The sequence below is a fragment of the Demequina sediminicola genome (assembly GCF_000975055.1).
GTDB lineage: Bacteria > Actinomycetota > Actinomycetes > Actinomycetales > Demequinaceae > Demequina > Demequina sediminicola.
This window is the reverse complement of sequence record NZ_BBRB01000002.1, coordinates 401950-455540: the sequence shown is the minus strand read 5'-3', so window position 1 is coordinate 455540 and position 53591 is coordinate 401950. Positions and strand designations below refer to the sequence as shown.

General features: G+C 62.8%; 52 protein-coding genes (1 of these 52 running past the window's edge). 23 read left to right on the top strand and 29 right to left on the bottom strand.

Annotation, left to right across the window (positions count from 1 at the left end):
• Nucleotides 1-434 precede the first annotated feature (434 nt).
• Entirely contained in the window at nt 435-2522 is a 2088-nt protein-coding gene (gene ligA / locus AOP79_RS07030; RefSeq protein ID WP_062071924.1) for an NAD-dependent DNA ligase LigA, read from the bottom strand.
• Nucleotides 2523-2619: 97 nt separating this feature from the next.
• On the opposite strand from ligA, the gene AOP79_RS07025 reads away from it, so the two are divergent.
• Entirely contained in the window at nt 2620-3582 is a 963-nt protein-coding gene (locus AOP79_RS07025; RefSeq protein WP_062071922.1) for a serine/threonine dehydratase, read from the top strand.
• A 13-nt stretch (nt 3583-3595) separates the two neighbouring features.
• Here the strand turns inward: AOP79_RS07025 and AOP79_RS07020 are convergent, their stop codons facing one another.
• Nucleotides 3596-4135, bottom strand: a complete 540-nt coding sequence (locus AOP79_RS07020) for a YdeI/OmpD-associated family protein (protein WP_152648048.1) — start codon at nt 4133-4135, stop codon at nt 3596-3598.
• 91 nt (nt 4136-4226) lie between these two features.
• Here AOP79_RS07020 and AOP79_RS07015 point away from each other — a divergent pair, with 91 nt between their 5' ends.
• From AOP79_RS07015 to AOP79_RS07000, 4 genes are all read left to right on the top strand, one after another.
• Nucleotides 4227-4505 (top strand): hypothetical protein, encoded by a 279-nt coding sequence (locus AOP79_RS07015; RefSeq protein WP_062071920.1) that lies wholly within the window; start codon nt 4227-4229, stop codon nt 4503-4505.
• A gap of 78 nt (nt 4506-4583) precedes the next feature.
• Nucleotides 4584-4880 carry a hypothetical protein gene (locus tag AOP79_RS07010; RefSeq protein ID WP_152648047.1) on the top strand — a complete coding sequence of 99 codons (297 nt, stop codon included), beginning with the start codon at nt 4584-4586 and terminating at the stop codon, nt 4878-4880.
• Nucleotides 4881-4957: 77 nt separating this feature from the next.
• Nucleotides 4958-6637 carry a glucose-6-phosphate isomerase gene (gene pgi / locus AOP79_RS07005; protein ID WP_062072013.1) on the top strand — a complete coding sequence of 560 codons (1680 nt, stop codon included), beginning with the start codon at nt 4958-4960 and terminating at the stop codon, nt 6635-6637.
• Between the two features lie 13 nt (nt 6638-6650).
• Nucleotides 6651-7469, top strand: a complete 819-nt coding sequence (locus AOP79_RS07000) for an SDR family NAD(P)-dependent oxidoreductase (protein ID WP_062071916.1) — start codon at nt 6651-6653, stop codon at nt 7467-7469.
• 152 nt (nt 7470-7621) lie between these two features.
• Here the strand turns inward: AOP79_RS07000 and deoD are convergent, their stop codons facing one another.
• The 9 genes from deoD to AOP79_RS06955 form a co-directional block, all read right to left on the bottom strand.
• Nucleotides 7622-8329, bottom strand: coding sequence for a purine-nucleoside phosphorylase (deoD, locus tag AOP79_RS06995; protein ID WP_062071914.1), 708 nt, complete (start codon nt 8327-8329; stop codon nt 7622-7624).
• Nucleotides 8330-8434: 105 nt separating this feature from the next.
• The gene (locus AOP79_RS06990) at nt 8435-9391 is read right to left on the bottom strand and encodes a diacylglycerol/lipid kinase family protein (RefSeq protein ID WP_062071912.1); all 957 of its coding nucleotides are present in this window, start codon (nt 9389-9391) and stop codon (nt 8435-8437) included.
• 130 nt (nt 9392-9521) lie between these two features.
• Entirely contained in the window at nt 9522-10562 is a 1041-nt protein-coding gene (gene mgrA, locus AOP79_RS06985) for an L-glyceraldehyde 3-phosphate reductase (RefSeq protein WP_062071909.1), read from the bottom strand.
• 31 nt (nt 10563-10593) lie between these two features.
• Complete coding sequence (locus tag AOP79_RS06980) at nt 10594-11631, bottom strand: LacI family DNA-binding transcriptional regulator (protein WP_062071907.1); 1038 nt, start codon at nt 11629-11631, stop codon at nt 10594-10596.
• A 4-nt stretch (nt 11632-11635) separates the two neighbouring features.
• Nucleotides 11636-12484: a carbohydrate ABC transporter permease gene (locus tag AOP79_RS06975; protein ID WP_236683301.1), complete on the bottom strand. Its 849-nt coding sequence runs from the start codon at nt 12482-12484 to the stop codon at nt 11636-11638.
• A gap of 5 nt (nt 12485-12489) precedes the next feature.
• Entirely contained in the window at nt 12490-13443 is a 954-nt protein-coding gene (locus tag AOP79_RS06970; protein ID WP_062071903.1) for a carbohydrate ABC transporter permease, read from the bottom strand.
• Nucleotides 13444-13540: 97 nt separating this feature from the next.
• Nucleotides 13541-14878: an ABC transporter substrate-binding protein gene (locus AOP79_RS06965; protein ID WP_369401065.1), complete on the bottom strand. Its 1338-nt coding sequence runs from the start codon at nt 14876-14878 to the stop codon at nt 13541-13543.
• Nucleotides 14879-15078: 200 nt separating this feature from the next.
• Nucleotides 15079-16164 carry a tRNA 2-thiouridine(34) synthase MnmA gene (gene mnmA, locus AOP79_RS06960; RefSeq protein ID WP_062071899.1) on the bottom strand — a complete coding sequence of 362 codons (1086 nt, stop codon included), beginning with the start codon at nt 16162-16164 and terminating at the stop codon, nt 15079-15081.
• A gap of 72 nt (nt 16165-16236) precedes the next feature.
• Complete coding sequence (locus tag AOP79_RS06955; protein ID WP_062071896.1) at nt 16237-16947, bottom strand: tyrosine-protein phosphatase; 711 nt, start codon at nt 16945-16947, stop codon at nt 16237-16239.
• 114 nt (nt 16948-17061) lie between these two features.
• Here AOP79_RS06955 and AOP79_RS06950 point away from each other — a divergent pair, with 114 nt between their 5' ends.
• Entirely contained in the window at nt 17062-18048 is a 987-nt protein-coding gene (locus AOP79_RS06950; RefSeq protein WP_161794239.1) for a S8 family serine peptidase, read from the top strand.
• On the opposite strand, the gene AOP79_RS06945 is transcribed toward AOP79_RS06950, so the two are convergent.
• The 4 genes from AOP79_RS06945 to AOP79_RS06930 all read right to left on the bottom strand — a co-directional run bounded on the left by AOP79_RS06945 (nt 18020) and on the right by AOP79_RS06930 (nt 23354).
• On the bottom strand, nt 18020-18628 hold the full coding sequence (locus tag AOP79_RS06945; protein WP_062071892.1) for an NAD-dependent epimerase/dehydratase family protein: 609 nt from the start codon (nt 18626-18628) through the stop codon (nt 18020-18022). The genes AOP79_RS06950 and AOP79_RS06945 overlap by 29 nt on opposite strands.
• 62 nt (nt 18629-18690) lie before the next feature.
• Complete coding sequence (locus AOP79_RS06940; RefSeq protein WP_062071890.1) at nt 18691-19866, bottom strand: cysteine desulfurase family protein; 1176 nt, start codon at nt 19864-19866, stop codon at nt 18691-18693.
• Between the two features lie 30 nt (nt 19867-19896).
• Entirely contained in the window at nt 19897-21639 is a 1743-nt protein-coding gene (locus AOP79_RS06935; RefSeq protein ID WP_062071888.1) for a SulP family inorganic anion transporter, read from the bottom strand.
• Nucleotides 21636-23354 carry a SulP family inorganic anion transporter gene (locus tag AOP79_RS06930; protein WP_201774442.1) on the bottom strand — a complete coding sequence of 573 codons (1719 nt, stop codon included), beginning with the start codon at nt 23352-23354 and terminating at the stop codon, nt 21636-21638. Before AOP79_RS06930 ends, AOP79_RS06935 begins: the two co-directional genes overlap by 4 nt.
• A 128-nt stretch (nt 23355-23482) precedes the next feature.
• Between AOP79_RS06930 and AOP79_RS06925 the strand changes: the two genes are divergently transcribed.
• Entirely contained in the window at nt 23483-23896 is a 414-nt protein-coding gene (locus AOP79_RS06925; RefSeq protein WP_062071886.1) for a hypothetical protein, read from the top strand.
• A gap of 4 nt (nt 23897-23900) precedes the next feature.
• Here AOP79_RS06925 and AOP79_RS06920 read toward each other — a convergent pair whose 3' ends face one another.
• Nucleotides 23901-24851 (bottom strand): electron transfer flavoprotein subunit alpha/FixB family protein, encoded by a 951-nt coding sequence (locus AOP79_RS06920; RefSeq protein WP_062071883.1) that lies wholly within the window; start codon nt 24849-24851, stop codon nt 23901-23903.
• Nucleotides 24848-25636, bottom strand: a complete 789-nt coding sequence (locus AOP79_RS06915) for an electron transfer flavoprotein subunit beta/FixA family protein (protein WP_062071880.1) — start codon at nt 25634-25636, stop codon at nt 24848-24850. Before AOP79_RS06915 ends, AOP79_RS06920 begins: the two co-directional genes overlap by 4 nt.
• A 158-nt stretch (nt 25637-25794) precedes the next feature.
• On the opposite strand from AOP79_RS06915, the gene AOP79_RS06910 reads away from it, so the two are divergent.
• The 8 genes from AOP79_RS06910 to AOP79_RS06875 all read left to right on the top strand — a co-directional run bounded on the left by AOP79_RS06910 (nt 25795) and on the right by AOP79_RS06875 (nt 31135).
• Nucleotides 25795-26103 (top strand): hypothetical protein, encoded by a 309-nt coding sequence (locus AOP79_RS06910; RefSeq protein ID WP_062071878.1) that lies wholly within the window; start codon nt 25795-25797, stop codon nt 26101-26103.
• Nucleotides 26100-26693, top strand: a complete 594-nt coding sequence (locus tag AOP79_RS06905) for a hypothetical protein (RefSeq protein WP_152648046.1) — start codon at nt 26100-26102, stop codon at nt 26691-26693. Before AOP79_RS06910 ends, AOP79_RS06905 begins: the two co-directional genes overlap by 4 nt.
• Before the next feature lie 294 nt (nt 26694-26987).
• Complete coding sequence (locus AOP79_RS06900; protein ID WP_062071874.1) at nt 26988-27623, top strand: hypothetical protein; 636 nt, start codon at nt 26988-26990, stop codon at nt 27621-27623.
• Entirely contained in the window at nt 27613-28041 is a 429-nt protein-coding gene (locus tag AOP79_RS06895) for a hypothetical protein (protein WP_152648045.1), read from the top strand. Before AOP79_RS06900 ends, AOP79_RS06895 begins: the two co-directional genes overlap by 11 nt.
• 45 nt (nt 28042-28086) lie before the next feature.
• Nucleotides 28087-29085 carry a peptidoglycan-binding domain-containing protein gene (locus AOP79_RS06890; RefSeq protein WP_161794238.1) on the top strand — a complete coding sequence of 333 codons (999 nt, stop codon included), beginning with the start codon at nt 28087-28089 and terminating at the stop codon, nt 29083-29085.
• Nucleotides 29076-29729, top strand: coding sequence for an ABC transporter ATP-binding protein (locus AOP79_RS06885; protein ID WP_062071868.1), 654 nt, complete (start codon nt 29076-29078; stop codon nt 29727-29729). Before AOP79_RS06890 ends, AOP79_RS06885 begins: the two co-directional genes overlap by 10 nt.
• Nucleotides 29726-30856: a hypothetical protein gene (locus AOP79_RS06880; protein ID WP_062071865.1), complete on the top strand. Its 1131-nt coding sequence runs from the start codon at nt 29726-29728 to the stop codon at nt 30854-30856. The genes AOP79_RS06885 and AOP79_RS06880 overlap by 4 nt, the downstream gene beginning before the upstream one ends.
• Before the next feature lie 21 nt (nt 30857-30877).
• The gene (locus AOP79_RS06875; RefSeq protein ID WP_062071863.1) at nt 30878-31135 is read left to right on the top strand and encodes a hypothetical protein; all 258 of its coding nucleotides are present in this window, start codon (nt 30878-30880) and stop codon (nt 31133-31135) included.
• Between the two features lie 292 nt (nt 31136-31427).
• Here AOP79_RS06875 and AOP79_RS06870 read toward each other — a convergent pair whose 3' ends face one another.
• Nucleotides 31428-32069 (bottom strand): hypothetical protein, encoded by a 642-nt coding sequence (locus AOP79_RS06870; protein WP_062071860.1) that lies wholly within the window; start codon nt 32067-32069, stop codon nt 31428-31430.
• A 262-nt stretch (nt 32070-32331) separates the two neighbouring features.
• Between AOP79_RS06870 and AOP79_RS06865 the strand changes: the two genes are divergently transcribed.
• From AOP79_RS06865 to glgB, 4 genes are all read left to right on the top strand, one after another.
• Nucleotides 32332-32961: a DUF5701 family protein gene (locus tag AOP79_RS06865; RefSeq protein WP_062071858.1), complete on the top strand. Its 630-nt coding sequence runs from the start codon at nt 32332-32334 to the stop codon at nt 32959-32961.
• A 162-nt stretch (nt 32962-33123) separates the two neighbouring features.
• Nucleotides 33124-35274 (top strand): glycogen debranching protein GlgX, encoded by a 2151-nt coding sequence (glgX, locus tag AOP79_RS06860; protein ID WP_062071856.1) that lies wholly within the window; start codon nt 33124-33126, stop codon nt 35272-35274.
• Between the two features lie 52 nt (nt 35275-35326).
• Nucleotides 35327-37327, top strand: a complete 2001-nt coding sequence (locus tag AOP79_RS06855; RefSeq protein WP_062071853.1) for an alpha-1,4-glucan--maltose-1-phosphate maltosyltransferase — start codon at nt 35327-35329, stop codon at nt 37325-37327.
• Nucleotides 37328-37372: 45 nt separating this feature from the next.
• On the top strand, nt 37373-39544 hold the full coding sequence (gene glgB / locus AOP79_RS06850) for a 1,4-alpha-glucan branching protein GlgB (protein WP_062071851.1): 2172 nt from the start codon (nt 37373-37375) through the stop codon (nt 39542-39544).
• A 106-nt stretch (nt 39545-39650) separates the two neighbouring features.
• Here the strand turns inward: glgB and AOP79_RS06845 are convergent, their stop codons facing one another.
• Genes AOP79_RS06845 through AOP79_RS06835 form a run of 3 tightly spaced genes read right to left on the bottom strand, consistent with a single transcriptional unit; the run spans nt 39651 to nt 42468 of the window.
• Nucleotides 39651-40586, bottom strand: coding sequence for a tetratricopeptide repeat protein (locus AOP79_RS06845; RefSeq protein WP_062071849.1), 936 nt, complete (start codon nt 40584-40586; stop codon nt 39651-39653).
• Nucleotides 40587-40603: 17 nt separating this feature from the next.
• Complete coding sequence (locus AOP79_RS06840; RefSeq protein WP_062071847.1) at nt 40604-41587, bottom strand: DUF8094 domain-containing protein; 984 nt, start codon at nt 41585-41587, stop codon at nt 40604-40606.
• Nucleotides 41584-42468, bottom strand: a complete 885-nt coding sequence (locus AOP79_RS06835) for a hypothetical protein (protein WP_152648044.1) — start codon at nt 42466-42468, stop codon at nt 41584-41586. The genes AOP79_RS06840 and AOP79_RS06835 overlap by 4 nt, the downstream gene beginning before the upstream one ends.
• 138 nt (nt 42469-42606) lie before the next feature.
• Between AOP79_RS06835 and AOP79_RS06830 the strand changes: the two genes are divergently transcribed.
• Both AOP79_RS06830 and AOP79_RS06825 read left to right on the top strand, forming a co-directional pair.
• Nucleotides 42607-45189, top strand: a complete 2583-nt coding sequence (locus AOP79_RS06830; RefSeq protein ID WP_062071843.1) for a hypothetical protein — start codon at nt 42607-42609, stop codon at nt 45187-45189.
• Between the two features lie 25 nt (nt 45190-45214).
• On the top strand, nt 45215-45640 hold the full coding sequence (locus AOP79_RS06825) for a hypothetical protein (RefSeq protein WP_062071841.1): 426 nt from the start codon (nt 45215-45217) through the stop codon (nt 45638-45640).
• A 15-nt stretch (nt 45641-45655) separates the two neighbouring features.
• On the opposite strand, the gene AOP79_RS06820 is transcribed toward AOP79_RS06825, so the two are convergent.
• From AOP79_RS06820 to AOP79_RS06810, 4 genes are all read right to left on the bottom strand, one after another.
• Nucleotides 45656-46393, bottom strand: a complete 738-nt coding sequence (locus tag AOP79_RS06820) for an alpha/beta fold hydrolase (RefSeq protein ID WP_062071839.1) — start codon at nt 46391-46393, stop codon at nt 45656-45658.
• A gap of 84 nt (nt 46394-46477) precedes the next feature.
• Nucleotides 46478-47206, bottom strand: a complete 729-nt coding sequence (locus AOP79_RS06815) for an alpha/beta hydrolase (protein WP_062071837.1) — start codon at nt 47204-47206, stop codon at nt 46478-46480.
• Complete coding sequence (locus tag AOP79_RS12110; protein WP_082093436.1) at nt 47203-47511, bottom strand: Rv1322 family protein; 309 nt, start codon at nt 47509-47511, stop codon at nt 47203-47205. The genes AOP79_RS06815 and AOP79_RS12110 overlap by 4 nt, the downstream gene beginning before the upstream one ends.
• Before the next feature lie 350 nt (nt 47512-47861).
• Complete coding sequence (locus tag AOP79_RS06810; protein ID WP_062071835.1) at nt 47862-49322, bottom strand: glycoside hydrolase family 1 protein; 1461 nt, start codon at nt 49320-49322, stop codon at nt 47862-47864.
• A gap of 288 nt (nt 49323-49610) precedes the next feature.
• Between AOP79_RS06810 and AOP79_RS06805 the strand changes: the two genes are divergently transcribed.
• Together AOP79_RS06805 and AOP79_RS06800 are read left to right on the top strand one after the other, a co-directional pair.
• Complete coding sequence (locus tag AOP79_RS06805; RefSeq protein ID WP_062071833.1) at nt 49611-50276, top strand: hypothetical protein; 666 nt, start codon at nt 49611-49613, stop codon at nt 50274-50276.
• Nucleotides 50269-50787, top strand: coding sequence for an RNA polymerase sigma factor (locus tag AOP79_RS06800; RefSeq protein ID WP_062071831.1), 519 nt, complete (start codon nt 50269-50271; stop codon nt 50785-50787). The genes AOP79_RS06805 and AOP79_RS06800 overlap by 8 nt, the downstream gene beginning before the upstream one ends.
• Before the next feature lie 100 nt (nt 50788-50887).
• Here the strand turns inward: AOP79_RS06800 and nucS are convergent, their stop codons facing one another.
• The 4 genes in view from nucS to AOP79_RS06780 are tightly spaced (at most 15 nt apart) and all read right to left on the bottom strand, a layout consistent with a single transcriptional unit that may run on beyond the window.
• On the bottom strand, nt 50888-51583 hold the full coding sequence (nucS, locus tag AOP79_RS06795; RefSeq protein ID WP_062071828.1) for an endonuclease NucS: 696 nt from the start codon (nt 51581-51583) through the stop codon (nt 50888-50890).
• 3 nt (nt 51584-51586) lie between these two features.
• Entirely contained in the window at nt 51587-51853 is a 267-nt protein-coding gene (locus AOP79_RS06790; RefSeq protein ID WP_062071826.1) for a F0F1 ATP synthase subunit epsilon, read from the bottom strand.
• A 2-nt stretch (nt 51854-51855) separates the two neighbouring features.
• Nucleotides 51856-53346: a F0F1 ATP synthase subunit beta gene (atpD, locus tag AOP79_RS06785; protein WP_062071824.1), complete on the bottom strand. Its 1491-nt coding sequence runs from the start codon at nt 53344-53346 to the stop codon at nt 51856-51858.
• Between the two features lie 15 nt (nt 53347-53361).
• Nucleotides 53362-53591, bottom strand: the 3' portion of a protein-coding gene (locus AOP79_RS06780; RefSeq protein ID WP_062071821.1) for a F0F1 ATP synthase subunit gamma. Its footprint extends 661 nt past the window's final position; the window shows 230 of its 891 coding nt (coding positions 662-891); its start codon lies off the right edge, out of view; it ends in the stop codon at nt 53362-53364.

Genomic DNA, 53591 nt, shown 5'->3' with positions numbered 1-53591 from the left:
TGCCTTGATCTGTCCTTGTCAAATCGCCTTGTCGGCGAGTTGTCAGTTCTAGATCACTCTCCGCAGCGACAAGTTGCAGGCGCTAGAGCGTCTGCTTCTTTGGCTGTGAGAGCTATCAAGAGGTGCCGCTTCTGGGTCCTTATCTCAGGCCCTCCGCGGCGCTTCCGTCCTTGGCAGCGAGGAAGACATTACGGGCATATGAACACCCAAGTCAAATCGACGCGTTCACCCCCCGGAACGGCTCATATGGCCTGGTAAACCTCAGTCCTATGACCCCATCGACGGGTAGTTTCCGCGAATCTGCGGAAAATTCTTTTGATTATTTTTTTGGCCAGTTTCACTTCGCAGATGTGGTAGCCGTGCAGTCGACGATCAGTGGGGCAAGGAGCACGGCGCGCTGCGACACTTCTCGCGCCCTGTGGCACCGCGCTGGACTAGAGCGAGCCCTCTGCCATGAGTCGCACGAACTCCGCCTCTGAAATGACAGGCACACCCAGCTCTTCGGCCTTGGCTGCCTTGGAACCAGCGTTGGCGCCCGCGACCACATAGTCCGTCTTCTTAGAGACCGAACCTGCCGCTTTGCCTCCTCGGGAAATGATCGCTTCCTTCACCGAGTCTCGGGTGAATCCCTCGAGAGAGCCCGTCGCGACAATCGTGAGACCTTCGAGGGTCCGCGCTATCGACTCATCGCGCTCGTCCTGCATCCGAACGCCTGCCTGTGCCCACCGGTCCACGATGTCCCGATGCCAGTCCACCTCAAACCAACGCTTGACCGAGTCAGCAATCGTGGGACCCACACCGTCGACGGCCGAGAGCTGCTCCTCTGTGGCCTCGCGAATCGCGGGAATGGACTCAAAGGCAGTCGCCAGCGCCCTTGACGCAGTAGGCCCAACGTGACGCATGCTGAGTGACACGATGACGCGCCACAGGGGTTGCTCCTTGGCGGAGTTGAGGTTTTCCAGTAGTCGCAGGCCATTGGTAGAGACGTCGCCGGCCTTCCGGTCTACGCCATCCTTGGTGGAGTCTGACTCCAGCGTGAACAACGGCACCCTGGCAAGATCGCCCTCCGTCAATGAGAACAAGCCAGCTTCGTTAGACAGGACGCCTGCCTCGACCAACGCGACGGCTGCCTTCTCCCCCAACACTTCGACATCAAGTGCTCCGCGCGAACCGATGAACGCAATGCGGTCCGTAATCTGCGCCGGGCAGTACTGGGAGTTAGGGCACCGGAGATCCTTGTCTCCTTCCTTCTGCTCCACGAGCGTGGTGCCACAGGACGGGCAACCCTCGGGCATCGTCCATTCGCGCTCACTCCCATCGCGTGCAGCGACCACAGGCCCCACAATCTCGGGAATGACGTCCCCGGCCTTCCGCAGTACCACCGAGTCGCCGATCAGGACACCCTTGCGCTTCACCTCATGGCGGTTGTGCAATGTCGCGTAGGTCACAGTCGAACCAGCAACCGTGATGGGCGTCATCACCCCATAGGGCGTGACTCGACCGGTGCGACCCACGTCAACGCGGATGTCCTCCAACGTTGTGTGTACTTCTTCCGGGGGGAACTTGTATGCCAGTGCCCAGCGTGGCGCGCGACTCGTCGACCCCAGCTGCCCTTGAACCGACCGAGAGTTCACCTTCATCACGGCGCCGTCGATCTCATGAACCATCGAGTGCCGCTTCTCTTCTAGTTCCTTGAGAAAGCGCTCAATGTGGTCCACCCCCGTGAGGACACGAGTGTGCTCAGACACAGGTAGCCCCCACCCGGCCAGCACCTCGTAGATCCCTGCCTGGGACTCAGCACGAGCATCGGCTCCCTGCGCGCCCCATTCGAGCGCACCCAATGCGTAGGCCGTCAGCGCAAGTGGGCGCGACGCTGTGACCGTGGAGTCCTTCTGGCGCAGCGAACCAGCTGCGGTGTTGCGCGGATTAGCGTAAGGCGGCTTGCCCTCGGCGACCATGCGTTCGTTGAGTTCCTCGAACGCCGCGAGTGGAAGGTAGACCTCGCCGCGAATCTCCACGAGCTCAGGGATGTTGTCGCCACTGAGCGTGTCCGGGATGTCCCCCATGGTCCTGACATTCGCAGTGACATCTTCACCTGTCGTGCCGTCACCGCGCGTCACCCCGCGAACTAAGGTGCCGTTCTCATACGTCAGGGAGATCGACAGCCCATCAATCTTGGGCTCGCACACCACCTCTTGCGCCCCTAGCTCGCGGGCAAGTCGTTCGAGCCACGCGTCAACCTCCTGGATAGAGAAGGCGTTGTCGAGGCTCATCATGCGTTCCCGATGCTGAACCGACGCAAACCCCGTCTCGCCTCGGGCAGCGCCCACCGTCTGCGTCGGAGAGTCCGGCTCAGCGAGCTCGGGGTGCGCAGCCTCAAGATCCCTCAGCTCGCTCTCGAGCGCGTCATAGGCGGCGTCAGAAATGATGGGAGCGTCCTCGCCGTAGTAGCGGGCGCGGTGCTCCTCAATCTGCTGTACCAATTCCTGATGCCGGGCGCGGGGGTCAATGGTCTCGCTCACGCTCCTATCTCACCATGAGTCGGCGACACAGCAAGATTGAGGGCGATCGAGCGGTGCGTACTCGCCAAGCACCTACCCAAAGGCGCACACTAGTGGGGTGACTCTCGTAACGCCTTCCCAGATCGACGCTGCCGCAGAAGCCATCGCGCCGCACGTGCGGCGCACACCCATCATTGAAGTGCCCGGCGACACCATGGGGATCGACGCAACGCTCGTCTTCAAACTCGAGTACCTCCAAGTCACCGGAGCCTTCAAAGCCCGCGGTGCCGTGCACTACGTCGCCACACAGCCTGTCTCCGACGCTGGCGTCGTCGCAGCATCGGGAGGTAACCACGGCGCAGCCGTGGCATACGCCGCGCACCGCTTTGGCCACGACGCTCACATCTTTGTTCCCACGACAGCCAACCCGGCCAAAGTCGAGCGCTTGGTGAGTCTCGAGGCCAACGTTCACAGCATCGGCTTGACGTACGGAGATGCGGCCGATGCTGCTGCCGACTATCTCGCCGAACACGACGCCACTTCGATCGCGGCCTTTGACGACCCAGTGGTCATGGCAGGGGCGGGAACCGTCGCAAAGGAGTTCGAGGCCGATGCCGGACGTCTCGATGCCATGCTGCTGGCCGTGGGCGGAGGCGGCCTTGCAGGTGGCGCCGCGGCATGGTGCGGTGACCGCATCCCGATCATCGGATGCGAGACAGTCGGGACCGCGTCGTATGCCGCAGCCGTCGAAGCAGGATCCCCGGTCACTGTCCCCGTCAGCGGAGTGGCAGCCGACCACCTCGGTGCCCGACGCATCGGCGATACTCCATGGGAAGCGCTGTCCGCAGCGGCGGCCGAGTCCATCGTGGTGACCGACGACGAAGTTCTCGACGCCCAGGCTCGGCTCTGGCGTCTGCTACGGGTTGTCGTCGAGCCAGGCGTTGCTGCCCCCTTTGCCGCCCTCTACACCGGCCGTTGGAAGCCCGAACCGGGATCACGCATCGGCGTAGTCCTGTGCGGCGCGAACGTTGTGGTGCCGGGAATCGGTCCGCAAGGACAGCCAACGACTCACGAGCAATAGCGAGGTGCCGCGTTCAAGATTCGCGCTTCAGTCTCTCGATCAGACGCTCAAGCCTGCGAGCGCGCGTTTCAGGCGTCGCGGCAGTGATCAATGGGTGCAGCATCGCGAACCGCTGCTGTGCGCTGAGCGCAGCAAACCTACCTTGAGCATCCGGTAGGGCTGCCAGTGCCGCCACGAGGTCGTCCGGCGCAACCGCGTCCGCCGACCCTGGATAGGCACGCTCCCACCGTCCATCCGCGCGTGCAAGTTCAACTTGGCGCTGACCCCCCGCCCGCATACGGCCAGCCTCAGTCAGCCGTGCGACGTGCTCGACATTGCGCTTGGACCACAGTGACCGAGGACGCCGCGGCGTAAAACGCTGGACAAACGTCAAGGAGTCCCGCGAGCGCCGTTGTCCGTCAATCCAGCCGGAGCACAGCGCTTCATCAAGGGCCTGGGCATAGGCGAGAGACGTAGGCTCAGTCACGCCCTTCTTGGCGAGAACCAACCACACCCCGTTGCTTACAGCATCGTTGTCGACGAGCCAGTCGTGCCAGGACTGCTCGTCGCGCATGGTCAACTCTTCTAGGTCCACCCCTGAATGATCGCAGTTCCCACTGACGTGCGCGCCCTGCGGGACAGCGATGCGTGAGAGGATCCTGCGCATGGCCATCGTCAGTGATCGTGTGCGGGAGCGCATTCATGAGGACTTCGGGGCGTCATCATCACGCATGGTGAGTGCGCTCGAACGGCTCCACATCGAGGGCCACACCGACGCTGATCGCCTGCACGCTGCCGTGGTGATCGCATCACGTGGGCATGCGCAGATGTTTGACGATGCACTCGAACACGCTGCAAGCGATTGGCGCGACCTTCTCGACCGCGCAGGCCTTGCCGATAGCGAATGGGAACACCAGGTTCGCGAGACCTTTGGCCCTGCCTGAGTGGGCACGAAGACTGGGTGCGCAACTGGCTACAGAAACGTCACACACCGGCAACATCGGTTCTCTAGGGTGCCGATCATGAGCTTGATGAGCCTGGTAGTACGCGCCCCGTTCGCCCTCATTGACGGCGACTTGCGACCCGCTTCCATCGCGGTCGCCGACAACGTCATCGTTTACATCGCAGATTTCAACGATGAGTTCGATACCGCGACCGACGTGACGTTGGACGACACTGAGGTGCTGGTGTTGGCCGAAGCGTCGCCTCGTCTGGATCCCTCGGCGCGCCGGGGCATTAGGGTTGGAGCACCGGCGGACCTCGTCGCTTGGGGGCGTTCGGCGCTTGAAGTGTCCACGACTGCTCGGTCTGTCGCGTAGGGACATTTAGCGGTTCTAGCCACATATTCCCTAAGGTCCTAGAGACTCGCGACCCCGAGGGGACTATCGTGGTCACTGTGACTGCACCGATCGATCCCACGACCACTTCCGCCTGGGCCGAGCTCACCGCTCACAAAGACGGCTTCGCCCCCGACTTGCGCGCATGGTTCGACGCCGATCCAGGCCGCGTTGAGCGCCTAACGCTCTCGATGGCAGACCTCCACGTAGACCTCTCCAAGAACCTCGTCACCGACGAAATCCTGGCATCGCTCGTCACACTCGCCAAAGAGACTGGAGTGGCAGAACGGTACGCTGCGATGCTTGCTGGCGAGCACATCAACACCACCGAAGACCGCGCCGTCCTGCACACCGCACTACGCCGCCCGGCCGATGCCTCGCCTGGCCTCACCGTCGACGGCCAAGACATCGACAGTGACGTGCAAGACGTCCTCGGCCGCGTGAGCGAGTTCGCTGAGCGCGTGCGCTCCGGGGAGTGGACCGGCATCACCGGCAAAAAGGTCACCACAGTCGTCAACATCGGCATTGGCGGGTCCGACCTTGGACCCGTCATGGTCTACGAAGCCCTCGAGCCCTACGCGAACGCAGGCATTGCCGCGCGCTACGTCTCGAACATCGACCCCACCGACATGGGACAGAAGCTCAAGGGGCTCGACCCCGAGACCACACTGTTCATCGTCGCGTCGAAAACCTTCACCACACTCGAAACCCTCACCAACGCGCGTCTCGCACGTACCTGGCTGTGGGAAGCGCTCGGTACGGCTGGCGTCAACGTATCGGACGCGGACGCGAAGGCCGATGCCGTGGCACACCACTTTGTCGCAGTCTCCACCGCGCTCGACAAGGTAGCCGACTTCGGCATCGACACCACCAACGCCTTTGGCTTCTGGGACTGGGTTGGAGGACGCTACAGCGTCGACTCCGCCATCGGCCTCTCACTCGCCATCACGCTCGGCCCCGACGTCTTCGGAGACCTCCTCGACGGATTCCACACCGTCGACCAGCACGTCGCCACCACGCCGCTAGAAGAGAATGTCCCCGTACTCATGGGACTACTCAACATTTGGTACGTGAACTTCCTGGGCGCACAATCACACGCCGTCCTGCCCTACGCACAGCAACTGCACCGCTTCCCCGCATACCTCCAGCAACTCACCATGGAATCCAACGGTAAGTCCGTGCGCTGGGACGGCGCCCCCGTCACCACCGAGACGGGCGAGATCTTCTGGGGAGAACCCGGCACCAACGGACAGCACGCGTTCTACCAGCTCATCCACCAAGGCACCAAGCTCATTCCTGCGGACTTCATCTCTGTCGTCAACCCTGCATATGACCTGAAAGACGGCGAACAGGACGTCCACTCCCTGTTCCTCGCGAACTTCCTCGCTCAGACCAAGGCACTCGCATTCGGCAAGACTGCCGCAGAAGTAGAGGCCGAGGGGACCACCGGTGCACTCGTGGCCGCCCGCACATTTCCCGGCAACCGCCCCACCACCTCGATCTTTGCCCCATCACTGACGCCGCAGGTCTTGGGTCAACTCATCGCGCTGTACGAGCACATCACGTTTACACAAGGCGTCATCTGGGGCATCAACTCATTCGACCAGTGGGGTGTGGAACTCGGCAAAAAGCTCGCCCTCGAGATCGCCCCCGCCGTTGAAGGTGACGACGACGCACTGGCAGCGCAGGACGCCTCCACGCAGGCACTCATCGCCTACTACCGCGCGCACCGCGCGTAGGCCCGGCAGCCACGTGACACCCAAGACGATCGTCATCACGGGCGCCAGTGACGGCATCGGCGCGGGAGCGGCCCGGCAACTCCACGACATCGGCCACCGTGTTGTGATCGTGGGCCGCTCTCCCGAGAAAACTGAAGCCGTGGCCGCCGCGTTAGGCGTGCCATTCCACATCGCCGACTTTGCGGACCTCAGCCAGGTCCGGACACTGGTTCAGGACCTACTCGACGCGTATCCGCGCATCGATGTGCTTGCGAACAACGCTGGCGGAACATTCACGCAGCGCACCACTGTGGACGGCCACGACCTCACCATGCAGGTGAATCACTTCGCACCGTTCCTTCTGACCACGCAGCTCCTGGACCGCCTGATCGAATCCGACGCGGCGGTGATTCAAACGTCCAGCGTCGCGCACCGCGCGTGGGGAGACATCGACGTCGAGGATCTCGACAACCAACGCAAATGGTCCGCTCAAAAGTCATACGGCGATGCAAAACTTGCGAACGTCCTCTTCACCAAGGAACTCGACCGCCGGTACCGCAACCAGGGCATATCCGCCGCCGCCTTCCATCCCGGTGCGATTGCAACCAACTTCGCCTCCGAAGGCTCCGGACCGTTCCGTTTCGCGTATCACTCCATCTTCAGCAAGCTGTTTGAAGGCGTTGATGCCGGTGCTTCGCGGCTAACGTGGCTGGCAGACGGCGAGCCGGGCGTCACCTGGGAGCACGGCGGCTACTACGCCAAGAACGCGCTCGCCAAGACCAATCCGCAGGTGGATGATGCTGAGTTGGCCCAGAAGCTGTGGGAGCGTAGCGAAACACTCGTAGGCGTCTGATCCCGCCGGCTCGGTAGGCATCTGATCCCACCGGCTCAGTAGGCGTCTGATCCCACCGGCTCAGGTGGCTGTTTCTCGCTGTTTTGGGCCTCCATAACAGCGAAATGGAGCCATTTGGCGGGGAAGGAAGAGGGTTTGGGGGGGGTGGTGGGCTAAGACGCTAGTGCGCCGATGGCCACACTGACCATCTTCTCGAACTCCTGTTCGCGCTGCTGAGAACTCAGCTCCTCGCCGCGCACTACATGGTCAGAGATAGTTGCGATCATCAACGCCTCCACGCCCTCCGCGGCCGCCACGGCGTAGATGCCGGCAGCTTCCATCTCGACCGCGAGCGTCCCGTACTCTGCCACCCGCGCCACCAGCGTCGGGTCTGGGTGGTAAAACGCATCCGAGGTCAGTACCGGCCCCACACGAAGGCTCACCCCTGCGGCTTCGGAGTAGTTGGCTGCGGCACGTAGCAATGAGAACGCAGGGGCATGCGAATAGTGAATGCCAGGAATCCGATACGTCGACATCGCCGAATCGGTGTGCGCTGCAGAAGCCGCAATGACGTCCCCGAGTTGCAGATCAGGATGGATGCCACCTGCGGTGCCCACACGGATCATGCGCTTCACGCCATAGTGACGCACCAACTCAGTGGTGTAGATCGTCGCGGACGGCATTCCCATCCCCGTGGCCATGACCGACAGCGGCCGGCCCTCGTGCGTACCCGTGAACCCGAGGATTCCCCGCACATCTGTCACCTGGTGCGCGTCCTCAAGGAACCGGTCTGCGATCAACGCAGCGCGGCGTGGATCCCCTGGCAAAAGGATGTCGGGAGCAAAAGCCCCATCGGGCGCAGAGATGTGAGGAGTAGGCATGCTCCGACCCTACGGGTCGGAGCACATATGCGCCTGTGCAACTCCCCCTTACACCCGTGAGCTAGACCCGTGAGCTAGACCCGTGGGTTAGACCCGTGAACTCCGTCAGTCCTGAGCGACTCGCACCCGTAGTGCACCCGGCTGAATGGAGAACTCCACATGCGTGGATTCACCAACCTCGTCGCCGTCAAGCTCGAGCATCCGCGGCTGAGCCATATCGAGAGTCACCGCCGTCGTGCGACGGTGCTCCACAGATTCGCTGCTCTCCGCAGATGTGTTGGCGCCCACGAGTCGCTTGAGCCCGTTGTCCCACACCATCGATCGCAGCGTGTCGAGCCAGCCACCCACACCGTCGGCGCTCAGCACAAGCATGTCGAGTTCGCCATCTGCAGGGTCAGCATCAGGAAGGAGCGTGACCCCTCCCGTGAGGACACCACAATTACCCACAATCAATGTGTGTGCCTGCTCACGGCTCACATCCTCGCCGTCAAGCGTCAGGTCCATCTCGATGATGTCGCTCGTGGACACTGCCCGGCCTAACGACTCGACATAGGCAAGCCAGCCAACCTTGTCCTTGAGGTCGTCGTCCGTTTCGACGATCATGTGAGCGTCAATACCCACTCCCGCCATCACCGTAAACGCCTGCCGCTGCGAGCCCCCCTCAACCGTGGCATCGGCCCAAGCCAAGTCGATCGTTCGTGGCGCCCCCGAGAGTGCTACGGCGATAGCATCGGCGATGGAGTTGAGCGGAATATCGAGGTTGCGGGCCAAGAGATTACCTGTCCCCAAAGGAACGATGCCCAGGTCGGCTTTTTCACCACGATCCGCGAGACATTGCGCGACCATGCGTACCGTCCCGTCGCCTCCCGCCGCCACCACGAGATCACAGCCCGCATCGAGCGCGTCGCTGGTCATCCCCTCCCCCGGATCATCAACCGTGGTCTCGAACCAGGACACCTTCACCGTCGCGAGATCGACATCGGCTGACGACAATGCCTCTTCAAGATCCGCTTTGCTGGTCTTCGCGGGATTCACCACGATGCCCACATGATCAGTGCTCACAGCAGAACTCCTTCGTCAGAGATAGGCATGGGGCCACGGTGACCCCGCCCGGGTACTGCGTCAATTCGGCACCACCTGGTCTCGCTCCCGTGATCAGGTGCACGATGGCGGGAACACACAGAAGTGCTGGCTACAGGGTTCCCTTACGGGCGTTGGCCCAAATGTCGATACCCGCATCCACCACAATGTCGTCGATGGCGTCCAGTTCCGCGGAGCTGAAGTCTAAGTTGTGCACCGCCTCGACGTTGGCTTCGAGTTGCTCGACAGAAGATGCTCCCATCACGAGGGAGGTCACACGTGTGTCGCGAAGAGACCACGCCAAAGCCATCTGCGCTAGGGATTGCCCGCGCTTGCCAGCAAGGTCATTCAGTGCACGCAGCCGCCCCACGACGTCGTCCGTCAGCCACTCAGGGTTGAAGGACTTGCCCGCCGCCGCGCGCGACGACTCTGGAATGCCGTCGAGGTACTTGTCAGTCAGCATTCCCTGTGCAAGAGATGAGAAAGCGATCACACCCGCGCCAACCTCGTCGGTAGCGTCGAGTAGGCCCTCCGTCTCAATCCACCGATTCAACATGCTGTAACTGGGCTGGTGGATCAAAAGCGGCGTGCCGAGGTCCTTCAGGATGGCAGCCATCTGACGTGTGTAGTCCGCATCGTAAGAAGAGATACCCACGTAGAGCGCCTTACCGGCCCTGACCGCTGCATCGAGTGCACCAGCAGTCTCTTCGAGTGGGGTCGTTGGATCAAAGCGATGCGAATAGAAGATGTCGACATACTCAAGACCCAGGCGCTCAAGCGACTGATCCAGGCTTGCCGTCACATACTTGCGTCCGCCACCACCTTGGCCGTAAGGACCAGGCCACATATCCCAGCCGGCTTTGCTGGAGACCACAATCTCGTCACGGTACGGCCGGAGATCCTCGGCAAAGATTCTGCCGAAGTTGGTCTCTGCACTTCCATAAGGCGGCCCATAGTTGTTGGCCAAATCAAAGTGCGTGATGCCGTGATCAAACGCAGAATGAATGACTGCGCGTTGATTAGCCAGAGGGACATCGTCACCGAAGTTATGCCAGAGCCCCAGGCTCAGCACCGGCAAGTCGAGGCCCGACTTCCCCGTCCGGCGATAGGGCATCCTGCCGTCATAACGGTGCTCATCGGCAATGTATGTCACGTGCTACTCCTCGGCTCACAGCGATGTTTGCTTATGCCGAGTCTCGCACAATCAGCTGAGTGGGCAACAGCGTCTCGCGCGGCTGATCTGTGTCTCCGGCAAGAATCGCCAACAAAATGTTCGCCATCTCTTCGCCCATCGCCGCCGATGGCTGGCAAATCGTCGTCAGCGGCACTTCACAGTTGAGCGCACTGGGGGAATCGTCATACCCCACCATCGCCAGATCTTCAGGCACACGCACACCGCGGTCCAAGAAGACTGGCTGTGCTCCAGACGCCATCAGGTCGGAAGCAATAAAGACCCCGTCGATTGACGGGTCGATAGCCAACAGTTCACGGGCGGCCCTCGTACCGCTAGGCATCGTGTAGTCCCCATGGACGATCGGGCCAGGCTCAAGCCCCGCCTCGTCGAGGGCGAGGCGCCAGCCTTCAACGCGGTCAAGGCCGCTCTGCATCGTCATAGGCCCCGAGATTGTCGCAATGCGCTTGCGCCCGGCCGCGATCAGGTGGCGTGTAGCGTCCGCCGCTCCCGCGACATTGTCGACGTCGACGACATGGCCCTTAAGCCCCGACAAAGCAGGGCGACCACCGAACACCATGGGCAGCATGTCCCCAATCTCACGGACAAAGACATCATCCGCGTGGTGAGACACCACCACCACTCCGTCAACCACACCACCGGCGAGATACCGCAGCATCCTGGCGTCAGGGCCGTGCGTGGCGATCATCAGATTGAGGAGGTAGTCCGACTGCTCAAGGCGCCGGTTGATCCCCGTCACGATAGAGGCAAAGTACACGTCGCCAAAGAACCGCGTGGTGTCTTCCGGCACCACCAGCGCGATTGCATGGGACTGCTGAGACGCAAGCGAACGGGCCGCCCGGTTCGGCACGTACCCGAGCTCCGCGATGGCGGCCTTGACCGCTTTCACGCTCTCGGGATGCACCGTGGGCGACCCGTTCACTACGCGCGAGACTGTCGCTCGCGACACCCCAGCCTTGGCTGCTACCGCTTCAAGCGTGGGCGCAGTGGAGCGCACTTGAGAGGCGGTAGCAACCGGCGGGGTGGTCATGCTGTTACCCCTTGACTGCGCCAGCCATAATTCCGGCGACGAGCTGGCGTCCGGTGAAGATGAACAGGATGAGCAGTGGCACGGTGGCCAGCAGCACACCCGCCAGCACCAGCGAGTAGTCGACGAAGTAGTTGGCCTGCAACATCGACAGCGCCACGGGAAGCGTGGGGTTGGACTGATCCAGCACGATCAGCGGCCACAGGAAGTTGTTCCATGCGGTCACAAACGTGAACAGGAAGAGCATCGCGGCGGCAGGACGCGCTGCGGGCACGCCCACGTGCCAGAAGGTACGGATCATGTTGCACCCGTCGACTCTAGCCGCCTCAATCAACTCCGTCGGGAGCGACTGTTGCAGATACTGCGTCATCCAGAACACACCGAACGCCGTCACCAGCGCGGGAAGAATCACGGCGCCGAGGCTACCGGTCCAGCCGAACTCGGCCATCAGGATGTACAGCGGCACGATGCCGAGCTGAACTGGCACGGCCATGGTCGCGATGACTGCAACAAACAGTCCCCGGTTGCCCTTGAACCGCAACTTCGCGAAGGCAAATCCTGCGAGTGTGGAGAGAACTACCGTCGAGATCGACACGGTGGTCGACACGATGATCGAGTTCCACAGCGCCTTCCAGAAGTTCACCGCCGGGTTCTGGATAACCGTCATGGCATTTTCAATGAAGTTGCCACCGGGGATCCACGACATGTTGGGGTCGCGGACGGTGGTGGCGTCACCGGAACCGATCAGGAATGACCAGTAGAACGGGAACAGCGATGCCAACATGACAATGGCAAGCGCCGTGTACGTGAACCACGTTGGCCGGCTGATGTGCACCATCGAAGTGCGCTTAAACATGGACATCACTTGCTCCCAGACTGGTCGGAGGAAACGAACCGGCGTGTGAGCCAGAAGTTCAAGAGACCGAAGACGATGATGATCAGGAACAAGAGCCACGCGATAGCCGAGGCTCGACCAAAGTTCAGCTCGCCCCAACCGGTGTTGTACATGTACATCGTGATGGTCAGCCACTGCTGGTCAGCACCACCATTGCCAGCGGTGTCAAACATGCGCGGCTCATCGAAGATCTGCAAACCACCGATGGTCGACGTGATGATCACGAAGATGAAGGTGGGGCGGATCTGCGGAAGCGTCACCGAGAAGAATCGGCGGGCCTTGCTGGCCCCGTCCAGAGCTGCGGCTTCATAGAGCTCGCGGGGAATCGCTTGCATGGCGGCCAGCATGATCAGCGCGTTGTAGCCGATCCAGCGGAAGTTCACCATGGACGCGATGGCGACGTGCGACGGGATCACTTCTTTGTGCCAGGCGATGGGGTCAATGCCGACCATGCCGAGCCAGTGATTCACCAGACCGTACTCGTCTGCGTAGAGCTGCGAGAAGATGAGGGCGACGGCCACGGGCATCACCACGTAGGGGACAAGAACACCCATACGCCAGAAAGTCCTGGCCTTGAGATGGTGATCGAGCATCGCTGCGATGAATGTCGCGATGATGAGCTGCGGGATAGACGACAGCAAGAAGATGGAGAACGTGTTCCGCAACGACACCCAGAACTTGCGGTCGTTGAGCACGTAGTCAAAGTTGGCAAATCCGATGTACTCACCGGAGTTGCGGATGGTGTCCCAATCCATCAGTGAGATCACCGCGGTGTAGATGATCGGGAAAAGCCCGAAGATCGCGAACACGATGAAGAACGGCGCGATGTACAGGTACGGGGATGCTTTGCGATCCCACATGCCCATGCGCTGACGCCAAGGGCTATAAGCCTTGGAGGTGTCGAGGTCCGTGGATGCCATGAGGTTCCTTCAGAAGACGCGGATTCCGGGGAGGTGGACGGTAAGCCCGGGCCTGCTCCTCACATACGGAGCAGGCCCGGGCCCCTAGTTTTTAGTCTTAGCCAATGCCTTCGATGTCAGCAACAGCCTTGTCCCAGGAAGCTTCTGGGTCGTCGGTGCCGTCTTCAACACGGGTCAGCGCGTTGTTGATTGCATCGTTCACCTGGAAGTAGTACTCGCCCTTGTAGGGGCTAGGAACGACGGCCTGGGCGCGGTCTGCGAAGATCTCGCCGATAGGTGCGTCGTTGAAGAACGCGTTCACAGCACCGGAAACAGCTTCGTCGTCGTAGGCAGCAACCTGCGAGGGGTACGTTCCAGCGTTGGCGAATGCCTTGGCCTGCTGCTCAGGAGCGGTCAGCCACTCGGCAAGAGCGGTAGCAGCTTCGATGTTCGAACCGCTAGCAGGAACGGTCAGCCATGAGCCGCCCCAGTTACCGCCACCGTTGGGGTAGACGTTTGCAAGGTTCCAGTCAGTCGTGTCGGTAGCGTTGCCCTCGATCACACCGAGCATCCACGGCGGGCACAGCATGGTTGCGTATGCACCGTTCGAGAGACCTGCGAACCAGTCTTCGCTCCACTGGCCGAAGTGCGACGACTGAGTTTCCGATGCAGCCATCAGCTGGTCGTAGTTTGCCTTGACAGCGTCGTTGTCCAGAACGATGAGCTCACCGGTGTCGGGGTCTTCGTAAGCCTGGTCGAGCTGGTTGGTCATACCCTGCCACACACCGGAAGCGGAGTCGTAGAATGCGGAACCGCCGGAGCCCTCAACGTAGTCGTCGCCGACTGCGAAGAAGTTGGCCCAGTCACCGTCGAGGAGCGTTGCAACCTCGTCAGGGGTGGAGGGCAGGCCAGCAGCCTCGAAGAGGTCTGCGCGGTAGCAGACGCCCTGTGGGCCGGTGTCGGTGCCATAGCCAATGAGGCGGCCGTCAGCGTCAGTTGCGCCGGCCTCGACGTAGTCAACCCAGCGACCGTCAACGGCGTCGCTCGACAGGTCGGTGAGGAGGTCGGAGTACTGCATGACCTCGGGCATCCAGTCAACCTCGACCATTTCGACGTCAGCGAGGCCACCAGGGCCAAGCTTGGTGAAGAAGTTCTCGCGTGCGTCACCCGACTCGGCCTTGCGGTCGTAGGTGATCGTGACGTTGGGGTTGAGCTCCATGTACTCCTCGATGAGGTCGTACTGGTACTCGGCGTCGTTCTCCGAGTTGGAGAATCCAGGGGTGTTGAAGGTCGCCAGCGTGAGCGAAACCTCTTCAGCACTCGTGTCGGTACCGCCGGTGGCCTCATCAGTCGAGTCGGTGTCGCCACCGTCGGACGAGCATGCCGCCAGGGTCAGGGCGGCAACAGCGGCACCCGCTGTTGCTGCAAGCATCTTCTTACGTCGTGTAAAGCTCACGGTCACTCCTTCGTGAAAGTATGGTCGGCCCGTGAGAGCGCTCTCTCCTGCGGTGAGAGCGCTCTCACGAGTGACCCCTACGCTAGATCTGAGATATGTGGATGTCAACGCGAAAAGGCCTATAGAAACGTTTCGATACCAAACCGTAACCGGAGCCTCGAAGGCTCACCTCGGCGGCCTGGTTTGGCCCGTGACGGCCGCTAAATAACGCGCTTCATCAACGTCGCTTGACCCAGAACCCGCGTACTCAGGTAGACCACCAGCGACTGACCAGCCGCTACCCCGCGCATCGGCTCATCAAGCTCAACGACCAACTCGTCGCCACGGCGCACCACCGTGCCCGACGTCGTCGTGCCGTGCGCCCTCACTTGCGCCTCGCAACGCGTCGGCTCGGCCGCCGGGACATCCGGCGCAAGCCACACGGTGTTCTCCCCCACCAGCGTCGAGACCGACAAGAGAGTCTCGGGCCCTACGGTGACAACGTTGCTCGACGTATCGACGTCCGTCACGTAGCGCGGCGCACCGTCCGCAGCCGGCCTGCCAATACCAAGGCCCTTGCGCTGGCCCACGGTGAACGCATAGGCGCCCTCATGAGCACCAACAACTTCACCAGACTCGTCCCGAATCTCACCAGGCTTCTCTCCCAGCTCGCGCTGCAGGAAGCCCTTGGTGTCGCCGTCAGCAACAAAGCAAATGTCGTAGGAGTCAGGCTTGTTCGAGACGCCAAGCCCACGGGCAGCGGCTTCAGCGCGCACCTCCGCCTTTGACGCCATGTCACCTAGAGGGAAAATCGACTGTGCGACCTTCTCCGGTCCCATGACTGCCAACACGTAAGACTGATCCTTCAAGGGGTCCACAGAGCGGTGCAACTCGCGGATACCGTCCTTGCCCACCTCAATACGCGCATAGTGGCCCGTCGCGACCGCATCGAAACCCAGCGCATCGGCCCGTTCCAAGAGTGTGTCGAACTTGATGTGCTCGTTGCACCGCACACAAGGATTCGGCGTACGCCCGGCCGCATACTCAGAGAGGAAGTCCTTCACCACGAGGTCGTGAAACTCGTCCGAGAGGTCCCACACGTAGTACGGAATACCAAGTTTGTCGGCAGCGCGTCGCGCATCGTTGCTGTCCTCAATCGAGCAGCAACCGCGAGAGCCTGAGCGGAACTGGTCTCGGTTGCGACTGAGCGCCATGTGGACGCCCACCACATCGTGACCGGCGTCAACTGCTCGCGCAGCTGCGACGGCCGAGTCAACTCCGCCAGATAGTGCGGCAAGCACGCGCATAAGTACCTCCAGGTGATCGACCATCCATGGTACGCGGCGCTCCAGCGCGACGAGTCCAGCCCACCGACGCGCTCACTCTCGCAGCCGCGACCGCAGCTGCTCAAGCGTCTCAGCATCTCCACCGTGAGCGATATACCAAGCCGCTGCCCCACCAGCACCCTCCCACCTGTCGAGCACGCTCTCGATGGCCTCAGCCGGTGCTTCAAAGACCTCGGCTGGCACAGACTCTCGTGCAGCGGCGGCGAACTCCGGCGGCACTCCACGCATCATGCGCGCAATCACCGCCTCCATGTGAGGCCCCGTGGCGCAATAGTCCGCCACAATGCGCTCCCGCGGCACATCAAGCAGGGCGAGCACGAGCGCCGTCAACACTCCCGTCCGGTCCTTGCCCACAGAGCAGTGATACAACACCGGAACCGGTTCACCGGCGAGCAAACCCACCGCTCTGATCAGTGCCCGGGCGGCCGCGCCTTGAGTCATATGCTCATAGAGCGCATCGAGTGACGTCAGCGTCGCGCGCGCTTCCTCACCGGTGAGATTCGCTTCGTCGAGAATCTCCAAGTCGATGATGTGACTTTGCCCCGCCAATCCATGCGGCCGGCCCTTCTCTTGTGCCCCACGCAGATCGACCACCGTGGCGGGCGGCCACGGCATCACACCGTTCGGCGGCACGTCACCTTCCGCGGGTGCGTCAGAACGGAACAGCACGCCGTGCGCGAGCCCCGGAGCGGCATCGGCTACATCACGTGCATTAGCTAGGCGACGGGCATCATCGATCGTCACAGTGAGTCCTCTCGTTTCCCGCCACGGTAACGGCAATCGGTGCTCTCATGCACACCGCCAAACAGGCGAGGTGTGCAGTGACAAGGGCTCCATCAACCTGGAACAATGGTGGTCATGAAGCTTCGTTTGGCAGCCGCCGCCTTGACCGCCGGCCTCGTGCTCACCACCACCGCGTGCTCGTCCCAGGTAGACCCCACCACGGCTCAGGATCCTTTGCGGGATGAACAGTGGGGCATGGACACCGTGGGCGTTCCCGAAGTGTGGGCGCAGGGGTACACGGGTGAGGGCATCGTGATCGCGGTAGTGGATACCGGTGTGGACATGACACATCCGGACCTTCGCGGGCGAGGCGTCGACGGCTGGGACTTTGTGGACGACGATGACGACCCCAAGGACGAGAACGGCCACGGCACGCATGTCGCTGGAATCGCCGCAGCATCCGCCAATGACAAGGGCATCATTGGCGCTGCACCGAATGCCCAGATCATGCCCCTGCGTGTTCTCAACGCAGAAGGCGCAGGCGGCAACGACGACATTGCCGACGCCATCGACTGGGCCGTCGACAATGGCGCCGATGTCATCAACCTCTCCCTCGATGAGACTGGCCTTCTGGGACGGATCGAAAAGGGCGGGGTGATCAATGACTCCATTATGGATGCCTATGAAGCCGGCGTTCTGGTGGTCGCGGCATCCGGAAACTCTGCGGAAACCGGCCAGCAGTACCAAGTCGACACGGACGTGCTCGTCGTCAATGCCTCCAACGAACTCGACCTCCCGGCGCTGTACTCAAACTCCGGAGACGTACGTGCGGTCTCGGCACCGGGGTCGCGCATCGTCTCCACAGTTCCGACCTACCCCACCACGCTGTTCACCAGCGGCTCGGACGGATACGAGACTCTCTCCGGAACATCTATGGCTTCCCCCTTGGTCGCAGGCACCGTTGCCCTGCTCCTTTCCGCGGGCATCCCTCACGACGAGGTCTTTGGCCTCTTGACGGACACCGCCGTCAACCACTGGGAAGCAGAGCGTCTGGACGCCGGAATCATCAGTGTCTCGGCTGCACTCAACGAAGCTATCGCGCAGGGCTTGACGAGCGAGTAGTTCCTGAGTCGCGGATCTCCACGATGCCCGCAGGAGCATTGAGGAGCCGGACTGTCTCGCGCGCGGCAGTATCAATGTGCACGGCGTCGCCACCCTTTGGCGGAGTCTCAGTCCAGGTTCCTGGGCCGTAAAACTGGCCGTAGCGCAACACTTGCCCGTCGGCCTTCAGGACCGCCGACTCTAGGTGTGTCACCGCACGCTGCGCCGGTCCAGGCAGGCTAAAGGCCACCGACTGAGCGACCACATGCGCGTCAACCGCTCTGGCCGCAGCAACCAGATGGTCAGTGCCGAGCGTGCGCACACGGCCCAAGGCCCGCACCTTGAAAATAAGGGCTGCGCGCGAGTCGGGGAGATCTGTCACCTGATGCATCACGACATCGGGCCGATGCTCGAGGACGGTCTGCATCACCGCGTCCGCCTCGAGAATATCGACGTGGACACCGGTGGCGCCGGCCCGCTCGAGGGCGGCGACCTTGGACGGGGAGCGGGTCAGTCCCACAACCTTGTGCCCGTCGTTGATCAGCAACGGCACCAGTCTTTGCCCGATCACCCCAGTCGCCCCTGCCAGAACTATGCGCATGACTCTTCACCATAGCCGTGGGAGTTGGAGCGCGTCACGCGCGAGGTTGCACTATCTGCTCACTACGCCCGCACGATGCGCCGAGCACGCTCCACGCCCTCGGGCAAAGCGGTGATGAGCGCATCAAGATCTTCCTGCACCGTGGTGTGCCCCATGGAGAAGCGCATCGTCGATGCCGCGTCCCGGGAGGAGTAGCCCATTGCCATCAGCACGTGGGAGGACTGGTGGACTCCGGCGGAGCATGCCGCACCCGTTGAGGCAAGGATCCCGTGACTATCCAGCATGAACATCAACGCGTCTGGGTCAGCGCCCGGGAAACACAAGTGAAGGTTGCCTGGAAGACGACCGGGACCGATCCGCGCACCGGAGAGCGTCGCGTCCGGAACAGATTCAACGATGCGTTCAAGAGTGACCGTTTGAAGCGTCCGCAACCGCTGAGCTTCAGACTCGACGGATGCCACAGCGGTCTCGACAGCGACTGCCGCCGCCGCGAACCCCACCGCATCCAGAGTGCCGGAACGCACTTGACGCTCCTGTCCCCCGCCATGCGATACCGGGATGAGACGCACGTTGCGCTTGATGACCAGTGCGCCTACGCCCACCGGGCCTCCGACTTTGTGGGCGCTCAGTGAGAGCGCGGTGACCCCGCTTTGGGCAAAGGACACGGGAACATGCCCGACGGCCTGGACGGCATCGGTGTGGACAGGAATGCCGTAGCCATGGGCGAGTGCCGCCACCTCCTCCACGGGCTCGATTGTTCCGACCTCGTTGTTGGCCCACATGACTGAGATCACGGCCGTGGTGCTGTGGTGTGAGTCCAAGTAGGACCGGAGCCACTCCACATCGATCACGCCCTGCCGGTCCACCGGAATGACGACGAGTTCCGCACCCTCGTGCGCTTCAAGCCACTCGGCAGGTTCCAGCACTGCATGGTGCTCCACTGCCGACACGAGGACGCGGGTCCGCAAGGGCTCAGCCTCATTGCGAGCCCAAAACAAGCCCTTCAACGCCAGATTGTCCGCCTCGGTGCCACCGGAAGTCCAGATCACTTCGCTCGGGTGAGCGTCTACCGCGCGCGCGAGCCGTTCGCGCGCATCATCCACTACTGCCCGCGCTGCACGTCCAGCGGCGTGAGGCGCGGAGGGGTTGCCAACAATGGACATGCGCTTCGCTACTTCTTGTACAGCGGACTCCAGCATCGGCGTAGTTGCCGCGTGGTCAAGGTAGTGAGTGTCCATAGGCCGCCAGTGTACGGAAACTGGGGTGCTCTACTCGGTGCCACCTTCAGGGGGCGACGAAGCGCCGATGAGCCTGGTCGCCTCAGCGACTGCCCCCGCAACCGATCGTGTCGTCAGATCGATCGCAACGTCTGCTTCCACCCTGGTCACCACATCGCGCACTTGACCACGCACCCGCGCAAGGACGAACGGCACCCCGATATCCGCCAGTTCACGATGCACGCGAACAAGTGTGGCCGCACCGGTCGCGTCGACGTATGGCACCGACTCGACGTCGAGAACCACTGCTGAGGCCTCCCCCTGAGCCGCTTCGTTGATCGCGTCGCGCACATAGTCCGAGTTGGCGAAGAAGAGCCCTGCCTCGACACGGAGGACCGCCACGTTCTTATCTTCGACGGCATCTTCGTGACGAGAAACATCCACCCAGATCTGGTGCTGATCGGCAAGAGCGCCCAGATGCGCCATATAGGGGCGGGATGCCCGGTAGATCAGTAGGACCAGCGAGATCACGACGCCGATGAGAAGCCCGGGCAAAGTGTCGAACAGCAACACGCCGATCAGCGCGGCCGTGGCACCGATAAAGTCCACCCGTGCGGCCGCGCGATAAATGCGTTCGAGCGGCGCAGACCACACCTTGTAAAGGCGCTTCAAGAACGTGAAATCCACGAGTTCAATCACGGCGCCGATGACGATGGCAGAAAGCACGGCCTCCGGCAAACTCTCAAACAGGCCGGTCAAGAACAGCAACGTCAGGATTGTCAGGACACCCACAAAAATGGACGCCAAGGGTGTCCGACCACCTGCAGACCCATTGACCGCAGTCTTGGACAAGGACCCGTTGACGACCATGCCGCCAAAAAACCCTGAGCCGAGGTTCGCTCCACCCAGACCCATCAGTTCGCGGTTCGCATTGATCCTGTAGCCGTCACGATCTGCATAGACCTTTGCTGCGGCGAGACCCTCGACGAAACCAATCAGCATCAGTCCCACCGCAGGTGCGATGAGCTGGCCGTACTGGCTCAAGGTCACTTCCGGCGCCCCTAGTCCAGGAAGTCCCGCAGGAATGGTGCCCACGACTTCCAGGCCCTGCTCCTCCAGCGACATGAGGCGCACCACAAAAATGCCTCCCAACGCGACGATGAGTGCGGCTGGCAAGGTAGGTAGCCATTTCTTGAATGCCAGAAGTATCGCGAGCGCAATGGCGCCCACGGTGATGGTCAGTCCATCGATGCTCCCCAGCTCTTGAACGGTGCCCCAGATCTTCTCGAAAAATGCCCCCTCAGGTTTCTCCACCCCCAGTAGACCAGGGATTTGACCCGCGATGATGGTCAGAGCAAGGCCAACGATGAATCCCTTAAGTACCGGTTCTGAGATGAACGATGCGAGGAAGCCGAGACGGAGGACACCGGCCAGGATCGCCAAGACACCCGTCACGATCGATAGCCCGATCGAGAGTTGGATGTAGAGATCAGCGTCGCCGCCAGCTTGGAGCGCGATAATGGAAGCGGAGAGTGCGGCGGTGGCGGACATCGGTCCGACGATCAATACCCGCGATGACCCGATGAGCCCATAGATGATGAGCGACGGAACCGCAGCGTACAGCCCCATCTCTGGGGGAACACCTGCAATTGTTGCGTAGGCCAAAGACTCGGGGATGAGCACCGCCCAGACAGTGAGCGCCGCAATGATGTCGCCGCGAAGCCACGACGGCCGGTAACCCACTGCCCATGCGGGCTTCCACGTCGCCTTTGACGATGCCCCAGATGCGCTCATTGCGACCTTTCGATCTCACTTCTCGCGTCGGCATACGCCGCGCGCGTCGCACGACCCAGCCATTCACTACCCATATAGACGTTGTCCTCGCCGACCAACGAGACGAGCCTCTCACGCTCGAACTGCTGCCGCACGTTGGCGTCATTGAGGACGAACTTCACAGTTCCACCTTGACCGATCACGCTGGAACAGTAGCGTCGGAGTACATCGATGTGGGACAGGCCAACCTGGTCAATGCCTCGCAACCGGAAAATGACGATGGCCCCACCGCTGTCAGACGTGACCTTCGGGAGTTGTGCGTCAAAGACCGGAGACGATGCGAAGAACATCGAGCCATAGGGCTGCAGAACTTCGATGCTGCCGCCTTCAAGTGTCTGAGGTGGCGCGGACTCCCGGATTTCTCCGCCAGCCTCGACCTCAAGCCGCTTCAAGATCAGCTTGTTTGAGGTCTGCGACACGAACATGACAATTCCGAGGCCCACACCTACGAGCACGGCGAGGTGCAGAGGAATCAGCAGCGTCAACGCGAAGGTCACAATCATCAACGTGCTCTGAATGGGGCCGGTCTTGAGAACCGTACGCACCTTTTCCGGCTTAATTGCTGCATAGCCGACGGTCACCAGCAGGGCTGCCAGGGCCGGCATCGCCACGGCACTCACAGCGTCGCCGAGGAACAGCACCGTGACAGCAAGAGCGAAGGCCGCGAAGAGCAACGCCGTGCGGCTTCGAGCACCTGCCTGCGCCACCAAGGTCGACCCCGACATCGAGGCTCCCACGGGCATCCCCGAGAACACGCCCGACGCGATGTTTCCGGCACCTTGACCGATGAAGTCCTTGGAGTTCGAAGCAGGGCCGCGCTCGGGGTCAGCGACGTTCGTCGTGACAGCGGCACCCTGGATCAGTCCCACGAACGCGAGCGACAAGGCTGGCACTGCAAGAGAGGCCACCAGAGTCAGGTCAGGCAGTGCTACTGGGGGGAAGCCGGATTCGATCTCGGCGATGTCACGTACCAAAGCAATCTCGCCTTGGGTCCAGGCGTTCAGTGCCGCGGCTACACCCGTCGCGATGATGACGGCGAGGACCATACCCATCGGCCCCATGCGGGTGCTGCTCAGCCACACAATCAGCGCTATTGAGGCCAACCCCAGCGACGTGGACCACCAGTTCAAGTCGCCAGGGTGCGTCACTGTCCAGAGCGCGTCCAGGATGCGGTTGCCCTGATCCGGGTCAACGCCTGTGATGTTCTCAAACTGACCGAGGATGATGTTGACACCGACGGCGGCGACAAACCCGGTCATCACCGCGGTGGGAACAAAGCGCACCAGCTTGCCCAGCCGCGCCACCCCAGCAATGATCATCACGATTCCGGTGAGCAACGTCAGCGTCGCAAGTGCGGCAGTGGGATCCGTATACGACGAGAGGTTGACGTCAGCAACCACGAGCGCCATGGCACCGGTCACACCCACAGCCATCATGGCCGTCCCGGTAAAGAACGCACCTCCGGTCAATCCCAGCATGTAGGCGTAAAGACCGGCCATCGGGTTCACACCTGCGAGGATCGCGTTCGCCAGGCCGTCGGGAACACTTTCGATGCCGAGTAGCACGCCCGAGGACGCATCCTTCTTCAGGTGCTTGCGCGAAAACTGAGACCACAAGCCGTCCTTCTTGCGCTTGCGGTTCTTCCAGTTCGTCCGTTCGCTGCGAGACTCTGACACGGCGCTGTTCGTCCTATCTGGCGGCTACCCGCCGGTCCTCCGGTACAAGGGCGTCACACCACTTTCGTCATGAAATCGAAGTGAAGCACTCTCCCGAACCTAGCGTAAGTCCCCGCTACGGTGGTGGCATGGAGATACCCGGTTCATCCTCACTTCACGCGCTCGCGATCGCGACGCTTGACCATGCAGTTGCTGGTGCCGCCCAAGGGCCCGTCGAACCGTTCGTGGTTGAAGAGGATGGGGCCGGGCGTCGCACTCTCACGCCGTGCCCCGGGAACACTCCAGATGCGGGTGTTGCCCGCGCCACAGAGCACGCGAATAACTCCTCCGCCCAGCGTGTCGCCGTGTGTTTCGACGGTTTCGTCACGCTAGAGGAGGGCCGGGCCGATGCGGTGTGGGTCATCGTGCACGAACGTGACGATGACGCAGCTCAAGCGTTCTACCAGCGGTACCGCACAGCACACTCCGAAGAGGGGTACGCGGTGCTCGGCAATGTTGGCTACGGCGGTGAAAACGACCCGCTACGCGGGGACAGCGCGTAGACAATTAGGCGCCGCGGCGTTCCTTGATGCGCTCGATCGTCTGCGGGATGACGTCAAAGAGGCTTCCGACAACGCCGAAGTCGGCGATCTCGAAGATTGGGGCGTCGGGGTCCATGTTGATCGCCACAATCGTCCCTGATGCCTGCATGCCGCCACGGTGGTGAACGGCGCCGGAGATGCCGCATGCCACATAAAGCGCGGGCGTGACGGTAGTGCCGGTCTGACCGACCATGTGCTCGTGACTGATCCAGCCCTCGTCCGTGGCATCGCGCGATGCACCCACTGCGCCGCCCAGGAGGTCGGCGAGTTCACTCACCAGCGTGTAGTCACCACCGGTGCCACGTCCACCCGAGACTACGACGGGCGCCTCAGCCAATGGCGTGCCGTCACTCTGCTCCACCGGCGCCACTGAGACGACGCGCTCACGGGTTTCAGGCAGGTCTACTGAGACGTCAATGATGGTGCCCGCGCCGGCACTGTCGGCGGGCGTGGCCTGAGTGGTATTCGGCCGCACACCGATAATCGCCTTGTCCGCATCAATACGCGTGCGCACATTCCAGGTTGCAGCAAACACGGTCTGGAGTGCTTCAACCTTGCCGTCGACAATCTCCGCGCCAGCAGCGTCAACGACCACACCTGCGCCGGTGGTCATCGCCAGGCGGGTGACAATTTCCTTCGTGACGAACGTCGAGATCACCACAATGACGTCGGCGTCATCGGACGCTGCACCGAGGGCGGCCGCAGCGCTCGCGGCGAGGCGAGCATCGGCTACATCCACCACACGCACCTCGGTGGCACCGTACTCCCCGAGCTGAGCCGCGGCATCGGCGCTGGGCGACTCCCCGAGCCATACAGCGACGGGTGTACCCAGCGATCGTGCGAGTGTCAGGGCTTCGAGCGAGGGACGCGTGACAGCGCCGTCGCGGTGGTCAATCAGTACGGCGACGGTAGTCATGCCAGTCCCTTCTCAATGAGGAAGTCTGCGAGTTGTGTGCCAGCGTCACCGGTATCGGTGACCTTGACACGGTCAGCTCGGGGGGGTCGTTCGGAAGCGTCGACCACTGTGGTGCGCGATGCGCCTGCACCCGCATCGGCCGCGTTGACCCCAAGGTCTTCGAGAGTCCAGACCGTGACGGGGGCCTTGCGTGCGGCCATGATGAGCTTGAAGTTGGGGAAGCGCGGCTTGTTCAACTCGTCGGTGACCGACACCACGGCCGGCAGAGGTGCCGACACGGTCTCGTGGGCGTCCGCGAGGTGACGCTCGATGGTCGCCTCACCGTCGGCGACCGAGAGGGCCGATGCCAGCGTCAGTTGGGACCAGTCGAGCTCGGCCGCGAGCGCCGTGGGGAGCATCGACGTGAGGCCATCGAGTGCAGCCATTCCCGTGATGACGAGGTCGAGTGGCGCCTCTCCATGAATCTTGTTCACCGCAGCCGCGATGACCTTGGCGGTGCCGAAAACATCGGATCCACCAACAGCCTCATCCGACACGTGCAGGGCGTGATGGACACCGAGCTGCAGTGCCTTACGCACAGCCGCAACCGCATCCGGTCCACCAACAGTCAGAGCGTAAACCTCGCCCTCGCCAGCAGCCTCGACAAGCTGGAGTGCCGCTTCAACGGCGTACTCGTCGAGCTCGTTCATGGTGCCGTCTTCTGCGGTACGAGTGACCCGTCCGTCGGTGAAGGACCTTTGAGATTGAAGGTCTGGAGTGTGCTTGACCGTGACCAGAATGCGCATGGGCCACAGCCTAGCGCGGTCCACACAGCAGGCCCATCACTTGTGCGAATTGCTCACCGCTCGCTGCCAGTACAAATGAGGGCTTGCAGGCCTTACCAACCGTCGGTAACGTTTCCGAACGCCTCCCAAGCCAAGGGCGGCCAATTACCGGAGGAACAATGAAACTCACGCGCAAACTTGCCATCTACGGCACTGTCGCCGCCATCACCATGGGGGGACTCGCCGCAGCGGTACTGCCCGCAGCACCCGCGAGCGCAGGATGCGGAAGCAAGGTGTACCACAACAACTACGACCGCGTAGATCATCTTGCAATCTACTGCGACCGGGTGGGAGTCCGTCACTGGTACCGGCCCGCTGGTTCACCGAGCTACGTCTATCTCAAGACGTCATGGGACTACTCATCGACACTTGCGCAATCAGGACCAAAAGCTCGATTCCTCTCCTTTGACGCCTGGAGTCGAGGTTGACGCGACCATCCTTGGGAGTGGCGGCGGCGATCACAGCGAGTGTGGTCGTCGCCACCGCCTGCTCTCCCGACCCGACGACCGATGCGGTCTCGCACGACAACCCTTTCGCGAGCGAAATTGAGTGGGCAATCGAAGACGGTGCTGGCGAAGATCAAATCGCGCTGCTGAGCGACGGCGAACTCACCTTTGCCGAGTATGACGAGGCCGTGACCACGTCGCTCGACTGCATCTCAACACTCGGGAGGACCGTCATAGACGAGGGGATCGACAGATCCGAGGGCTACCCGGTACGCATGTATTCGTACGGAGCTTCGGAGCCGCCCGGCGAAAATGAGGTAGACCCCGCAGACGCGTGCCTCACCGAGCACAGCTTTTATGTCGAGCTCGCCTGGTATTCGGCCCCCCAGTCTGTTGCGGGGCGCGCGCAACTCTTCGAGAACCTCAAGCCACAGATCATCGCGTGCCTCGCAGATGCAGGCGTCAGTGCACCGGCAGACGCCACATACGACGAACACCTCAATCTTGTCGTGGAGGCCTACCTTGCCAGCGGCACAGACTGCATGCATGAGGCCGGAATCACCGGCTACTAAGGCCTGCTCTTAGAGCTGACCACATGGCTCAGACCCACGCAGAAATGCGTCACCGCCCAAGGCCCGCCGAACCCGTCGCCGGATCGAACTGCTCACTTCTCGCTGCGAGTACAAATGAGGGCTTTTCGATTCCGACCAACCGTCGGTAGTTTCCAAGCGTCGCGCCCGGGTGGTGCCACCAGAGGGAGGACACGCACTGCAGAGGTTCCACGAACGTGCGGTTCTTAGGGCCGACAGCACTTGCCCTCACGTGCCCGCGGGCCTTCATCCCTGCCGCAGCCTCAAGGAGTCTCAATGATGCCCACCACCAACGTGGTTCGCCAATCCTGGTCACGGCGTTTGCGCACCGTCGCCGTCGTCGCATTAGCAGCGGTGACCGCTGCGTGTACACCCACCGCGTCAGAGGATCCCGCCGACCCGGAGTTTGCTGTCTACATGGACGAGCTCATCGAAGAAGCGTCAAGTGAGGGTGCTTCTTCGGGACAGATCGACGTGCTTGAGCAGGCGAAGACCGACGGCGAACTCTCCTATGAAGCGGCGGTCGAGGCCAACCGCAATCTGGTCTCGTGCCTCTCGGAAGCAGGAGTCGAAGCGCATGTGACAGAAGAGACCACCAACTGGGGCCTCACCATTCCGGGATACGCCGCCAGCCTCGATGGCCCAAGCGATGCCGAATCCTTGGTCGAGTCGTGCGAAACCGCGGAAGCGTACTGGGTGGGGCAGGTCTATCAGCTCCAGCCAGCCTCGGAGGAGATGCAGGCCGCATATATTGCCAAGCAACGCCCCATCGTGGAAGAGTGCCTCGCGCGCGAAGGTGCGGAGGTCGACCCGAATCTAGGCGACTACGAACTCCTCCTTTTCGCATCCGAATACATGCTCGAGCACGACTCGGCCGATTGCATCGTCGAGGCCGGGATCGATGGCTACTAGCTCCGCGGGGCGATGCCGCGCGCACAAGACGGACTTGGGCACGCGCCGCATCGCGGTGGCGTCTGCGTTCACGGCCATGTTTGCTTGTGGGTGCACCACCGAGGCGGCAGAACCCTGGGAAGGCCACGTCTCGCCGTGGGAGAACGAAGTGGCCGTTGCCATCGATAGGGCGACCGTAGCGGGCGCCTCTGACGCCCAGATTGCCATCCTCGAAGAGACTCTCGCGACCGGCGAAGTGACGTTTGAGGATGCCAAGGCGGCGATGCTGACGACGATCGAGTGCTTGGCGCGCGAGGGCGTCGAGTTCGACGAGGCCACGGAGAACTTCTGGGACCTCACGAAGCCCTCACAGACCCTCTTCGAGCAATCAGGGCGTCAGATAGATTGCTTGGAGGAGGCCGGCGTTGGCAACTACTAGGAGATTCACTTCACTATGACGCGTGTTCGTTCAACTGGTGTGACCATGGCATTAGTAACTGCGATTGGGGCTCCGCTGTTAGCTGCTGGGGTGTGGGTGTTTGCGGCGTCGGAGGAGTCACCGCTCCAGGCGGCGACGCCAGCGGCGCCGCTCATGGGCACGGTGGAGACTGCGCAGCGCTCGGGTGAAACCAACGTGAGTGTCAAGGTTCAGTACGCCACGGCCTTGTCCCCCACCACCCAGGCAAGTGGGACCGTCACGGCCATGCACGCATCGGGCGGAAGCGACGTCACCCACGGCGACCTGCTCATGGTCGTCGACGCCGCCGAGGTCTTCGCCTACGCCGCCGACGCGCCACTGTTCAGGGACGTGTCACGAGGCAGTGACGGCACGGACGTTGCCATCGCCCAGCAACTCCTCATCGACCTGGGGTACCTCGAGGGCGAGCCGGACGGTGATGCCGGGTATGTCACCGAGCAAGCGATCAAGAAGTTCAACGAGGAACACGGCTACGGCAAGAACAACACGGTCTTGTCACGTGCTGCGGTGGTGTGGATTGGACCGTCCGCCGCGACCGTCGACGAGATGGTCGTCGCCGTGGGCGACAGCGTCTCCCCCGGCACTGCGGTGTTCAGCACGACTGCGTCGATGAGTGCGATCGAGGTGACCGAGCCACCGACCATGAGTGCAGACGGCCCGCTGGTGTTGGACGTGGGCGGCACCGTGGTCGACTACGAGGCCGGCTCCGGATACGTCACGGACCCGGAGTCGGTCGCGCTCATCGCGGATGCGCTCGGGGACCTGGGCGAAGGAGTGGGCCTGACACGCTTGGCGACTCCGACCGAGGTCGCATCCGTTCCGGCACCGGCGGTCGTCACTGACGACACCGGCCGCACCTGCATCTTTCCTGACCTCACGGGAGACGCGGTGCCGATCACCCCACTAGGCGGGACCCTCGGAACCGTGGACGTGGACCTCGCGCTCGCAGGTGAGCCACTGTTGCTGAACCCTCGGGAGGTCCGGGAGACCATCGCATGCGACTAACAGCGCGCGACGTGTCCTTCACGTACCCGCGCGGCGACCACCAGGTGCTATCCGGAGTGACGTTCGACATCCCCGACGGCGCATCTGCCGCGATCATTGGCCCGTCCGGTTCAGGAAAGACCACCCTGTTGTCCCTCATGGGACACCTGCTGCCCCTGCAGTCCGGCACCATCCAGGCAGTCGACGCAGATGGCACTGACCATACGCTCGCGGACACCGCCTCGTGGGTGCTACAAACCGTGTCACTCCTACCCGACCGCACCGCGGCAGACAACGTCATGGTTGGCGCCTACTCCGACGGCGCGAACAGGGCCGATGCTCGGGCTAGGGCGCGCGACTACCTCGCCCAGGTGGGGCTCGCCGGCCGCGAAGACGAGCCGGCACGCATCCTGTCAGGGGGCGAAGCTCAGCGCGTCGCCATCGCTCGCGCCATGGCCTCGCACCGGCCCATCATCCTGGCGGACGAACCCACTGGGCAGCTCGACACGACCACGTCGGCAACCGTGCTGGAAGCAATGATCGGTGCGCACGGCCAACGAACCGTGGTCATCGTCACTCACGACCCCGCGGTGGCGCAGCGATGCGACCTGGTCCTGGAACTGCGCGACGGACGCATTGTGGACCACGCAGGTGCGCGCGTATGAGCCGGGCCTCGGCACGTGGCCGCATCTGGCCCCTGTCCCTCGCCGCTCGAGAGGGCCTAGCGACGGCACGGACAGGCCGGTGGACCTCCGCCATCGTCGTCATTGCCACCGCATGGCTCATTGCCGCCCCCGCGATTGCGGATGCCTTGGGCGTGACCCGGCTCATGGAGGCAGAACAGGACTGGATCGATGCCGGAGGTCACGTCTACGTCGTCACGGGTGCCACCGTGGACGGCGACCAACTTCCGATCCCGACGTCCACATGCGAGTCACTGGCGAGTTACGAGGGGGTGGAGTCGTCCTTCGCACTGACACGCTCGGGTGCCACCGGCGCACTCGCATCCGTCCCCGGAGGACGCGCGAGCGTCTACTCCGTCACCTCAGGAGCCCTCCCGTTCCTCGGGATTGAGGGCGACCCCCGTGGCGTCGCGATCCTGTCGAGCGGCTTCAGCGAGCGCACCGGCGTCCTCGACGGCGAAACCATCGAGGTGGTCCGCCAAGCCAGCGACTCCGAGCCCGCCGCACGCACCGGCCTGGTTGCCTCACGCGTCGCCAACATCGCACCCATGGGCGACGAGTTCGACGGCGCCTTACTCGTGCCGTCCCTACTCGGCGACACCGCCGACGCCTGCTACGTCGCCACCGACGCCGCACGCCACGAGGCAGTCGGAGAGATCCTCCCCGCAGCCCTCGCCTACGACGGCCGCTCCGCAGCGGCCGCCGACCGCCTGTACACCAACGAATTCACCGTGGACTACACGACCGCATACGAAGACCGCCCGTTGCGATGGCTGTGGATAGCATCGGCCCTCGCCTTAGGCCTGATGTGGGCGCTCGTCCAATGGTTCCGCCGCTCCCACACCGCGATCTACGCCACCTTCGGAGTCCGCGCCCCCGCACGCCTCACCATGCAGCTCAGTGAATGGGTACTCCTCGCTCTCGCAGGAGCGGCAGGCGGTTGGGCGCTAGGACTCGTGGGCGCTCTCGCGCTCGGAGCCCGCACCACCCCCGCACTCTCCATCGTCAGCGCCCACACTGCGCTCACCCTCATCGGCGCCACCCTGATCGTCATCACGGTCGCACTCAAACCCACCGGCACGCTATTGAACGCGTTGAAAGACCGCTGACATGTGCGCACCCTGGTGCGGATGAAAACAAGGTCTGCCAGCGTCGTCACTGGAGTCCTGCTCGCGGTGGCGGCGCTCGCGGGGTGTGCCACTCAGTCGGGTAGCGAGGCTAACGACACATTTGACGCCCTTGTCGATGAGGCTATTGCGGATGCCGAGTCGAACGGGGCAACGCCGTCCCAACTGTCTTTGCTGACCGACGCTCAGGAGCGTGGCCACATGCCGGTCGACTCTGCGCGCGCCGCCATTGAGGCGACCGTCAGTCCAGGCCGCGCGTGAGCAGTACGTCGAAAGCATCGCCGGCGAACTGCGAGCGTGCCTCGAGGACGCTGGCTACGACACAGAGCCTGACGCGTCAGGCGTAGAGCTCTCCCAACAAGCAGGCGATGTGGCGAGCGAAACACGCGGAGAAGTGAACTGCCTACGTACGACCGGCGCTCTATAGGCGCCCAACTCCGGTGTGACGACCAATGCATGCGTCTTCAGACGCGGGTACCGCATCTTCCCTGCACCAGCCAGCCACTCCACGCTACGGTGCCTCGAATGGCGCTAGAAGCCTGCCGAGCTACTGCTACAGGCCGTCGATCCCTACAGCAGCAAGACAGCCGAACGCGCCCTCGTCAGCACTCGGGGCGTCGAGCGCGAGGTGTGCCAGTTCCCAGCCATCAGCGCTTCGGTCTGTCTCGACACCGTTGTCGTGCAGGCACTCGCGGAGTTCCAGCTCCTTCGACTGGACATATTCACCCAGGAGATTGCGGGCACGAGGCTGCTGCTGGTACGCCGCGCTTAGCCAGTAGGTCTCTTGCTTATCGCAGGCCCGAATGGCCGCCCACCCCGTTTCCGTGTTCACCGCGTCACCGTGTGACGCTCGATACATTGGGACATCCAGTCCGGATGCAGTCGTTGTGTCTTCTACATGGGCGGTGAGGCCCGCCTCAGTCATGCACTCGACGCTTCTGTGCACTGCGGCTCGCAACGTCTCATATGAGACTTCCCCCGTCTCCATGGCCTCACGGAGTTCATTGACCTGCGGTGCGCTGGCACCGCCGGACTCGGCCTCGCTGAGGTAAGTCCTCACCCTCTGGTCGTATGGCTGGTCTTGCCACGCGCCCGCGTCGTCTCGTGTATCCGAACCCGTGCAACCGACTAAGAGCCCCGTTGCCACGATTGCGGTCAGCAATGGATCCCTCAGCAGCCCGGTTGGCTCGCGCATGGTGCTGGCACCTCTCAGAACAGTGTGGGGAGATTCACGCCGCTCCAAACCTATCGCGTACCCCCTGTTCTCACCATTGCTCTCCCGGACTCGCGCTGCACTGAGCGAAGATGCCCGTCACTCGTCCCGCGGTCAGGTCACTGTCGCACTGCCAGAGCCTGCACGTCGAAGTCGAGCCCACCCCGTGATGGCATGCACGAGTTGGGAACATCGCGTGAGCACTGCGCGTTAGGGCTGTGCCACTGCGAGATGGGAGCTGACCATGACCCGACTTCTGCTCGACACCCAGATAGATGCCTATGTCACTGCCGGGCTGCACACGCTCGCTGATGTGGAGGAGCCAGCATTCCGCGCCCTTTTTGAGCCACTCCGGAATCTCGCGGCAGATCTCCCGCAGGACGCATTTCCCGAGGACGGAGTTGTGCCATACGTGGCTGTCGTGACTGATCAACTGATCAGTCCTGAAACACGTGTGCCGCTACTGCGACTGAGTGATTCCCCCAAGGAAGGAATCGTGGACCGCATTCACGGCGACGAGGGCCTTGCCCCTTATGCGCCGCGCGCAGAGCTCCAGGTGCCGCAAGCCCCCGTCTACCTCCTCAAAGGAGTTGACCGGGGCGACGAGTTCCGAGACGTTGCGCCGCTCGACGCAGCTGCCACGATCAGTAGCCGCGGCCGCACTCCATTGACGATCGACGAGGGACTCTCACTGGCCGCGGCCCATCCCGCTGTCCTCTTCAAGAACCACTGCTTCATGCTCGCTGGCTCCACCCGCGGCGACAAACGAGTCCCAGCACTATGGATTTCAGCCAAGGCGCCCAAGTTGGGGTGGTGCTTTGACAAGGTGCCCCACTCGTGGCTTGGTATCGCCTCCGCAAGTAGCCGCACCTAGCGGCCTGGGACATCGCCCCTCAGCTCATATCGCTTGACCCGCTGTACCGTCCCTGACCCGCCATGCGGAATGTTCATCGTGCGCGGCGCACGGCATCCATGCCGAAAGTCATGCACCATGTCAGGGACGGTACGGAAAGCCTCACCAGGCAGAATGGAAACCATGACCATCGATGGCGTCACACCTTCCCCCACTCCACACCGACTGGGAGTACACCTCGTTGACGGCGGTGCAGTTGTCGGCGTTTACGCCGGCCATGCGACAGCAGTCGACCTTTGCCTCTTTGGTGCTGACCCGGAGGCGCCTGAAGCTGAAACCCGAGTAGCGCTGTATGGACCCACTGCAGGCATCTGGCACGCCTTCGTGCCCGGCATGCGTGAGGGTCAGCACTACGGATTCCGCGCTGACGGCCCCTGGGAACCCAAGAAGGGCCACCGCTACAACCCCAACAAGCTGCTGCTCGACCCCTACGGTCGAGGCATCGAGGGGTCGCTGGTCTCCATGACGGATGAGCGGGCGCACACGCTCCTGTCGAACAAAGACCAGACTGACACCGCACCTCTAGTCCCCCGTTCTGTGGTGACCGCAGAGCCCGGTGGTTCGTGGCAGACACCTCACCCTCGCATTCCGTGGGAAGAGACGGTGATCTACGAGATGCACGTCAAGGGCTTCACGCAGCAGATGCGTGACGTCCCAGAACATCTGCGTGGCACTTACGCTGGCCTGGCACACCCTGCGGCCATTGAGTACCTCACCAGCCTGGGCGTGACGACGATCGAGTTGCTCCCTGTGCACGCATCGGCCTCCGAGCCGCACCTGGATCACGCCGGATTGAGTAACTACTGGGGCTACTCGACCATGGGCTTCTTTGCCCCACACGCCGCTTATGCCACCAAGGAAGCGCAGGACAAGGGCGCGCAAGGGGTCCTCGACGAGTTTGTGGGCATGGTTGACCTGCTGCACCAAGCCGGCCTTGAGGTCGTGCTTGACGTGGTCTACAACCACACTGCGGAGGCAGGGTGGGGCGACCGCGTGCTGTCGTGGCGTGGGCTCGACAACAGCGGGTATTACCGCAGCCAGCCCAACTCCCCCGGCCACTATGACGACACCACGGGCACCGGCAATACTCTGGATTTCTCGAACCCTCGCGTCGTGCAGATGGCGATGGACTCGCTCAGGTACTGGACGGAAGAGGTCGGGGTCGACGGCTTCCGCTTTGACCTCGCTGCCACGTTGGGCCGCACTGGCCACGGGTTCTCTACCCGCCATCCTTTCCTGGTGGGCATCACCATGGATCCCCTCATTGGTGGCACCAAGTTGATTGCTGAGCCGTGGGACACGGGCATGGGCGGCTGGCAGGTCGGTAACTTCCCGGCCCCTATGTCCGAATGGAACGATCGCTTCCGCGACAAGACGCGCGGTTTCTGGCTCACGGATTCCGCTCGTGGCGGGCGCAACCACCCCACGGCTCCAGAACTCGCAACCCGGCTGGCTGGCTCGACAGACCTCTTCGGGCACACAGATCCGCCGCTGATGCGCGGGCCCGTGGCGTCCGTGAACTTCGTGACGTGCCACGACGGCTTCACGTTGCACGACCTCACTGCTTACAACGGCAAGCACAACGAGGCCAACGGTGAAGATAATCGGGACGGCACGGATAACAACCGGTCGTGGAATCACGGCGTCGAGGGTCATACCGACGAGGTTGAGGTCAATCTGATCCGGCGCCGTTCAATGCGCAACCTCCTTGGCACGGTTCTCCTGAGCGCCGGAACGCCAATGATTCTGGGCGGCGATGAGATTGGAAACACGCAGAACGGCAATAACAACGCCTACTGCCAAGACAACGAGATCTCGTGGATCGATTGGTCCCTGCAACCATGGCAGGCAGACCTGCGCACCACCGTGCAGCACCTCATTGCGTTGCGCCGAGAGCACCGTGTCCTCCGTCCTGCGGAGTTCTACGAGGGGCACGACCCGCACCCGGACGATGACCGCGAGCGCGCTGACTCTGCGTGGTTCCAGGCCGACGGCTCCCCTGAGTCAGAGGAATGGTGGGAGGATTCGAACACCCGGGTGCTGCAGTTCATGCGCTCGTTGTCCGAGGAAGGCGAGTCAGATGCCTTGCTTGTCATCAACGGCACGCGCCAGGCGGCAGAGATCACGATCCCGGCCGATGGTGGCGCACCATGGGAATTGGTGTGGGATTCCGCCTGGGAGTCGCCTGTGGGGGTGGCCGTGGAGACCTTCAATCCGGGGGACACGCAGACCATAGAGGAACTGACGATTCAGTTGTACGTTTCTCGCACATAACGGTGCAGCGTTGCGGCTACACAGTCCCGCTTGTTCCCACTAGGGTCGATGTATGGCATTCCCAGGAGAATTGTCCGTAGGTCGCATTCCAGTGGTGGGCGTCGGCCCTTCGTTGGAAGAGGGACGATGGGCGGCGCGAGCGGTCGTTGGAGAAGCGGTTCCCATCTGGGCCACCATCTTCCGTGAGGGCCACGACGCCGAGGGCGCCACCGTGGTGGTGACGCGCCCGGATGGCAAGAAGGACTCCTTGCCGATGCCCGTCAAGGATTTTGGCAAGTCCCACTACCAGACGGTGTACATCCCGCACCTTGAAGGGATGCATACCTTCCGTGTGGAGGCGTGGTCGGACCCTTACGCCACGTGGGCCCACGCCGCAGAACTCAAAGTCGCCGCGGGTGTTGACGTCCAGTTGATGCTCGATGAAGGCGTTGAGGTGCTGACGCGCGCGCTGACCAAGGTGCGACGTAAGGCGGCCCGCAAGGACCTGCTGAAAGCTGCGATTGCAGCACTGGAGAACACCACGCTCGACCCGCAAGCCCGGCTCGCGGCCGCCATTGCGGACGATGTCCGAGAAGAGCTCACCGAGCGGCCTCTACGCGAATGGGTCAGCCCGTCGCGTGAGTACCCACTCCTGGTCCAACGAGAGAAGGCGCTCGTGAGCGCCTGGTATGAAATCTTCCCTCGCTCTGAGGGCGCGAAGTTCAACAAGCGCACCGGCAAGTGGAAGTCCGGCACGTTTGCGACTGCCGCCAAGCGACTCCCTGCCATCGCCGAGATGGGGTTCGACGTGGTGTATCTGACGCCCATCCACCCCATTGGTACGACGCATCGCAAGGGCCGCAACAACTCCCTGCATACGGAGCCCGGGGACCCCGGAAGCCCTTACGCGATTGGGTCGAGGGACGGTGGTCACGATGCCCTCCATCCCGAGTTGGGAACGTGGAGTCAGTTCGCTGACTTCGTGAGCGCAGCGAGTGACAACGGGCTCGAAGTCGCCCTCGATCTCGCGTTGCAGTGCTCCCCTGATCACCCCTGGGTTGCTGAACACCCCGAGTGGTTTACTCAACGGCTCGACGGCACCATCGCCTACGCCGAGAATCCGCCCAAGAAGTACCAAGACATCTATCCGCTGAACTTTGACAACGATCCTGAAGGGATCTACCAGGCAGTCCGCGATGTCCTCCAGGTCTGGATCGACGCCGGCGTGACCCTGTTCCGCGTCGACAATCCGCACACTAAGCCACTGACCTTTTGGGAACGCCTCCTTGCGGATGTGGCACGCACGCATCCCGAGGTGATCTTCCTCGCCGAGGCATTCACCCGGCCCGCCATGATGCATACCCTCGCCCGCATCGGCTTCCACCAGTCGTACTCGTACTTCACCTGGCGCCCCACGCCGGAGGAGATGGCGGAATACCTCGAGGAAGTGTCAGGAGATTCCAGCTATTACATGAGGCCAAACTTCTGGCCCACCACGCACGACATCCTGACCCCCGATATGCAAGACGGAGGCGCACCGCTCTACCAGGCGCGTGCGGTCCTCGCAGGAACCGGTTCCCCTTCCTACGGCATCTACACCGGCTACGAGTTGGTGGAGAACGTGCCACGGCCAGGTGTCGAGGAACAAATCGACAACGAGAAGTACGAGTTCAAACAACGCGACTGGTCCAAGGCGGATGCCCTTGGCGTGCGTGACGTCATTACCAAGGTCAACGAGGCCCGTAAGAACCACGTCGCGTTGCGTCGACTACGCGGACTGACTGTGCACACGTCCTCCAACCCACAAGTGTTGGTCTACTCGCGCCACGTTCCTCCCGAGGAATCGCCCACCGGCAAAGCCGACACCGTCATCGTCGTCGTGAGTTTCGCTCCCCATGAAGTCCGCGATGCGATGATTCGCCTGGACATGGAAGCCTTGGGACTCAGCGACGACGCACGCCTTATCGTCGACGATGCCCTGACAGGAGAGACGTTCACCTGGGGACGCGAGTTCTACGTCAAGTTTGACCCCACTGAGACCATGGCTCACATCGCACAAGTGAGGATTCCATGAACTGTGCACCCCGGACAGTACGAGCAACCACGAAGGCGGTGACCCATGGCAGCAAAGGACTTTGACCCGGGCGTTCTCAAAGAGATCGCAGCCGGCACCCACCATGAGCCCCATGCAGTACTCGGCCCGCATGCAGGATCGTCAGGCCACACCATCCGCGTTCTTCGACCGCTCGCATCAGCGGTGAAAATCGAGACGCTCGAAGGCACCTTTGATGCAGAGCATGAATACGAGGGAATCTGGCGCGCGGACGTACCTGGCGACAACACCCCCGACTACCGCGTTCATGTGACCTACGACGCAGAACCGATCGTGAGCGACGACCCGTACCGGTTCATGCCCACCGTCGGTGAACTGGATCTCCACCTGATTCGCGAGGGGCGCCACGAACAGTTGTGGGACGTCCTGGGTGCCAACGTGCGCACCTACCCATCAGTGCTCGGCGAAGTGCACGGCACATCGTTCGCCGTGTGGGCGCCCAACGCGCGCGCAATCCGGGTCGTCGGCGACTTCAACCACTGGCAGGGCAACGGACACACCATGCGGTCTCTTGGGGCATCAGGCGTGTGGGAGTTGTTCATCCCAGGTGTGGGTGATGGCCAGCGCTACAAATACGAGATCCTCGGTAAGGACGGCGCCTGGCGCCAGAAAGCCGACCCGATGGCCCGACGCACTGAGGTGCCGCCACAAACGGCATCCGTCATCACCCAATCCTCGTATGACTGGAACGACGACACGTGGATGACGCGCCGCGCCCAGACAGAGGCACACCGCGCCCCCATGAGTGTGTACGAAGTTCACTTGGGGTCCTGGAAGCAAGGACTGAACTACCGTGAACTCGCCGTAGAACTCGTCAACTACTGCAAGGAACTCAACTTCACGCACGTGGAGTTGATGCCCGTCATGGAGCATCCCTTCGGCGGCTCATGGGGCTATCAGGTCACGTCGTACTACGCGCCCACGTCGCGCTTCGGAAGCCCTGACGAGTTGCGGTTCCTCATCGACTCGCTCCACCAAGCCGGCATCGGCGTGCTGTTGGACTGGGTCCCCGGGCACTTCCCCAAGGACGAGTGGGCCCTCGGACGATTCGACGGCACTCCGCTGTACGAGCACCCGGACCCCCTGCGCGGCGAACAGCCCGACTGGGGCACCTACATCTTTGACTTCGGACGCCCCGAAGTGCGCAACTTCCTGGTTGCCAACGCGGTGTACTGGCTCAAGGAGTTCCACGCCGATGGGTTGCGCGTCGACGCGGTGGCGTCGATGCTGTACCTCGATTACTCCCGCGAGGCCGGCCAGTGGCGGCCCAACGTCCACGGAGGCCGCGAGAACCTCGATGCCATCGCCTTCCTGCAAGAGGCGAACGCGAGCGCCTACCGCTCCAGCCCCGGCATCGTCATGATTGCCGAGGAATCGACCGCATGGCCAGGCGTCACCCAGCCCACCAATACCGGAGGCTTGGGTTTTGGTCTGAAGTGGAACATGGGGTGGATGAACGACACTCTGCGTTACCTCAAGGAAGAGCCCGTTAATCGTTCGTACCACCACCACACGGCAACGTTCTCCCTGATGTACGCATTCTCCGAGCAGTTCATGTTGCCGCTGAGCCACGACGAGGTCGTCCACGGCAAGGGCTCTCTGTACACCCGCATGCCTGGAGACCACTGGCAGAAGCTCGCCGGAATCCGGTCGCTCCTTGCCTACCAGTGGACGCACCCGGGAAAGCAGTTGATCTTCCAGGGCGATGAGATCGGTCAGCAGGCCGAGTGGTCCGAGGGACGCTCCATCGACTGGTGGCACCTTGACGATCCCCTTCACGCGGGGATCCGCGACCTTGTCCGCGATCTCAATGCGCTGTATGTCAACACTCCAGCGCTGTGGGAGCGGGACTCAGACCCGCAGGGCTTCACCTGGATTGATGCCGATGACTCGGCTCACAACGTCATGTCGTTCCTCCGCTGGGACTCGCGCGGTGAGCCTCTTGCCGTCGCGGTGAACTTTGCTGGGACGCCGCAGGAGGGCTACCGGCTCGGGCTTCCGTCCACGGGCACCTGGGATGAGGTGCTCAACACGGATTCAGAGTTGTATGGCGGATCGGGCGTCGGGAACTTGGGCCAAGTGGAGTCCACTCACGATGTGGTCGGTGACTGGGAGCACTCCGCAGTCGTGCGACTGCCACCGCTGGGTGCAGTCTTCTTCCGCCCACGCCGCGCCTAGTCCCTCGTTGAGGGCGATGGCGTAACGCCGACGCACGAATTCAACGACAGAGGGCCGATGTCCACCTCACGGTGAGCATCGGCCCTCTGTCGCGTGTACGTCAGATCTAGAACAGCGCCGCGGAGAGTGCCCGGCGTGCTTCCGCGACCCGAGGGTCAGCGGCGCCCACCACGTCGAAGAGTTCGACCAAGCGAATCCGAAGGGTGTCTTTCTCCTCGCTCGGAGCGACCTTCACCACATCGATCAGACGAACGAAAGCGTCTTCGATCTGACCGCCAAGGATGTCCAGGTCTGCCACAGCCATCTGCGCCTCGACATCCGTGGGGTTGTCGGCGGCTGCCTTGCGGACAGCGGCGAGGTCGGCGCCCTTGGTGCGTTCCATGAGCGCTACCTGGGCACGTCCGGCTTTGGCCTCGGCATCCTTGGGGTTCTCCCGCAATGCACGGTCGTAGGCGTCGACGGCGCCGGCATAGTCTTCACGCTCAATCGCGTCGTATGCCTCTTGGTGCAGTGGCGGCAGCGGCTCGGGTTCGGGCTCTGTCTGTTCGGCCGAGGGAGCAGCGTTGTCGACTCGTCCGGTCACGCCGTTTTGAGCCGCAATCTCCAGGACCTGGTCAAGGACTCCGGTGATTTGGTCTTCTTCGGGCGCGCCCTGGAACAGCGGTGCTGGTCGCGCAGCAATCAGAGCCATCGTGGTGGGTACAGCCGTGATCTGGAGGGCCTGTGCGATCCCGCCGTTGGTGTCGATATCGCATTGTCCGAGCGCGATACGGCCGTCATAGCGACCCACGATCGTACGCATACGGTCCACGAGCTCACGCGAGGCTGGCGACGCGGAGGAGAGGAAGACGATGACGAGCGGAACCTGGGAGGTGCCCTCCGCCAAGTCGTTGAGGTTGGCATCGGTCACATCGACAACGTTCACGGCCGCACCCGCTGATGTTGGAGTGGCTGCCGCTCCAGCGGTGGCGGGAACCTGCGATGCGAGTTTGGAAAGGTCTGGGGCACCGCGGAGCGGCACCTCGGGGTTGTCAGTACTCATACGTCCTCGTGGTGTCGTTAGCTGTCAGAGATCTTGATGAGGTTGTGGTCCGCGGCGACGACGCCCATCTGCTCGTCACTGCCTTCAGCAGGCACGTACATGACAAGCGTGTCGACGTAGGTGTACACCGCGACGTCCTCGATGTCGCCGCTCACGAGAGGCTGCTGTTCATCAGCAATCTCCACGGCTCCGTCGCTGACGGAGAAAGCGGACTTGATAGTGACGGGAGCGAAGACCAGCGCGCCGCCATCTGCGGTTCCCATCACGTAGGTGTTCTCGATGTCCGACTGAATGGTGTCGACGTACTCGCCCTCAGCCTCACTCGCAGCTTCCGAGAGCGTTGCACGCGACGCAAAGAGTTGTTCACGGTACGAGTCGGCGGCGAAGACGTCGTTGAACTCGGAGCCCGTTCCAGAGCGCAGAAGTTCGAGGTAGTCACTCATGGCCTGCTCGGGAGTCGCTTGCAAACCTTCTGCATCGACGTCGAGCTGGGCGTTACCACTCGTGGTACCCGACATCGCCGGGATGGTGGCGCCGGGGATCATGTGAGCCCAACCGCGCATCTGGTAGTCGGCATCGATCGAGTCTTGGACCCACAGCATCACGACGGGGGTGGAGTCTTCGTCCGCCTCCTCGGTGACTGCTGCGAGAGTCCGTGGCCACGTGTCTGCCCCGACGGAATACACCGCCTGAACGTTTTCCGGAACAGTGACCGGCGCGGGGCCTCCGTCGCTCTTCGCCAACGTGTACTGCGCCTTGCGGATAGTGACGGCGTTGCCGCCCACACGGTCGGTGAAGAGTTCGCTGTCCTGCGCCTCGTCGGCGGCAGCAATCTCAGCCATCGTCTCTTCGACGACGCGGGTTGACTGCGGTTCCAGCAATGCCGCTTCCTGCTCGAGAGCAGGGGCTTCCGTGACGGGAGCGGGCACGTCGGCAACACAACCGGTCAACAGCAGAAGGGCCGATGCCCCGGTGATCACACCTAGAACGCGGCGGTTCATGCGCGACCTCCTTGATCGTGGGGGTTCTCGGGAGTCGAAGGCGGACTGGCCGGTGTCGCCGGCGGGTTGTCCGCGGGGTGATCGAGCGTGACGTCAGGCAATGGATCGCCCGATGCGCGGAGCGCACGTCGGCTTCCCGGGTCGACGTCGTCGGTAGCGCCGTGACGACCAACGCGCCACTTCTCCGCCCGAGCCTGCCAGGGGCGTGTGTCAATGAATCGCAGAATCAAAGCAATCAGCCCCACGACGGTCAGAGCAACGCCCCACCAAATCAGCGGCGTGATCCAGCCATCGTTCACTTCGCGCGACAGCGTCATGTCTGTCGCAGCCAGAGGCGATCCATCGCGGCTCACCACGACCAGAGTTTCCCCTGGCGGGACTTGTGCCGCAGGCACAGCGACGCGGTCAACTCCGGACCACTGTTCGCGCCAGTGGTCGCTCGAGGTGAGCGCAAGAATGTCAACCGGTTCCGCTTCCTCACCGGACGGCGATACCGACGGGGAGGGCTCTGGACTGGGGGATGCTGAAGGCGATACCGACGGACTTGCGGTCGGCTCCGGCTCCGCGACCTCGTAGGGCGCCGTTGACAGGGTTTCCCACTCAGGCAGGCCAGTGACCTCAGTGGCGTCACGCTCAGCGAGCCACGCATCGGCGTCGACTGGCCGTGCTGTCAGAGCAACTACGTCACCCTCGCCGTCAACACCAAGGGTGTTGTCGCCCGCGAATGCGACCATCTCCGGTGAATAAACCACCACCGCAGTGTCGAGCGTCGCCTCGGCCTCAATATCGGCCGGTGGGCGTTGCGCGTCGGCAATCAAGCCCGCTATGAGCAAGAGCACTCCCAGCGCTCCTGCCACCAGGGCAGCCGTCCTTAACGTCACACGTTCCTCCTAGGTTCTGCCCTCACTCTATGAGAATTCCGCTCTACATCCCACTTCACGACTTTGTGGACGCCGTCAACGACCACTACGATTGGTGCGACTGCGCACACGGCTGAGCGTGACGCTCAAGGAGATGAAATGGCTGAAGAAGCACCTGCTTTCCCCGTCGCTATGCGCGGGTACGACCGTGAGGCCGTAGCCTCCCACATTGCCATCCTCGAGGACTCCCTCAAGGAAGCAAAGGAGCAGACACAGCAGGCAGCTGCCGAGGCGGCGTCCACCCGCAGTGCACTTGAAGAAGCTCAGCGCACCCTTCGCGAAGCAGATCAGCCCACCTACAAGGGCCTTGGCGCGCGCGTCGAGCAGCTCTTGCGCTCCGCAGAGGAGCAGTCATCTGATGTGATCGCTCGCGCCAACACTCACGCACAGGACACTGTCGCTCGTGCCAACGTCTCTGCCCAACAGTTGCGAGCACGCGCTGACAATGAGGTTGCTGAGATTCTCGCGCAGAGCCGCCGGGAAGCCGAAGAGATTCGCTCCGCCGCGGAATCCGAGGCTGGCGGAACCACTGAGGCCGCACAGCGTCAGGCTGCGGAGACCATCGAGCGCGCACGCCGCGACGCCGAGCGCATCAAGGCCGGCATCGACGCTGAGATCGCGGAACTCAAGGCTGGAGCGGACCGTGAGGTCCACACCCTTCGCGCAACCGCTGAACGCGAGACGACGGAACTGCGTGTCGCCACACAGCGCGAAGCAAACGAAGCAATCGAAGCGGCCCGTACTGAGGCCGAGGCCACCATGGCCGGGGCTCAAGAAGAAGCCGATGCACAACGTGAGGCCGCTGCCAAGGCCCTTGACGAGGCTCGCGCCGAGGGTCGCCGCATCGAAGCCCTTGCCAATGAAGCCAAGGCTGCGGCTGAGGCCGAGGCCTCTGACATCCGCATCTCGGCCGAATCCGATGCTGCGTCGATGCGCAACGAAGCACAGCAGTTCCTCGCTCAAGCCAACCGCGATGCAGACCTCGCCCGTCATGAGGCAGAAACTGAGACTCGTGACCTCCGCAACGACGTGCGACGCGAAGTCGAGTCCCTGCGTGCCGAAACCGACGAGTACGACGAAGCCACCCGCGCCGATGCCGAGCAGTATGCGACGCTGACCCACAGCGAAGCCGATGCATACAGCAACACCACACGCTCGGAGGCAGACGCCTACTTCGCGAAGACCCGCGCAGAAGGCGACGATGCTCTCTCGCAGGCCCACACCGCAGCGGCCGCACACCGGGCCCAGGTTGAGGCAGAAGCCACAGCGTTCGATCAGGACGTGCGTGCCGCGGCTCACGACTACGACGCCCAGACCCGCACGGCTGCCGACGATTACGACGCTGCCACGCGTTCCGCAGCGGATGATTACGATGCCGCGACGCGTTCGCAGGCAGACGAGTACGCCGCAGCCACACGCCAGGGTGCGAATGACTACGACGCTGCCACACGCGGTGACGCCGACAACTACAGCGCGCAGACACGCGCGGCGGCAGACAAGTACGCAGAGGAGGCTCGCGCCCAGGCCGAGGTTGACGCCAACGAGGTGCGCCTCGCCGCAGACGACTACGACGCAGCCCAGCGCTCAGAGGCAGACGAGTACCGCCGAGTCACCATGGCCGAGGCCGATGACTACGCCACTCAGACCCGTGAAGATGCGGACACCTACGCGCAGCAGACGCGTGCAGCGGGCGACGACTACGACGCCCAGACCCGCGCTGGCGCAGACGAGTACGACGCCACCACCCGCAAGGATGCGGACGACTACTCCGAGGCCACCAAACAGGCCGCTGAGACTGCCAGCCGTCAATTGCGCAAGGACGCCGATCTCTACGATCAGACCACCCGCAAGGACGCCGACGACTACGCGCACGCCGCGCGTACCGGAGCAGATGACGACGCGGCACAGACGCGTCGGGAAGCGGACACCTACGACGAGGAAACTCGTGAGGCCGCTACTGCGTTCTCCGAGACCACCCGCCGTGAGGCCGATGCCTATGCCACGTCGACCCGCGAGGCCGCGGATCGCGATGCTGCCAAGGTCGCGACAGACGCTGCCGCCGATGCGGAAGAGCGTGCCAATGCGGCTCAACAGGAGGCCAACCACATCGTGGCCGCCGCGCAACGCGACGCGGAGCGCGAACGTGCCGAAGCACACAGCGATGCCGAGGCGGCAAAGGAAGAGGCTCGCCGTACCCGCGAGGACTTGCAGATCGAGATTGCACAGCGTCGCGAGAACGCCGAGAAGGACCTGACGGCGCGCCACGAGGAGGCCAAGGCCGAGACAGCAGCAATGGTCGAGGACGCCAAGGTGCGTGCCGACGAGGCGGAGGAACGCCTCTCGGAAGCCCTCGAACGTGCCGAGACTGTCCGCCGTGAGGCAGAGGTCCACTCTCAGTCGCTGCTCACCAACGCCCGCAACAACGCCGATGAGATTGTGTCGGAGTCGCGCGAGCACGCCGAGGGGATCATTTCCGAGGCAGTGTCCGACGCAGAGCGCGAACGCACCATGGCCGCACGCGAAGTCGAAGACCTCAACCGTCAGCGCGAGTCCATTACGACGTACCTCGACGACCTTCGCGGTCTCCTTGGCGCAGACCCCGTTGCTGGCCTCGCCAAGGCCTCAGCCCTCAAGGACGAGCACGAGGCCGCTGAGGCCGAAGCTCAGCAAGCTAACAACTGAGTCACGGCACCCAGGCCTACTCTCCATGACAGAATCCGAACCTGATAGCCGCGTTCGCCGCGCACAGGCGCTCGAACGACAGCGTGCTGCGGAGTCACGGCAAGCGGCAGAGCTCATCGAGGGGTTTGTGGCAGCTGCCGTCGAGGCTGGCATCGCGCCTGAGCGCCTCACAGTTCGGCCCTTTGGGGGCGGTTCGCGCTACCGCACGGCTCTCGAGGGCTGGTACCTCAAGCGGGACAAGTCCGTCGGCGTGGGAACCGACGGCAAGTTTTACGTGCTGAGCATCCCGTCCTCATTCAAAGCGCGCCTCGCGGGTGCCACTATTGCCCCCTCAGACCCGCCGCTCGAATTGGGCAAAGGCGGGCGCGACGGTGAATCTATGCCGATGGCGGAGGCACTCGCGAAGCGACTTGCCGGCGGTAATTCCTGGGGCTCCTCACAGGGGTCCTGACGCTCTCAAGCACCCCTAACGCAGCAGTGGCGCGAGCGCTGACGCGACGGCCTCCGGGTCCTCAAAGGCAACGAGGTGACCCACACCGTCAACTGTCACTGGCGTCACTCCCAAAGCCTCAGCCATCACATCGATATCGTCGGCATGGATGATGCCGTCGCGCTCCCCTGCGATCACGACGGCGGGCGCGTCAACGTTTCGCAGCACTTCAGTGCGATCGGGGCGTTCGGCCATGGCCCGTTGTCCCCAAGCAATACCGTTCCCTGCATGCTGCGCGATGTTGTTCGTCACCCATTCAAGGAGTTCTTCACGTGAGGGGCCCTCAACCCCGATCAGGGGCTCTGCCATCGCACGAGGGTCCGTGGGAGCGCTCAGGCCCTCATGGGCGTCAGCGACGCGCAGCCGCTTGTCCCTCGCTTCAGCTGTGTCGGCGCTCGACTTGGTGGCGATCAGCCCCAGCCCCGCCACGGCATCGGGGTGACGTTCCGCGACCGACATCGCAACGTATCCACCCATGGAGCACCCCACCCAAATCGCGGCCTGCTCCCCCGTTGCTTCTTGCATGGCGAGGACTGCCGCATCGGCGATGAGATCGAGGCTCGGGTCTTCGTCCGTCAACGGCATCTGGCCGATGCCGGGCATATCAAACGTGATCACGTCACCGCGGACATCGGAGCCCAGCACAGCGAGAAGCCCCTCCCACTGTGCGCGATCAACGGGAAAGGCGTTGAGAAAGACGATGGGTGCGGACATGACGCGCCTCCTTCAGCGTGTGCGGCTGAGTAGAACGTGAATCGTTGCCTGAGAATGGTGGGCCGGTGTCGGGGTGATGTCCCCCTAGGGGACGTGAGTCGGCAGTGGTGCGCGGCCAGTGGCCACCTGCTCGACGATGCGGTCAAGCACCAGTCTGACGTATTTCTCTCCAACCCACAGATGTTTGGCGCCGTCGACAGCGATGAGATCGAGTTGAGTGAGCGGCGCGAAGCGCTGGCGCGCCTCGTCGGGTTGCAGGAAGTCGTCCAGTTCGGGTACGAGCGCCGTCACGGGCTTGCCGCTGTCCGCCCAGGAGCGCATGTCGGCTTCATCGGCCCGATGCAGTGGCGGGGAAAGCAGGATCGCTCCCTCCACGTCGAGATCCGCACCGTACTTGAGCGCCAACTCGGTCCCAAACGACCAGCCGACGAGCCACCGGTGCGGCAACCCCCGCGCCACCGCGAAGTCCACCGCAGCACGAACATCGGCCGCCTCACCAATGCCCTCGTCGAAACTGCCCTCGCTGGTACCACGCGGCGACGTGGTGCCACGAGTATTGAAGCGCAGCACCGCGACGTCGGCGAGTGCCGGGAGTCGCCACGCCGCCTTCCGGTAGACGTGCGAGTCCATGAACCCGCCATGCGTCGGGAGCGGGTGCAAGGTGATGAGCGTGGCTTGAGCCGGACGGCCCTCGGGCAAGGCAAGCTCCCCGACGAGTTCGAGGCCATCGTCCGTGGTCAACACGATGTCTTCCCGCAATGCAGGCAGCACGGTCATGGACCGAATCTCGTCCCCGCTTGTAGCGTCGCTCATAACATCCTTCCAAAGGTGTTCCAACAGTGAGTGTGCCAGTGCCGACGCTCACGTGCGGCGGCATCCGCGCCGAAAAGTCCGTCCGCAGGCCATGCGACGAGGTGCGCTGTCTGCGGAGGAATCTCCTGCCGGCATCCGGGGCAGACGTACGTCTTTTCGCTAGGGCGCGGTGTTGCGACGAGGTACTCCTCGCCGCCAGGGCCGATGTCGCGTCGACCCCCAAATGAGCCACCCAGGCGTTCGACGTCGAGCTCCTCATGCGGCTGACCGTAGGGGCGCTTACGCGAACGGCGGGACGAGGGCATGCTCAAAGTCTACGTGGGGTCGTCAGCGAGCCCAACGCTCCCACCGCGTGCGGAGCGCACGTGGAGAACAGCTCGCTCCGGGGTTCAACACTACGAACCAGTTCGCCACGCGACACCCCGGGGCCCGGCGCTTCACACTACGAACCGATTCGCGACGCGACACCCCGGATCCGGAGCCCAACACTACGAACCAGTTCGCGGCGCGACACCCTGGCGAGAGTCGCACTGGCGACGGCCCCTCCGGCGTGTCGGCGCAACCTTTGGTTCGGAGTGTTGTGTGGGTTCTTGGTGTTGTGTGGGTTCGGAGTGTTGTGTGGGTTCTGAGTGTTGCGTGAACGGGCCGTCGGCGCTTAGAAGGTGCGCGGCGGCGTTGATGCCAGTTCCGCATCGACAGGTACAACCTGACGCCTGCGCAGTACTTCCGCGTACCAGTAAGCCGAGTCCTTCCAGCGGCGCTCGAGGGTGTCATAGTCAACCCGAACAATGCCAAAGCGCTTGTTGTAGCCCTGCGCCCACTCAAAGTTGTCCATCAGCGACCACGCCATGTACCCGCGGACATCCGCTCCCTCGTTGATCGCGTCGAGGACAGCACCGATGTGGCCATGGAAGTAGTTGATCCGCCGTTCGTCGCGCACCCGTCCGTCGGCATCCACCTCGTCGTCCCACGCGGAGCCGTTCTCGGTGACATAGATCGGCTTACCTGTCTCGCGGTGAATCTTGAGCAGGTGTGCGGTCAGCGCACTGGGGTCAACGTTCCAACCCATGGCCGTCAGCTCACCCGGAGGGAGCATGAACTCAATCTCCTCGTCACCGGGCCACGCAGTGCCGGCACCGGCCTTGTGACCGTCCGCGAGAGTAGCGACCTCACTCTGTGCCACTCCCTTATGCGGGTTGTGGCGCACCAGGTGCGAGGCGTAGTAGTTGACGCCGAACCAGTCGACAGCGCCCTTCATTTCTTCCTCATCACCGTCGAGGACAAAGGCCCAGTCTGTGATGTGAGCCGTGTTCGGGCGCAGGATCTCGGGGTAGCCGCCCTGGATGAAGGGCTGGTGGAACATCGTGTTCGCAAGGGCGTCGATGTGCGCCGATGCTGCGACATCCTTAGGGTTCGAGGGGTCCCACGGGCGCGGGGTGTGGCAGTTGTTGACATAGCCAATCTGTGCCTCCGGACGCACTGCCTTCATCGCACGGTAGGCGCGGGCGTGAGCCAGGTTGAGGTGGTGCGCGGCAGTGAGGGCCTCTGCGTTGTCCGTGTGTCCAGGAGCGTGGGCGCCTGCACCGTATCCAATGAACGATGAGACCCAGGGCTCGTTGAACGTCACCCAGGTCTCGACGTCCGCCCCAAACTCTTCAACCATCCGCACGGCGTACTGCGTGAAGTGGTCGACAGTGTCGCGGTTCACCCAGCCGCCAGCATCCTGCAGTTCCTGCGGCAGATCCCAGTGGTAGAGGGTGATCAACGGAGTGATTCCCTTGTCCTTCAGGCGTGCAATGAGGTTGCGGTAGAAGGTCAGCCCTTCGTCGTTGAACGCACCAGTGCCGCCCGGCTGAACGCGTGGCCACGCAATCGAGAAGCGGTAGGCCTGCAGACCGAGCTCGGCCATCATGTCGACGTCCTCCTCCCAGCGGTGGAAGTGATCGCAGGCGACGTCTCCGGTGTCGCCGTTGACGACTTTCCCTGGGGTCGCACAAAATGTGTCCCAGATCGATGAGCCGCGTCCCCCTTCGTGGACAGCCCCTTCGACTTGGTAGGAAGCAGTAGCGGTGCCGAAGATGAAATCAGCGGGAAAAGTCTGTGGCGTCGTCGTCATGCGGACAACTATAAGCGAAACGTTTCGGATATTTCTACCGGTCGGTAGAAACGATGTGTCGGCAGGCGAGGCACCACCCTGCCCCACATGCGCCCCCAGCCCCCACCGACCCAGGAGCACCCATGGCGCAGTTCACGTGCAGATTGTTCATTGACGCACATCGAACGATCTGTCGCGCTACCCCTAGGGCGCGCAGGTGCAGTGCCCAACACAATAATCTGACAGCATCGTCACTACTGGACTATCCGGACATGTAAGAGGTGAAGCCCCTCCACGAAAGGAACCCCCATGTCCGACCTCAACGAAGACTCAGCGTTGGATCGTGAGCTTGCCGCCAGCGCACCCGCCACCACTGCCAACACTGTCGAGCGCAGCGCAGCGCTCGCCGAAATGGCGCGTGAGTCCGCTCCCACGAATGTCTCGCCACTTCGTCGGCACCGCCCCCTGATCATCGGGAGCGCCGTTGGCGTAGCCATTCTCGGGTTCGGGAGTGCGGCCGTGGCAACCGGCGCGGTGTCCGTCCCCTGGGTACAAGACGTGGCCACCGAATTCACCTACACGTTGCCCAGCGGCGCAGAATGCCGTGCAGCCATCGGCGACGTCACCGGCGGTGAACGCTACGAAGACGTGCTGCGTGACACCGTGACCGAGCCCGGGTTCTTCGACGGTCTGGACCTCGAAACACACATCGCCTTCGTCGCTGACAACAACTACTTTGTCCACGAAGACGGCACCGAGACAAAGATCGGGCCTGACACGCCCTATTACTACAGCGCAGACGAGGACTATCACCGAGGTCTGAGCGAGGCGACGTTCGCAGGGTTGCGCGAGGCGCTCACCGCCAACAGCCTGGATCCGTATGGGAATGACTTTGGCTACTTGATCACCTACGACTGCCCCGGGGAAGTTCAGCCTGAGTACATCGTCGATCTCCTGGAACGCGTTAATGGGTGACGTGCTCAAGGCGCTGGATGCCAATTCCGCAGACTTGCTCCAATACTTGGAACGCCGGATCGGGATCACCGATGCGCCCGACGTGCTTTCGGACGTCATGACAATAGCGTGGCGCCGGACCGGAGACGTTCCGGACGACCCCGAACAGGCACGCATGTGGCTGTTCGGGATCGCCAAACGGTCCCTTGCGAACGCGCACCGGGGTGAAGTGCGCCGCGCAAACCTTGCGGACCGGCTGCGCTGGCTCGCGTACGACCAGGGTCCTGTAGCGCCGGCTGCCGATGACGGACTCACCACACGCGATTGCATCGCCGCGCTGCCCGAACCGTTAGCCGAGATCGTCAGGCTTGTGCACTGGGACGGCCTGACGCTCGCTGAGGTTGCACAGTTGGAGGAGGTCGCTCCTTCTACCGTCCGAAGTCGCTATGCGCGCGCGAAGGAGATGTTGCGAGCAATGCTCGAGGAGGAGCCCCTTGCATCGGTCGCCCGCCTCAAGCAACGCACCGGCTAGGTCCTCCGGATCTCGAGGAGAAGAATCTCGCTAGCGACGGTGGCGGCGCGAGCGAAAGCGCTTGTGCCGCCACCGTCGCGTGCGTGACGTCCAGCCATTGCTAGAACAAACGCGTAGACGGGTCTTCCGCACCGCGCATGGCGTCATAATCCAACACCACGCAGCGAATGCCTCGATCCTTCGCTAGCACTCGTGCCTGCGGCTTGATCTCTTGCGCCGCAAACACACCCTCAACCGGGCTCAACAGCGGGTCACGATTCATAAGTTCGAGATAGCGCGTGAGTTGCTCCACGCCGTCGATCTCACCGCGACGCTTGATCTCCACCGCCACTGACCCGCCAGACGGCGACTTGGCAAGAATGTCAACGGGCCCGATGGCGGTCATATACTCGCGGCGCACCAGCGTGTGACCCTCACCCAGAATCGCGATCTGCTCCGCAAGCAATTCCTGCAGGTGGGCCTCGACACCGTCTTTGATTAGGCCGGGGTCGGCGCCGAGTTCATGCTGGGTATCGGAGATCAACTCGTGGATCTCGATCTCCAGACGGTCATCTGTTTTGTCGTGCTGAACGGTCCACACCTCTAGGACACCATTCGCCACCTGAGCATCACTCGGAGCGACTTCACTGGTGGTGCACGGGGGGCTCATCCAGTTGAGTGGCTTATACGAGCCGCCGTCAGAATGAAGCAACACTGAGCCATCGGCCTTGAGCATGATGGCACGGGTAGCTAAAGGCAAAAACGCGCTGAGCCGCCCGGAATACCGGGCGGCGCAGCGCGCAATGACAACGCGCACGGACTAGTCCTCGTCAGTAGAGACGGCGTCCGCGACGATGGTGATCGTGTTGTGGTCAAAGGAGACAAAGCCTCCGGTGACCGGAAACTCCAGTGCATCCGTGCCACTGGTAACGCGCACCGTACCCGCACGCAGAACCGACAAGATGGGCTCGTGGTTTGCCAACAAACCGATCTCGCCCTCCACAGACGGTGCAATGACGCGGCTCGCCGCACCGGACCATACCTTGCCGTCCGGTGCGACGATGTCGACTGTCAGGGCATCAGCCATGATTAGCCGATCTCCTTCTGAATCTTGGTCCACGCCTTGTCGAGGTCCTCAAGACCACCAATGTTGAAGAACGCCTGCTCAGCAATGTGGTCGTACTTACCGTCCACAATGCCGGCGAATGCCTCAATGGTCTCCGACAGCGGCACTGTCGAACCGGCGACACCGGTGAACTGGGTTGCCATGTAGGTGTTCTGCGACAGGAACTGCTGGATCTTACGTGCACGGGCAACGATGATCTTGTCCTCTTCGGACAGTTCGTCGACACCCAGAATCGCGATGATGTCCTGGAGTTCCTTGTTGCGCTGCAGGATCGCCTTGACGTCCGAAGCAACCTGGTAGTGCTTCGCACCCACGTAACGCGGGTCGAGAATGCGCGAGGAGGAGGTCAGCGGGTCGATAGCCGGGTAGAGACCACGCGATGCGATCTCACGCGACAGCTCGGTCGTGGCGTCCAAGTGAGCGAACGTCGTTGCCGGGGCGGGGTCGGTGTAGTCATCCGCAGGCACGTAAATTGCCTGGAGCGACGTAATCGAGTGACCACGCGTCGAGGTGATGCGCTCCTGAAGCTGACCCATCTCATCAGCCAGGTTGGGCTGGTAACCCACGGCCGAAGGCATGCGGCCCAGCAGGGTCGAAACCTCGGAACCTGCCTGCGTGAAGCGGAAGATGTTGTCGATGAAGAGCAACACGTCCTGCTTCTGCACATCGCGGAAGTACTCCGCCATGGTCAGCGCCGACAGAGCAACGCGAAGACGCGTGCCCGGTGGCTCGTCCATCTGGCCGAAGACCAGTGCAGTCTGCTTAATGACGCCCGACTCGGTCATTTCCTCGATGAGGTCGTTACCTTCACGGGTACGTTCACCGACACCAGCGAACACCGACACACCGTCGTGGTTGTTCGCCACGCGGTAGATCATTTCCTGGATCAGCACCGTCTTACCGACACCTGCACCACCGAACAGACCGATCTTTCCACCTTGCACGTAGGGCGTCAGAAGGTCGATCGACTTGATGCCGGTCTCGAACATCGCAGTCTTGGACTCGAGCTGGTCGAAGGCCGGTGGCTTGCGGTGGATCGGCCAACGCTCGGTGATCTCGATCTCTTCGCCCTCTTGGCCGTTGAGGACTTCACCGATCACGTTGAACACGTGACCCTTGGTGACGTCGCCGACCGGCACGGAGATGGGCTCGCCAGTGTCAATCACCCGAGCACCGCGGACTAGGCCGTCGGTGGGCTTCAGAGCAATGGCGCGAATCATGTTGTCGCCGAGGTGCTGCGCGACCTCAAGGGTCATGTGCAGGATGCCCTCGTCTTCGCCCTGAGCGGTCAGGTCAATATCGACCTTGAGTGCGCTGTAGACGTCGGGAATCGCATCGGCGGGGAACTCGATGTCAACGACGGGGCCGATGACGCGTGCGACGCGACCGACAACCGGCTCGTTCGCGGCGTCCTTCGACGCCGTCGTGGCGTCGGACTTAGCGGTGGGGGTCATGGGAGTGCCTTCCGGTCACGAGGCCGCGAGCGCGTCGGCGCCCGAGACAATCTCGCTGATTTCCTGGGTGATCTCGGCCTGGCGCGCCGAGTTGGCGAGCCTGGTGTACTGGCGGATGATGTCTTCTGCGTTGCTGACCGCTGTGTTCATCGCGCGCTGGCGGTTAGCCAACTCGGATGCCGCAGACAGCAGCATGCAGGCGTAAATGCGTGACTCGATGTAGCGAGGCAAGAGGCTGTCAAGCA

Coding starts and splice junctions, on each gene's coding strand:
- AOP79_RS07020 (WP_152648048.1), bottom strand. CDS start 4,135: ATGCGCGACGAGCAGTCCTGGCACGACTGGCTCGTCGACAACGATGCT.
- AOP79_RS07015 (WP_062071920.1), top strand. CDS start 4,227: ATGGCCATCGTCAGTGATCGTGTGCGGGAGCGCATTCATGAGGACTTC.
- AOP79_RS07010 (WP_152648047.1), top strand. CDS start 4,584: ATGAGCTTGATGAGCCTGGTAGTACGCGCCCCGTTCGCCCTCATTGAC.
- deoD (WP_062071914.1), bottom strand. CDS start 8,329: ATGCCTACTCCTCACATCTCTGCGCCCGATGGGGCTTTTGCTCCCGAC.
- AOP79_RS06980 (WP_062071907.1), bottom strand. CDS start 11,631: ATGACCACCCCGCCGGTTGCTACCGCCTCTCAAGTGCGCTCCACTGCG.
- AOP79_RS06975 (WP_236683301.1), bottom strand. CDS start 12,484: ATGTTTAAGCGCACTTCGATGGTGCACATCAGCCGGCCAACGTGGTTC.
- AOP79_RS06970 (WP_062071903.1), bottom strand. CDS start 13,443: ATGGCATCCACGGACCTCGACACCTCCAAGGCTTATAGCCCTTGGCGT.
- mnmA (WP_062071899.1), bottom strand. CDS start 16,164: ATGCGCGTGCTTGCCGCACTATCTGGCGGAGTTGACTCGGCCGTCGCA.
- AOP79_RS06950 (WP_161794239.1), top strand. CDS start 17,062: ATGAAGCTTCGTTTGGCAGCCGCCGCCTTGACCGCCGGCCTCGTGCTC.
- AOP79_RS06945 (WP_062071892.1), bottom strand. CDS start 18,628: ATGCGCATAGTTCTGGCAGGGGCGACTGGGGTGATCGGGCAAAGACTG.
- AOP79_RS06940 (WP_062071890.1), bottom strand. CDS start 19,866: ATGGACACTCACTACCTTGACCACGCGGCAACTACGCCGATGCTGGAG.
- AOP79_RS06935 (WP_062071888.1), bottom strand. CDS start 21,639: ATGAGCGCATCTGGGGCATCGTCAAAGGCGACGTGGAAGCCCGCATGG.
- AOP79_RS06925 (WP_062071886.1), top strand. CDS start 23,483: ATGGAGATACCCGGTTCATCCTCACTTCACGCGCTCGCGATCGCGACG.
- AOP79_RS06920 (WP_062071883.1), bottom strand. CDS start 24,851: ATGACTACCGTCGCCGTACTGATTGACCACCGCGACGGCGCTGTCACG.
- AOP79_RS06915 (WP_062071880.1), bottom strand. CDS start 25,636: ATGCGCATTCTGGTCACGGTCAAGCACACTCCAGACCTTCAATCTCAA.
- AOP79_RS06910 (WP_062071878.1), top strand. CDS start 25,795: ATGAAACTCACGCGCAAACTTGCCATCTACGGCACTGTCGCCGCCATC.
- AOP79_RS06900 (WP_062071874.1), top strand. CDS start 26,988: ATGATGCCCACCACCAACGTGGTTCGCCAATCCTGGTCACGGCGTTTG.
- AOP79_RS06895 (WP_152648045.1), top strand. CDS start 27,613: ATGGCTACTAGCTCCGCGGGGCGATGCCGCGCGCACAAGACGGACTTG.
- AOP79_RS06890 (WP_161794238.1), top strand. CDS start 28,087: ATGGCATTAGTAACTGCGATTGGGGCTCCGCTGTTAGCTGCTGGGGTG.
- AOP79_RS06885 (WP_062071868.1), top strand. CDS start 29,076: ATGCGACTAACAGCGCGCGACGTGTCCTTCACGTACCCGCGCGGCGAC.
- AOP79_RS06880 (WP_062071865.1), top strand. CDS start 29,726: ATGAGCCGGGCCTCGGCACGTGGCCGCATCTGGCCCCTGTCCCTCGCC.
- AOP79_RS06875 (WP_062071863.1), top strand. CDS start 30,878: ATGAAAACAAGGTCTGCCAGCGTCGTCACTGGAGTCCTGCTCGCGGTG.
- AOP79_RS06870 (WP_062071860.1), bottom strand. CDS start 32,069: ATGCGCGAGCCAACCGGGCTGCTGAGGGATCCATTGCTGACCGCAATC.
- AOP79_RS06865 (WP_062071858.1), top strand. CDS start 32,332: ATGACCCGACTTCTGCTCGACACCCAGATAGATGCCTATGTCACTGCC.
- glgX (WP_062071856.1), top strand. CDS start 33,124: ATGACCATCGATGGCGTCACACCTTCCCCCACTCCACACCGACTGGGA.
- AOP79_RS06855 (WP_062071853.1), top strand. CDS start 35,327: ATGGCATTCCCAGGAGAATTGTCCGTAGGTCGCATTCCAGTGGTGGGC.
- glgB (WP_062071851.1), top strand. CDS start 37,373: ATGGCAGCAAAGGACTTTGACCCGGGCGTTCTCAAAGAGATCGCAGCC.
- AOP79_RS06845 (WP_062071849.1), bottom strand. CDS start 40,586: ATGAGTACTGACAACCCCGAGGTGCCGCTCCGCGGTGCCCCAGACCTT.
- AOP79_RS06840 (WP_062071847.1), bottom strand. CDS start 41,587: ATGAACCGCCGCGTTCTAGGTGTGATCACCGGGGCATCGGCCCTTCTG.
- AOP79_RS06830 (WP_062071843.1), top strand. CDS start 42,607: ATGGCTGAAGAAGCACCTGCTTTCCCCGTCGCTATGCGCGGGTACGAC.
- AOP79_RS06825 (WP_062071841.1), top strand. CDS start 45,215: ATGACAGAATCCGAACCTGATAGCCGCGTTCGCCGCGCACAGGCGCTC.
- AOP79_RS06820 (WP_062071839.1), bottom strand. CDS start 46,393: ATGTCCGCACCCATCGTCTTTCTCAACGCCTTTCCCGTTGATCGCGCA.
- AOP79_RS06815 (WP_062071837.1), bottom strand. CDS start 47,206: ATGAGCGACGCTACAAGCGGGGACGAGATTCGGTCCATGACCGTGCTG.
- AOP79_RS12110 (WP_082093436.1), bottom strand. CDS start 47,511: ATGCCCTCGTCCCGCCGTTCGCGTAAGCGCCCCTACGGTCAGCCGCAT.
- AOP79_RS06810 (WP_062071835.1), bottom strand. CDS start 49,322: ATGACGACGACGCCACAGACTTTTCCCGCTGATTTCATCTTCGGCACC.
- AOP79_RS06805 (WP_062071833.1), top strand. CDS start 49,611: ATGTCCGACCTCAACGAAGACTCAGCGTTGGATCGTGAGCTTGCCGCC.
- AOP79_RS06800 (WP_062071831.1), top strand. CDS start 50,269: ATGGGTGACGTGCTCAAGGCGCTGGATGCCAATTCCGCAGACTTGCTC.
- AOP79_RS06790 (WP_062071826.1), bottom strand. CDS start 51,853: ATGGCTGATGCCCTGACAGTCGACATCGTCGCACCGGACGGCAAGGTA.
- atpD (WP_062071824.1), bottom strand. CDS start 53,346: ATGACCCCCACCGCTAAGTCCGACGCCACGACGGCGTCGAAGGACGCC.